32 protein-coding genes (1 of these 32 running past the window's edge) are annotated in these 57,671 nt (G+C 51.2%); 19 read left to right on the forward strand and 13 right to left on the reverse strand.

Annotated elements, in window-relative coordinates; all coding sequences use genetic code 11:
* Positions 1-93, forward strand: a 93-nt coding sequence (locus P8N76_09155; protein ID MDG2381830.1) for a PEP-CTERM sorting domain-containing protein, incomplete at its 5' end; no start/stop codon positions are given.
* Between the two features lie 45 nt (positions 94-138).
* Here the strand turns inward: P8N76_09155 and P8N76_09160 are convergent.
* A complete protein-coding gene (locus P8N76_09160; GenBank protein MDG2381831.1) occupies positions 139-351 on the reverse strand; it encodes a hypothetical protein in 213 nt (70 codons plus the stop codon).
* Here P8N76_09160 and P8N76_09165 point away from each other — a divergent pair.
* Positions 320-2,461, forward strand: coding sequence for a glycosyltransferase family 2 protein (locus tag P8N76_09165; protein MDG2381832.1), 2,142 nt, complete (start codon positions 320-322; stop codon positions 2,459-2,461). The genes P8N76_09160 and P8N76_09165 overlap by 32 nt on opposite strands.
* 573 nt (positions 2,462-3,034) lie before the next feature.
* On the opposite strand, the gene P8N76_09170 is transcribed toward P8N76_09165, so the two are convergent.
* A complete protein-coding gene (locus tag P8N76_09170; protein MDG2381833.1) occupies positions 3,035-3,763 on the reverse strand; it encodes a hypothetical protein in 729 nt (242 codons plus the stop codon).
* A 1,417-nt stretch (positions 3,764-5,180) separates the two neighbouring features.
* On the opposite strand from P8N76_09170, the gene tssA reads away from it, so the two are divergent.
* Positions 5,181-6,287: a type VI secretion system protein TssA gene (gene tssA, locus P8N76_09175; protein ID MDG2381834.1), complete on the forward strand. Its 1,107-nt coding sequence runs from the start codon at positions 5,181-5,183 to the stop codon at positions 6,285-6,287.
* Between the two features lie 67 nt (positions 6,288-6,354).
* On the opposite strand, the gene P8N76_09180 is transcribed toward tssA, so the two are convergent.
* Positions 6,355-11,040, reverse strand: coding sequence for a carboxypeptidase-like regulatory domain-containing protein (locus P8N76_09180; protein MDG2381835.1), 4,686 nt, complete (start codon positions 11,038-11,040; stop codon positions 6,355-6,357).
* A 306-nt stretch (positions 11,041-11,346) separates the two neighbouring features.
* Here P8N76_09180 and tssK point away from each other — a divergent pair, with 306 nt between their 5' ends.
* The 12 genes from tssK to tssI all read left to right on the forward strand — a co-directional run bounded on the left by tssK (position 11,347) and on the right by tssI (position 31,840).
* The gene (gene tssK, locus P8N76_09185) at positions 11,347-12,852 is read left to right on the forward strand and encodes a type VI secretion system baseplate subunit TssK (protein MDG2381836.1); all 1,506 of its coding nucleotides are present in this window, start codon (positions 11,347-11,349) and stop codon (positions 12,850-12,852) included.
* Positions 12,839-13,729 (forward strand): DotU family type IV/VI secretion system protein, encoded by an 891-nt coding sequence (locus P8N76_09190; GenBank protein ID MDG2381837.1) that lies wholly within the window; start codon positions 12,839-12,841, stop codon positions 13,727-13,729. The genes tssK and P8N76_09190 overlap by 14 nt, the downstream gene beginning before the upstream one ends.
* A complete protein-coding gene (locus tag P8N76_09195; protein MDG2381838.1) occupies positions 13,729-15,096 on the forward strand; it encodes a type VI secretion protein IcmF/TssM N-terminal domain-containing protein in 1,368 nt (455 codons plus the stop codon). The genes P8N76_09190 and P8N76_09195 overlap by 1 nt, the downstream gene beginning before the upstream one ends.
* 173 nt (positions 15,097-15,269) lie before the next feature.
* Positions 15,270-20,240, forward strand: coding sequence for a VWA domain-containing protein (locus P8N76_09200; GenBank protein MDG2381839.1), 4,971 nt, complete (start codon positions 15,270-15,272; stop codon positions 20,238-20,240).
* Positions 20,241-21,097: 857 nt separating this feature from the next.
* Positions 21,098-21,697, forward strand: a complete 600-nt coding sequence (gene tssB / locus P8N76_09205) for a type VI secretion system contractile sheath small subunit (GenBank protein MDG2381840.1) — start codon at positions 21,098-21,100, stop codon at positions 21,695-21,697.
* Between the two features lie 61 nt (positions 21,698-21,758).
* A complete protein-coding gene (gene tssC / locus P8N76_09210; GenBank protein MDG2381841.1) occupies positions 21,759-23,375 on the forward strand; it encodes a type VI secretion system contractile sheath large subunit in 1,617 nt (538 codons plus the stop codon).
* 31 nt (positions 23,376-23,406) lie between these two features.
* The gene (locus P8N76_09215; protein ID MDG2381842.1) at positions 23,407-24,981 is read left to right on the forward strand and encodes a type VI secretion system contractile sheath large subunit; all 1,575 of its coding nucleotides are present in this window, start codon (positions 23,407-23,409) and stop codon (positions 24,979-24,981) included.
* A 21-nt stretch (positions 24,982-25,002) separates the two neighbouring features.
* Entirely contained in the window at positions 25,003-25,500 is a 498-nt protein-coding gene (gene tssE, locus P8N76_09220) for a type VI secretion system baseplate subunit TssE (protein ID MDG2381843.1), read from the forward strand.
* Positions 25,500-27,488, forward strand: coding sequence for a type VI secretion system baseplate subunit TssF (gene tssF / locus P8N76_09225; protein ID MDG2381844.1), 1,989 nt, complete (start codon positions 25,500-25,502; stop codon positions 27,486-27,488). Before tssE ends, tssF begins: the two co-directional genes overlap by 1 nt.
* The gene (tssG, locus tag P8N76_09230; GenBank protein ID MDG2381845.1) at positions 27,455-28,804 is read left to right on the forward strand and encodes a type VI secretion system baseplate subunit TssG; all 1,350 of its coding nucleotides are present in this window, start codon (positions 27,455-27,457) and stop codon (positions 28,802-28,804) included. The genes tssF and tssG overlap by 34 nt, the downstream gene beginning before the upstream one ends.
* A gap of 13 nt (positions 28,805-28,817) precedes the next feature.
* Positions 28,818-29,309, forward strand: a complete 492-nt coding sequence (locus tag P8N76_09235; protein ID MDG2381846.1) for a type VI secretion system tube protein Hcp — start codon at positions 28,818-28,820, stop codon at positions 29,307-29,309.
* A gap of 218 nt (positions 29,310-29,527) precedes the next feature.
* On the forward strand, positions 29,528-31,840 hold the full coding sequence (gene tssI, locus P8N76_09240) for a type VI secretion system tip protein TssI/VgrG (GenBank protein MDG2381847.1): 2,313 nt from the start codon (positions 29,528-29,530) through the stop codon (positions 31,838-31,840).
* Between the two features lie 538 nt (positions 31,841-32,378).
* Here the strand turns inward: tssI and P8N76_09245 are convergent.
* The 4 genes from P8N76_09245 to P8N76_09260 form a co-directional block, all read right to left on the reverse strand.
* Entirely contained in the window at positions 32,379-32,672 is a 294-nt protein-coding gene (locus P8N76_09245; protein ID MDG2381848.1) for a hypothetical protein, read from the reverse strand.
* Between the two features lie 337 nt (positions 32,673-33,009).
* The gene (locus tag P8N76_09250; protein ID MDG2381849.1) at positions 33,010-33,399 is read right to left on the reverse strand and encodes a DUF4280 domain-containing protein; all 390 of its coding nucleotides are present in this window, start codon (positions 33,397-33,399) and stop codon (positions 33,010-33,012) included.
* Between the two features lie 153 nt (positions 33,400-33,552).
* Positions 33,553-34,821 carry a hypothetical protein gene (locus tag P8N76_09255; GenBank protein MDG2381850.1) on the reverse strand — a complete coding sequence of 423 codons (1,269 nt, stop codon included), beginning with the start codon at positions 34,819-34,821 and terminating at the stop codon, positions 33,553-33,555.
* A 35-nt stretch (positions 34,822-34,856) separates the two neighbouring features.
* Positions 34,857-35,756, reverse strand: a complete 900-nt coding sequence (locus tag P8N76_09260) for a hypothetical protein (GenBank protein ID MDG2381851.1) — start codon at positions 35,754-35,756, stop codon at positions 34,857-34,859.
* 240 nt (positions 35,757-35,996) lie between these two features.
* Between P8N76_09260 and P8N76_09265 the strand changes: the two genes are divergently transcribed.
* Together P8N76_09265 and P8N76_09270 are read left to right on the forward strand one after the other, a co-directional pair.
* Complete coding sequence (locus P8N76_09265; protein MDG2381852.1) at positions 35,997-36,143, forward strand: hypothetical protein; 147 nt, start codon at positions 35,997-35,999, stop codon at positions 36,141-36,143.
* A gap of 1,426 nt (positions 36,144-37,569) precedes the next feature.
* Entirely contained in the window at positions 37,570-38,631 is a 1,062-nt protein-coding gene (locus tag P8N76_09270) for a hypothetical protein (GenBank protein ID MDG2381853.1), read from the forward strand.
* Between the two features lie 29 nt (positions 38,632-38,660).
* On the opposite strand, the gene P8N76_09275 is transcribed toward P8N76_09270, so the two are convergent.
* The 3 genes from P8N76_09275 to P8N76_09285 all read right to left on the reverse strand — a co-directional run bounded on the left by P8N76_09275 (position 38,661) and on the right by P8N76_09285 (position 48,792).
* Positions 38,661-38,858 (reverse strand): hypothetical protein, encoded by a 198-nt coding sequence (locus P8N76_09275; protein MDG2381854.1) that lies wholly within the window; start codon positions 38,856-38,858, stop codon positions 38,661-38,663.
* A gap of 352 nt (positions 38,859-39,210) precedes the next feature.
* Positions 39,211-40,470, reverse strand: coding sequence for a sulfotransferase (locus P8N76_09280; protein ID MDG2381855.1), 1,260 nt, complete (start codon positions 40,468-40,470; stop codon positions 39,211-39,213).
* Positions 40,471-40,827: 357 nt separating this feature from the next.
* A complete protein-coding gene (locus P8N76_09285; protein MDG2381856.1) occupies positions 40,828-48,792 on the reverse strand; it encodes an amino acid adenylation domain-containing protein in 7,965 nt (2,654 codons plus the stop codon).
* A 620-nt stretch (positions 48,793-49,412) separates the two neighbouring features.
* Between P8N76_09285 and P8N76_09290 the strand changes: the two genes are divergently transcribed.
* Both P8N76_09290 and P8N76_09295 read left to right on the forward strand, forming a co-directional pair.
* On the forward strand, positions 49,413-51,269 hold the full coding sequence (locus P8N76_09290; GenBank protein ID MDG2381857.1) for an arylsulfatase: 1,857 nt from the start codon (positions 49,413-49,415) through the stop codon (positions 51,267-51,269).
* A 643-nt stretch (positions 51,270-51,912) separates the two neighbouring features.
* On the forward strand, positions 51,913-53,169 hold the full coding sequence (locus tag P8N76_09295; GenBank protein MDG2381858.1) for a hypothetical protein: 1,257 nt from the start codon (positions 51,913-51,915) through the stop codon (positions 53,167-53,169).
* 186 nt (positions 53,170-53,355) lie between these two features.
* Here P8N76_09295 and P8N76_09300 read toward each other — a convergent pair whose 3' ends face one another.
* From P8N76_09300 to P8N76_09310, 3 genes are all read right to left on the reverse strand, one after another.
* The gene (locus P8N76_09300; protein ID MDG2381859.1) at positions 53,356-54,729 is read right to left on the reverse strand and encodes an FAD-binding oxidoreductase; all 1,374 of its coding nucleotides are present in this window, start codon (positions 54,727-54,729) and stop codon (positions 53,356-53,358) included.
* Positions 54,730-54,748: 19 nt separating this feature from the next.
* The gene (locus tag P8N76_09305) at positions 54,749-55,660 is read right to left on the reverse strand and encodes an SAM-dependent methyltransferase (GenBank protein MDG2381860.1); all 912 of its coding nucleotides are present in this window, start codon (positions 55,658-55,660) and stop codon (positions 54,749-54,751) included.
* Between the two features lie 551 nt (positions 55,661-56,211).
* On the reverse strand, positions 56,212-57,671 hold the final stretch of the coding sequence (locus tag P8N76_09310) for an amino acid adenylation domain-containing protein (protein MDG2381861.1). It continues 2,038 nt past the right edge of the window; 1,460 of the gene's 3,498 nt are visible here — the last part of the coding sequence; the start codon falls outside the window, past its right edge; the stop codon is at positions 56,212-56,214.

Below are 57,671 nucleotides of genomic sequence, written 5' to 3' on the forward strand. Positions count from 1 at the left end.
CGGCTTACCGCGACGGCAGTTCCAGAACCATCGAGCCTTGTGTTGATCTCGTTGGCCGGATTGGCTTTGTTGGCTCGTCGACGACGTCGCTAAACAGCAGCCTGAAGCAAGTAAGATTTCAAAAGGCGGCTGGGTCGATCACACCTGGCCGTTTTTTTTTGATCTCTGGTATTGTGCAATTTTTCCTTGATGCACATCCCATGCCAAGATAAACTCGACCTGATGTGTAGGGTGAAAATCATTTTCCCTATCAGCCAGCAACAGGACGCTAGGTGACTCCAAAGCCGCTATGGCATCGACGAATGGAAAGCCACAGACGATGACGCCGATTCCCGCAAGAGCTGAAGACACGACCGTTCGCTCCTGCGGGATCCTACTTTGCTATAACGAGGAGCACCTACTTCGTGAGTCGATGGCTCACTACCTGACGCAGGGAATTGACCTGGTCATCGTTGACAATGAATCCACGGACAACTCGCTCGAAATCGCCCTCGAGCTTCAGCAGCACAGCCCGGGGCCTGGCACCGTCAGAGCGGTGGAGTCGTTTGAGAGCCATGGATTCGAGTGGAAGCGCCTACTTCGTTTTTGCAACGACTACGCCCACCAGAAACTCTCACATTATGACTGGCTGCTGCTGATCGACGCGGACGCGTTCTTTTGCTCCCCTGTTCGCGGGCTCTCGCTGCCCGGCTTCATGACGGAAGCCCACTCGCGTAACTACACAGCACTCAACGGCGCACTCTACAATTTCTACCCGACGGATCGAGACGGTCCGCAATCTGCCTCTCTCCTCTCCAGGCAACGCCATTTTGACCGGATCGAAAGGGATCGAATCGACCTCCCGCAGGAGCGAATCTTCGCCTATCGACCTGATCTCGACTTCGCTCGTGGAAACGGCCATGTCGTAACGTTTGGCGACAAGCGAATTTTTCCTATGGCCTATCACTACCGACACTATGGATGGACCTCTTTCGAACAAGGAAAGCAGAAGGTCTTCAGGGACCGCAAGCCCCGTTACATCACGGGAGAACGCAACTTCGCGGTTCATCCCCCATACAACGGCCTGCTGCCGTTGCGGGAGGATTTCGTCAAACCTCACAAGACGCTGTCGGCCTATGACGAAGATCGCGAGCTTCTCTCCCAAGCGGACTTTAAACGCGCGTTGGCTCGTCTTCCCTTGCACTCACTGGGCCGTCGCGTGGATCAATTCGCCCGTCGGCACCTGTGGCCCCATTGGGCCCACGCTAGGGCCCTCGCAGACAGAGAGAGGCTTGCCGCCTTCGCCGGGCTTCTACCTGCCAAGGTGCGGGAGAAAATCACGACGGCACGGTGGGCACGGCAGTACGGGGACCGTTTTGTGGTGGCCGCCGAAAAGTCCCATTTTCAAACCACGTCGCTGTGGGAGCAGGTCACGCAGTCTCCAGGGACCAAGAACCTTCCCCACTCGTTCCACTTCCTGCCCACTGCGGTCTGCGACGCAAAATGCTACTTTTGCAATCAAAAGGTTCGGGCGAGCGAACACATGCCGCTCAAGGAATTCATCGCCATCACCGACAACATCCCAGGCGAGGTGATGCGATTCTTCCACTTTAGCGGCGGCGGGGAACCGCTACTCTGTGGAGATCTCGCAGAGATGGTCAATTACACGCGGGCCACCTACCCCTGGGTTCAAACGAGCATTCAAACGAACGCTCTGACCCTGGACCGGAACCTGGATTGGATCATCAACAGCTCACTCGGTGGGCTACAAATCTCGTGGCACGGCGCCACCGAAGCAACCGACACCTTGATGTTTGGACGCCCTGGATTCGCCAGCAAGGTGGATGCGCTTCGGCAACTCGACTCGGCCCTACGGGGGCGAAAGAAGACACTCGCAAGACAGTTCAGCGTCGCGGTCGAGCAGCGCAACATTCACGAGCTTCCTGACATTGTCCGGCTCGCCAAGGAGCTCGGTGTGACAGAGGTCAGCGCCACGTTCATCCGCTACTATCCCGTAGAGGGCAAGGGCGACACGGCTGAGTGGCCAAAGGACGCTCGTCACTCGCTATTCTTCGCGCAAGAACGATACAACCAAGCCGTGGACGAGGCGAAACGCGTAGCTCGATCGGTGGGCGTCGCGTTTTCCGCGAGTCGTCCGTTCGGCCACCGCCCGGTCCGCCGCAACTGTCGGCACCCCTGGACAACGGCGGTCATCGATTGGCGAGGACGCCTCTTTCCCTGCCCCGGTGGCGAGGTACAGTTCCATTCCCGCGTCGAGGCGGGCGACTATGATTTTGGCAACCTCCGCGATCAAAGCCTCGCAGAGTGCATCGCCAAGGAGAGCTACACGGCGATTCGACGCACCTGTGACAAGAGCTCGCCCGGCGATTTCATCCCCGAATGTGAGAGCTGCTGCGTGAGTCTTGGACTGTTGGGCACCGATGAGCGCAAGGCCCATCTTCTCAAGTGGCCGGAGGCCTAGCGGGGGCGCTGGCAGGGATGGCCATGGATCTTGGCCAGTTTGCCGGATTTCGGGAGTGACCACACGCTCCTCGTCTTGTGGCAATTATTCAACACTCTTGGATTTTTTGGCAGTACACACTCAACTCTGTTCAGGCCACCACTGAGTCTTCAAAACAGCTAGGTTAAAGTGATTTTAGGAGCACACAAGTTTGACTCTCTCCCGCGGTTGGCTTGGTGCTCAGCCTTAGAGAGAGGAAGCTCTCAAGTACAACTTTATCACGGCTCTTCGGTGGAGTGTGACGAGAGGACACTTCTTCGCGGGAGCTTGGGAAATTCTGCCGGATTCGCATTCAGCGAGAATTGACGAACGGTGACGGTTCATCGGTTCCTTTGCCCTGAGCGGCTCACCTCGCGAAAACGGACAGTACAGCATGGGTCTGCAAAAGGACCGCAGCAACTGTCCCGGTAGCAGTATCCCCCTTACCATAAAAAAACGCATCCCGGAGCAGGTCGCTCTGGGGTGCGTCGGGCTGGGGTGCGTCGGGCTGGTCACCAGGCGGATGATGGTCCGGGTGAATGGACTGAACAAGGGTCAGCGAGTCAGAACAAAATCGAACCGCATCCCCAGACCATTGATCAGGTAGCCGTCGATGGTCCTGGCGTCGCGGGGCGTCAGTTTGCCATGACCGCTGTCCCGCAAACCGCCTCGTTGCTGGTAGACGAAATTGTAGGTTCCGTCACCGTTTGGACTGATTTCCAGATCGGATCGACCGACCCACGGAACGTTCGATTCCGCCACAATCGGGTTGCTACCGCGAAAATGGACCGTTCCACCGCCGCTGGACATCCAGATCCCGGCCAGTTTTGGGCTGGCGGGAGGTGCGCTGCCGGGGCCGGGGCCCATCGGAACACCGACGCCCTGCATTCTCAAGACAACCCATTGCCAGTTTCCGGTGTTCCGGTCCCGAACCTGAAGTTCGATCAGTTTCATTCCCGGGGTGGCAGCAATGGCCGCGTCGAACTTGGCGGCATCATCCACAACGGTGGTCCGGGCTTTGGTTCGCACCCGGAAAATTCCGTCGCCACGCTGCAATCCGGCTCGCTCGGCAGGCGACCCGGAAAAAACGGATGAAACATACAGGTATTGATAGGCGCTGGCAGTGCCCGGATTTACCCGCTTAATGCTGAAACTGACACCGACTTCTTGCTGCGTGTTCAGCAGCTTCTCCACTGGCTTGTCGGCCTGAACCTTTGAGCTGGGGGCACACATCAAAAAGGCGGCACAAGAAACGAACGCGATTTGGGTCGGGAGAGTTTTCATGATTTTGGCCTGTGAGTTGTCAGGGGTCTGTTGACTGCGGGGTAAACTCCGGAGCAGCTCAATTGACTTTGGGGGCGGGCTTTGTCGTCGACCCGGCCAACAGTCGGCTGAACTGTTTCCCGACTAATGCAGCCCGCGTGCCAAAGAACAGCCCGACGCCAAATAGGCCGGAATAGCCTTGAAATCCACGGCCTAGTGGACGATTTCCGTTTTCGCCGGGGCTGACATCGGCAACAGGCTAGATTCAATTTGATTACGGGCAAATCAAATTGACCGCGCACCTTTCTCACCAGATTAGCCCGGCTACTGATAGGAATTTGATCTCGAGCCTTATGAGCAGGGCAAACTCTTCATCCATACGATGCAAGAGTGCAAAGGCGGTCGTTTCTTGCGAGTGCCAGCGAAATTGGCCTACCGAATTCAAAATGCAGGTCGATGCGGGCAAAATACGCAGCAGTCTCACACCTCAGGCACATCGTCCTCGTGCCGATCTCCGTCGGGATAAAAATTAGAAGCTCTCCATAAAGGTGTCGATATCGAAGTAGGTCATCCTTGGGAACTGGCGGCTTTAGCTGGCGAATCGATCGAGCTATCCAAATAGGAGGTATCCAGCTCGAGGAGCAGGTCATCCACGTCAGCTGGTGCCCTCGACGTTGACGCCTGCCATCAAACACAGTGATTCAAGCAGACTCACACCCCTTCGGGTGGTTGCAATAAGTCGCAATCACTCGTGAACCCCGACCATGTTGTTTTTTCCATGCGCGGTCGGAGCGTTTTGCGACGCATTGTGAGCGTTTGGGTGTACCTGCTGTGACCCTTTTGGTTCAGCCGTTGAACCCGCCAGGGGGTTACGCCTGTTCCGATGTCTTCCTGCGTTCCTCAAAGCAAAGAGTACAGCTTCGAGAACGTCAGGATCTGCGTAAGCCTCATCAAGAATTGCCCTAACCTCCGAAAGGAACTCGTTAAGTTCAAGTCCTTGAAGGGCACTTTCGCGAAAACTCGGATGACTTCGTACATTAGCCGCCCAAGATGGCCGCGAATAGGTGTGACACTAAATCGGCGTATAGGCCTGGACTCCACGTGGTGGAATTCTCGATTTACAGGTTTTAGTCACAACAACAGCCGGGCATCTTCGCGTGTTCAACACACCTGTTCAGGCACTGGATAATGCTAGTAGCTTTGCGGTCCTCCAGAACTGGCGCAACACGCTGGATGGAGTTCCCCTAAAGTCAGAACAAGGCGTCAAACAATCTTGACTTTCATGAGTTTCGGCATGTACATGTACATTAATGTTTCGGTTTACTTGCAAAAAAATTCTGTTTGATCCGTTTCTAGGTCACAGGTCCCGACGACATTGTAATTACAATCAAACGATCGTTGTAATTCCCTTTTGAATCATCAGATTTGGACGAAGCACATGTCGTCGACACCTTTCGCTCTCGATGTCGAGTTTCTGCTGAAACCAATCTCTATTGACCATCCGGCCGGAATGGATTTGCGTACGGATGCGATTGAACACGATTGTTACGACCAAATTCGTCGAGAACGTTCCGCGGCACGTTCCGTTGAACGGCGACTTGATGTCGAACCCGATCACGACCGAGTCGGTTTGCAAAAAAATTGGAATTCGGTTTTTGAACTGTCACAAAAGCTTCTAGCTGAAGACTCAAAAGATCTGGAAATCGCAGCGTATTTGCTGGAAGCCTTGATCCGAGTTCATGGCTTTTCGGGTCTTCGCGATGGATTCACCATTGTTCGTCGGATCGTCGAGGAATACTGGCCTGATATCTACCCAAAAACTGCAGACAATCAACATCCTGAACTATCCCACTTGGCCGGCCTGAACGGTGGTGAGGTTATCGGCAGTTTAATAGGGCCCATCTTGACCCAGCCTTTGACTGGCGGAGGTGTGGCTAATGAGTTTATCTGTACAGAATTTATGCAAGCTCGACAATTGGAAACATTGTCACCAGAGGATCGTGAGCGTCAGCTGGAGAGTGTACAGCAGGTAACGATGGACGAGTTTCGCCGCGCGGTCGCCGAAACTCCAACCGGATTCTACGTGCGTTTGCAACAGGATGTTGACGAGTGTCTCGAGGAATTCCAGCAGCTCCGCAGCACCCTCATTGAAGTTTGTGGCGATCAGGCACCGCCAACCACAAATATTCTTGAGGCGTTGGAAACGTCCGCGGAAATTTTGACTTACATTGCTGGTCCGGCGGATCATCAGAATGCTGAAGAGATGATTGATGATGCGAAAGATTCGGACGCATCCAGAACTTCGTCCACCGGAAACGCGATGTCTGAAACCATTCGAACTCGGGAAGAAGCCTTGTTGGCACTGGAAGAAGTTGCCGCATTTTACCGTCGTAGCGAACCACACAGTCCGATGTCTTCGGCAGCCAGTCAGCTTGCGTGTTGGGGCAAGATGACACTGCCAGAACTTGTCGACATATTGATTCCCGATGAGCAAGCTCGCACTTTCTTTCGGATGCGAACGGGTATGGATGAGACGATGCGCTAGTGGGTTTCTTTTTGCGTTGTAGAGATTACATCGCTTGACTGCGAGGATCCAGTCAACTTGCGATTTCTTACTTGAGCCGCAGTTGTAAACCGAGCCTGGATGTTTCCCCCGCTTTGACTTCAGCAACGGTAGCCACTGACCGGATACGTGTTTCTGCAGTAATAACATGATTGCCAGGCGGCAACTGCAAGAACTCAAACGCTCCGTCCTTGCCTGTCAACTGAGATGGATATCCGACGACAGTGACAATCGCATTTTCGGTTGGCAGCCCGTCTGCCGTAGAAACGCGGCCAACAAGCGATCCGGTGTTGCTAATCTCTATCGTTCGATTGAGCACATCGCCTGCTAACGATTCAGGGCTCTTGTCCGGTTCCGCCAAATTGTGGACCAAAGTTTGCGTCTGTACGAGTAAGCTGGTTTCGCCAGGTTTGAGGCCTTTGGAAGACAGGTGAACGGACAACTGTGAAAACTCGTCAAATGAGACTGGACCTTTCGACGCATCAATCGGCTTCACCATTTCGTTCTTGTCGAGCACGTCATTCCTGTTCAAATCAAAGCCAAAATCCACATGGTCGATCGCACCCGCGGAATTTTTTTCGCCTTGCAGAACGACCTTGATTTCATTTCCCGGCGCGATTGTCGCGCCTTGAGCAGGTTGGACAATCTCGATCTGCGGAGCCGAATCGACGAAGTACAAGGGCACCGTTTCTTGGCATTGATCATCATCAGATTCCGCTCGGGCAATCAGAGTTTGTCGTCCAGCAAAACCGGAAACGTCTAACAACGTCGCCACATCAGAAACAGTGGACACTACAGAAAAACCATCTTTCGTTGGCACCAATTGCGGTTTCACACGGCGTCCAAACCAAAGTTCTTCGTCAAATTGAACTTCATTTGGTTCGAGAATGGAGTTGCTGTTGTGATCGAATCCCACCTGGAAATCGAGATCGCGCGGGCCGTCTATTTGGGCAGCAATCGGGAGCATCATTTGTTGTCCCGCTTTAAATTTGAAGGCCGTTTTCGGGGTCGGTGCATCCCAATATAAAGCTAACGTTCGCTGCGGCGGGCAGTTTACGAGTTCGGGATAAACGCTGTATCGGAAAAGTCGGGGAACTCCACTTGCTGAAATCGAAATATCAGTTGGCAGTAACGTGGATCTGGCGAATTGTGCTTCCATCAAACCCGTGTTGTGATCACGCTCCAGGGATAATGATAGGCGCCCCGGAATTGTTTGATCTTCGTTTGTGGAAAATTCTAAGTGGATAGGCGCGGGAGAGTCACTAAATTGTGTCTGCTGCAACAATGCCGTCACGGTACGTCGCCGCGGATTGAAAGTGACTTGTCTTTGTAGGCAATCATTTAGATCCAAAATGCTAATCGCAACCGATTTTTCGTCCAGCAGGTTTTCATTCTCGTAAAGTTCAAATGTGATCGCCGCATCAGTGATGACAAAACCAAGCCCAGCTTGTGGCTTGACCGGGGATGGTTTGTCATCTTTGATCTCAACAGTCCCTAAGACTTCCGTTTGCCCCCTTGCTTTGAGAACCAACGCGAGCGGATCGGCGACATTGCGTTTCACACTTAAGTTCAATGTGATTGCCTGGTTGGGTAGCAAATCGACATGATTCAGGGTCGCCCCCGGATCATTCCAAGAAACGATCAAATCGGCTCGCTTTTGTGGAATGCCTTCGGTCGTGATTGTTACCTTTGGCAACCATTTGACCTGAGAGATCTCACTGATGCTGGAGTTGCTTTCAGATTTCATGAACTGAATGCTACCGATAAGCTCGTGCACCGAGGATGAGGCGAGGCGTTCCTTTTCGGCGATCGTTGGCTGAATCGACAGGAGCTGGTCTGGTGCGATTACCCCGAGGTCAACTGTCATTTGACCGGGAATTATGACCGCATCGGGCAATTCCAATGCCAGCTTTTCGTCATCCCAATTCAATCTTAGCTGAGCGACTTCGTCGTCCGGAATCCGAGCGGGTAATAACACTTTGATGGGAACGAAGTTTTGGCCACTTGCCGACAATCGAATATCTGTTGAACTTACGAGTTGAACAGGCATGCGTATTGAATCACGTAGAAATTGGCGTGAATCCCGCTCCAACGTTTTAGCAAGCGAATTCAGCGAATTATCGTAAGTTCCTTCGGGAAGAAACCGACTGTCTTTCGCCAATCGTTCGTAAGCTTGCTGCAATGCCCTGGCAAGAGCCTCTTTGTAAATCCGTGCCGATCCGGAATCGGCCACTCGACGATCCGAAGTTGGCTGATACAGCCAGTAGGCCAACGCCAACGCCTGCCAGTGTTGCTGCCATGGGGCCGCCTTCGTGATCGTGTTGGATGCGGTATGTTTAGTTCGGCGCAGAAATTCTCGGAATATCTGACTGAGTTGCGAAAGCTGCGGAACATTCGATTTCACCAGATGCAAATTCTGGGCGTTATTTTCGTTCAGAGATTTCAGGAAATCGATTGGCACTGGAACTTGAGGATGCAGTTGATTGACGAAAGAAAAGAATTCATATAGCGGGAATGAGCGGCCACTTGAATTCGTGAAATCATCATCAATCGGCGCCACTGGACCGTCGATCGGCACAGGTTCATCCCGTCGTGACAAAAGGAATTCAAGTGCGTTTCGTCGCTCAGCGACGCTTATCGTTGGCAGACGGAGCGCCATGCGAATCGTGCAATAGTCGCCGCTGGACAAATCATGGCCGGCATGATCAGCCAATAATTGCCCAAAGTCGGTACAAAGGGACACCAATAAATCGAGTTGGTTAGCTTGCGGCAATTTTTGAAACGCATTGAAATTTGCCATCAACAGCTGAAGCGATCTGACGCAACTATCGCGTTCCGGTGATGATGTCGGAAGATTGCCAATCCAATCGATATAAAATGGTAATGTCGTCAGAGTTAATTCAACGGTACTCAGTTGTTCGGTGACCAAATTACTAAGTCGCACTGCGAGTCTGTATTCAACGCGCGCTTTACGAAAAGCATCAGCAGCTTCGAGGCTTCTCCCTGCAAATAAATGGACTTGTCCCCGACGAGACTCGCGATCCGCTTCCGCGAGGTAAGGCAAAATCACTTGGTTGACAAACGGGTGGCGGCAACCTGCAATTTTCGCCGCTAGTGACTTACTTTCGATTGCCAGACGAACTACAGAAGCCTCTTTGACGAACCATTCAATCGAATGCTGCCGAGCTAAGCTGACAAGTAGCTGGCCTTCAACTGATTGCGGCTCTACTAATTTTGCAAGTGCTTCCGGCGTCGGTTTTCCCAAAAACTCTTCGACCTGCTTCTTCTCAGCGATCAAGCCCGCAGATGCATCTTTCCTGTCTGCAAATGCAATCGACCAGTCCCATTGGAAGTTGATGGGCTGCCATTCTTCGAGTTGTTTTAAGATCGCCTCAGCTTGATCAAGCCTTTGTCGACAAACGGTTAACTCTCCTGCAACCAATTTGGCTTCCGCGTGTATCAGCAACTGCTGCACTGCCGACCAGTTGTTTGGTTGCCAGCGGGTAGACGAATTACTTTGGAGATCCTGCTGATTTTGCCAGAGCAGCATCAGGCTATTGAGCAATCCTGCAATCTCTTTTGCTGACGTGGGTGGAACGACGGTGGAACTTGAATTTTTGACCGTGACATCCTCTTTGCCATCCTGAGGATGATTTTTCACTTCTGCGGTCGCTGCTTCTTTATCGCCCCCTTCTCGATTCCGTTGTGAAGATTCCTTTTCTTGGGTGCTAGCCGAGCGATTCTTTTGTTCCTTCCGACCAGCCGTCGAAGCCGTGGCGTCGTAATCTACCTTCTTGTTTGTCGATTCGAATTTTGCTTCGCGTAACGGATTGACGGTGGCAATAGGAAAGTCGTCACCATACCGAAGAACGATCGGAGTCTGGGATGATTCACGGTTCATCTTCGACCAACTAGCTGTTTGTTCAATGACAAACTGGCTGAGCTCTGACGTGTTAATGACTCCATCGGATCTACCGCCAGTTATCGATGGTTGGTCGGCTTTTTTCCCACCGCTGAGACAATAGGAAACCAATGCAGCAAATGGAGTGTGCCCAAGACTCGGTGATCCCCAGGTTGGCTGACCCGCGGCACTGGAGCAGAGGACAGTAAAGCTCTCTGTACAATCGTTTCCGAAATTCGAATTGTCCTTGTTGTTCTTACTACCTCGCGAGGATCCATCTGTGACATTGGAACGCTTGGTCAATGCGTTAAATTCATTTTTGAGGAAATAGCTGAAATCGTTTCCCAAAGTCCCCACGCGCAAATCACGGCCAGTGTGGTTGGTGTTCAAAATTAGCAGCTTGCGTGAGACGGGTATTCGCCAAATCTGATCCAACAGACTCCGGATTGAGTACGCATTGTTGACTTGCAGTGATTCGGCTTCAGCGGTGAGCAAATATCCTTGTTGTCCGTTACTGATACTGGCCATATCAATGTAGACAACTAGCGGTTTACTACGATTGTTTGGTTCGAATGAAAGAAAATGCTCCAACTCCCCCAAGTCTTTTGGAATCAGCAGAGATGCTTTCCTATCAAGTGCGTGCTCAACTGCTTGAGCATCCGCCACAGCGAATGGATTAGCGGCAATGTCAATCGATTGATACTCTGGAACCGCAATCACAATCGATTCCAGTGCCCGAGTTTTTGGCAGGACGAAGCGAAGCAAGGCGAAGGTGCTAACCAGGCTTAGCACACACGCCAAACAGCAGCTAAAAAACAAAATAGATTTCGGCACGGTGCGCCTTTTGGCGCTCAAAAACCGGAATCGGGATGGTGACGGCGTTGCTGAAGTTTGATTATTCATGCGCGAAAAAACGAATTAGAAAAGGCTTCAGATAATGCAGCAACCATATACTGTCTGCTGTCATCATCCAGGACAAGTTTCTCTTTGCATATTATGCAAGGTTTTCTGGTGTACTCAGTTATTTCAAGTGATTAAACTTGGGGCTTGCGAATTGGAATTGCAATTTCACTTTACAAGTCCGGGCAAATACAGGGCCTGCGCTTGAGTCGAGTCACTGGAGTTTTAAGGAATTGCGGCGTGAAGAGTAGTCAGGTTTGTTGGCTGGAAGGATCTTTGGTGCTACCGCACCATTTCCAGGCCGAAGTCACCAATCTACAGTATTGGGCGAATGCAAATATAAACTGGACTACTCCGTTTCATTATGGACTGTGCAAAATCGACTTCGAGCTCGGCTCAGAAACCTTGACAATTTCGCACCTAAAAGCGCGATTGCGGGACGGCTCAATGATTTCTGTCCCAGAGAACGCAACCATTCATTCGCTGAACTTCAAACAGCCTTTGGAGCAAGCTGGAGTTGATGGTCTTTACCTCTATTTGACCCTGCCGGATTATCGTCCCGGGAGAGCAAATGCGGTGCGGGTCGATGAATCTGAACACACCGACGACGATCAGCGAAGGTATTTTATACAGCAAAGAGAATGGCAGGACGTGAATTTCGAGGATGACGTCCGAACAATTGACTTTTACGATTTCAATGTTCGCATCAAATGTAGCACGACGCCCATACCTCCAGATGGTTTCACGTCGATTCCACTCTTGAAGATTCTGCCTCCCACGAAACAGAACTCGGCAGCAAGTATCGACCCCAATTTTTTTCCGCCGCTGCTGTCGTGTTGCGCTTGGCCAGACATGAAGCAACTATTGGGGCAGATTGAGTCCCTTATTGCCAGCTTTATCAAACAGCAATCAGCCCAGCTCACGCTAATGGATGCCTGGAACCATTTAACGCAACCCAGCATTCAGCGGGCCATCATTCGTCAATCCGCAGCAAACGGCGCTTACTCTGTACTCTCGTCGTTAATCGGACTCACACGATGGTCGTGCGAAAGCAGGCCTCTGCATGTGTTGCACCCTTTTCAGATGTACCAGGAAATTGTGCGGCTGATTGGTCAGTTGGGTATCGTGGAACAAGACTGGATCGCTCCGTCAGTTCCAGAATACGATCATGAAAAGTTGGGGGTTGTATTTCGTCAATTACAAAACCTACTTCAACGTTTGCTAACACCCTATGGCCCGTCAAAGTTGACGCAGTATCCGATGATTGGCACGGCGGACTGGCTAGAAGTCAGTATTGGAAACCTATTGCAGGATGATGCATGCGAATTTTATATAGGCGTCGTTAGTGACATGTCGACTGCGGATATACAACGCCTGTTTTCAGTTCGGCACCTCGATTGGAAACTGGGAAGCCGGTCGACAATCGGCCAAATCTATAAGAATGCGGAGCCAGGCTTGCGATTGAATGCGTGTGTTGATTGCCCGCCAGATTTGCCTAATGTTGCTGGTCGAACCTACTTTCATGTCGAATCGACTGGCGAATACTGGGAGGACTTAAAGAAAGATCCCACCTTGGCGTTATGGTTCAATCCGCGGCATGTACAGGGAAGCTTTTTGGGTTCCAATTTCGTCAACGTCGTGGATCAGGAACGCAAAACGCACAAACTAGAACTTTCGTTATATGTTGTGCAACATGAATCTCTCGTTTCAAATCAAAATGGCTCGACCAATCATGATGACGCTTGACGTTTTGGAGCAGATCCAAGCTACCAACGGACAAGAACCATCATTAGAGGAAGCGCAAATCCATTTAAAACGGTCTCTCGGGACCTTTGATGCGCATGGTGCTGACGGGGAATTACAACAGCTCGCACGTCGCGCAATTATCTATTGGATGGATGAACGAATCGTCAATGCCGAATGGCAACATGCCCGACGATGGAACGATCAAACACTTGAGTTGCAACTACTTGGAACTCGTAATCGATCCAGAGCTTTTTACGACGATGCAGCGGTCGCAGAGGGTATGGAACGACTCGATGCGTTCGAAACTTTTGCGGTTTGTGCCGCTTTGGGGTTTCAAGGTTTCTATCGCCAAAAAATATCCGAATCAGACATGCCCCACGATGCAATTCCAGAGGATAAGCATGACCACGCAGGCAGTCGAGGTTCTGAAGATAGTTCTGATGTCGACGACAAGAAAGCGACGCCAGAACATGCGGAAGGAAAGAGCGTTGGAAGTCAGCCCTCGGGAGCAAAAGCAGCAACGGAAAAGCCAGAGACAAGTGAGGCAGGGACTGAGGACAACTACGGCCAAGCTGTCGTCGTGGCGGATGCAGCGGACGAGACGCAAGATCCACCACCCTCTTTCTCTGAACGCGATGAACTCGATCCAATTCCAGCGATGAATCAATTTCCGGAAACTTATGATGAATGGGTCTCATCGGCATTTGCTCAACTCTCGGTTCGAAGGCCGACGGAATTTTTGCCACACGATCCTCTCGAGTCCGCACGAAGCGCAAAACCTTTGACCGCGGCTAACGGGCTGACTTGGTGGCTCATTACCTTTGCAGTATTTCTCCTGATTACAATTTTGTTGCTAGACTTCGGAGTTCCATCGTAATGCCGGCTTGGTTAGGAAAATGTGTGACGGCCGCCAAGAAGTTGCCCAAGAGCCTAGCTAAACTATTTGGGAAATCCGTTTCATGGATCTCGAAGTGGTTGCGGATACCCAGATGGATAATTGAGTGCTTATTGGTCGCGACTGTGGTGGTTGCACTAGGTTTGCTGAATGACCACTGGCGGTTGGATATGTATCTGACGGGCCCGCGTGTTTTAGCCAAGTACTGGCTAGGACTCCTCGCCTTAGCAGGCTATCTAACCGTGCGTCTCTCTCTGCTTCTTTTCAACCGGGTATCGACCTCTGGACAAGAATTTTCAGACATTTATCACGCTATCTACAACGGCTGCCAGAAAATTCAGGACGCCAATATCGACCTGAGGAACACGCCGTTAATTTTGGTTGTGGGAACCGATTTGGCCGCCGAAGCAGGATTAAGCGCCTCCAGCTGCGTCGGCGATACAATCCGTCTTGCAGACCCGGACGATCCGATCCACTGGTACGGAGACGGTAACGCTTTGTGGGTCACTTTGCCCGGAGTTTCTACAGTCAGTAGACAGTTACAACGCATTACATCGTTCGGTGACAAGCAACAAAATCCGTCCCAAAAGTATCTAAGAATGCCTCTGGCAGACCGCCAGTTGTCCGCACGCCGCATGGACTATGCGCTAAAACTATTGCGACACGTCCGACACCCCGTTGTTCCCATCAATGGTATGCAGTTAATGGTCCCTTACTCCTGGGTGGTCGAATCGGGGAGTCAGGAGACGATCGATGTTGTAAAAATCGATATGGCGATCTTACAGGAGAGATTAGATATTCGATGCGATTGCCAGATCATTCTGCACAAGATCGAGCAGGTTTCCGAATTCTCTGCTCTGCTACAGTCCACAACCGAAGAAGAGGCCAAAAAGAGCAACGGCTTGCGATTACCGAGATTCACCGTGGTGAAAACTGAAGACTTCTTCCCGCTGCATCTGGAGATGGCAAGGACCCTTCGAAAAGGAGTATACGCTCGATATTCTGACGAGCCTACATCGAATTGGAACGCAACTCGGTTTCAATTGCTGGCCCAATTTTTTTTGGCCAAACTTGGTTTCACGGTACTGTTAGGTAACGCCTTTGCCGATGACATACGCGAACCGTTTTATTTGTCGGGGATCTACTTCGCCAGTCTTACCCCCGAACAGACCAGGTTTTATGAAGGACCGGCCCTTGAAACACTGGAAAGTCATGATGAATCGATAGGTTGGGCTGATCACACTTTACGAGGCGAGAAAAACCTAAAACACCTGACGACAGGAATCGCAGCGTGTCTCCTGCTCTTGACACTTGTTGATCTCGCACTGGTGGTTCGATGGCTGTTCTAACTGGTGCGTACCTTGCCATTCAGGACTCGATACTTGGGAGTCTAATATTCTCCCAATTGGAGCTTCGGCTTTCGTTGTTAACGATTCACGCCTCAACCAAGTCTTAGACAATATCAATTCATTTACACTTCGGTTTTCCAACACACGTCAAACCAGCGAGTTTAACGGATACCATGGCCGACAATAGGTGGCAATTCGGTGCAACGGGAACCGGCGTTCGGCAGACGAATGAACACGCTGTCGAAACGGCACCCCATCCCTGGCGACTGAATGTCAGGCGTTTGAATCGATTGGCAATGCTGCTAAGTCCCATTTTATGGCTGTCATTGATTCTATCCGTTTTAAGCCTGTTTTGGTTAGCCACCTGGTTTGACCGCATCATCGAATCGAATACCATAATTCTGAGCAGCATTTCTCCTCTACCAGGCGTTAATCCCTACGCCGGGCGTGATGCAGAAGCACTTGCCGGCCTGCAAGGTTTACTTCAGGTAAACCCCTTTGTCTCGGACCGATTGGATGTTTCGCAATTGGAGCAAGCTGTTTCTGGAATCGCGGAATTATCTCAACCGTATCGATCTTTCCGGCGACCGACGGTAAATCTCGTGTACGTTAACTGCCCCGGGTTGGCGCTATCGCACCAGGACAAGCTTGTTCCCTATCTACTTCCGACCAACGTTTACGGTTCTTCGTCAACGGTTTATGAACGAGTCGTACCAGTGCAAAAGGTGTTAGAAAACCTAGCAGCGTCCAATAGCTCATATAAGGTCTTGGTCTTAGATTGCCAACAATTGGCCAGCTTCTGGCCGGCCGGAGTCATCTCAAACCAATTCGTATCCTCGGTCAGCAAGCTCCTGGATGATAAACGAGGCGAATATCCTAATTTGTTCGTCTTGATGTCCTGTTCGGACAACGAAGTCAGTTGGAATGACGACTCGATTGGGCACTCTGTCTTCAGTCGTTATTTTTTGCAAGGGATAACAGGAGCGGCAGATAAAAGTGGCACAAATGATCGAAAGGTTTCGCTCGACGAACTACACGAATATGTGCGAATAAACGTGAATCTCTGGACGCAAAAAAACAGGGGAGTATCTCAGCAGCCTTTCATGCTTTACACGGGGGATGGCAACGCTCAAAATTTTGCTCGCGACGTTCCGTTAACGATTGTGACAGCCGGACACCCGATATGGCAAGCGAAAGCAATGACGGATGCTACCACACAAAAAGAACGGTTAGCAGAATTACAGACAAGTTGGCAAACCTACTATCAAACAGCTCGTTCACTACCATCGCCGACATCCTGCGCGCCACAGCTTTTTCGTTTATGGGAGGACTCGTTGCTAAATGCAGAAGCGAGTTTAAGACAACATAACGAACAAACGATGCGGCAGGCAGTCAATATGGCAAATGACTACGCAAGACAGGTACGCGCAGCACAGGAACGTTATAGCTTTGGCAACTCGGCTTTCTCATTGCCGATGATCCGGATGTTCACGAATCCAGATCAATCGGTATCTGGTACGTCGCCCATTGGCAATCAAGAAACAAAAGGTCCATCAGATCGTTTAGCCAGTCCCAAGAAAAACAACGTTGTTCCAAACAAGGCCTCGGATACCCGGACATCAGCAGGCGAATCTCCAGCAGCGGATGCCGAAATCGGGACTGGACCAACCCAACAAAATGCGCACGCGAAAAACGCGAATCAGGTCGATGGGGCTAATAACGACGGAACAGGTAAATCACCCTCCGACACAACGCACCAACAAGATAAACCGGCATCTGTCACTGCCGAATCGATTCCTGCCAAGCCGATGACTTTGCCAGAGATTCGTTCGGCAATGACAGAGATCGAAGCCAACACCGGCGCCGTCGTAAAGTACGGTAAACAGTTACAGGAACGAGAACACGATACACTTCCGGCAGAGGCGGAGTTGGTTCGAATGATGGTCGACCGTTGGCCGACCGACAAAGGCCAAGGACCACTCCGTGATTTTGGTCACCGAGTCATAAATTCAAGAATCCAAGTCGAACAAGCGGCTGTACCTGGTGGTCACTTTGCCTATCGTATTTTCCCTTGGGTCAAGGCACCCATGAAGGAAGTTGATCAACTGCAACGAGAGATCGAAGACCTGTTCTTCGCCGTTGCCGGACCGCCATCGACTGTCGATCGTGAAAGCTGGAATAGTCTGAACAACAAGATGCCATCGGTGGACGAGATTAAATCTGCCGGAAAAAATTTAGCAACTGCGTACGCGTTGCGCGATCAATCCATTTCCGCATTGCCTGGCTTGGCCAAATTTTATCGCAGTTCTTTTATTTCGTACGACGAGCAGCGAGATCAGATCATCGAAGGGACACATGAACTCGTCAACGAAAATTATCAATTGTGTGGTGACCTACGTTTCGTCGATGATTTAGCGGCTTCTAATCAAGCGGATAAATTACAAGATTTGATTGCCCAAAGCGACCGAGTCGCACCGATCTACTTCCAACTATTGAAATTAATCAACCAAGAGTATCTGCACCTTAGCGAATCAATTGGAACTAAACTCTATCTTTCTGCGAACCAGTGGAAACGCCTTGATGCCATTCTAAAAATTCCTTTTGATTACAGTCAGCGGCGACGATCGCAGTCGTCAAGTAGTGGTAGCGTTTCGCTCTTCGATTTCCTTGAATCTCCCAATGCGCTCGCTACTCGAAGAGTTCGTCTCCTAGAAAGAATCTCGTTATTCGCGCCGGAACGCCGGCCGCGACCACCTCAGTCGAGTTCAGAAGAGGCGACAGCAACCCCAAAAACAGTTGGCCTCCATCCCGATGAAGTTGCGACCGCCGAATTCGCCACTGCACTTTTCAGTTTGCCGGAATTGGTTTCGACACCGCTATCACCAGCAAGTATTCAAAATGGATTCAGTTCGACACTTGCCGGCGCGTGGGAAGACTCGTACCGCGCAGCGACATTAAATTTGTCACAAATTAGATCAAATTTGATCATTGGCGACCTAGCTAGCCGAATCATCGATCCGCAAGTACTGGAATCGAAGTGGGTGTTTCTTGAGCGAACGCCGCCTCAGATGCTTCGTGCACAACAGCTTTCGGCGTTCGCCCAATGGCATGGACAAAGGCGCGCCGGCGATTTGTGGTCTACTCCCACGGAAGACGGAACTCCCTACTATTTGAAAACGTCGGGAAACTTAGACCGACTCGCGAAGAAATTTGTATCCAGTCAACAGAACCCCCAAAAGGTATCAAGTTCTTCTTCAGATCATCCCGGTTTTTTACAGGTCACAGAAGAACCGTATTCCATTGGCCTCCAGCCCGATCGGCCTGCGATTACGTTTCGTGGAACCGACCAGGAGAAAATCAGGTTTAAGGTTCAACTTCCCGAAGACAATACAGCGAACCATGTCGACCTGCGACTCACAAGCGATTCAGATCAACTCACGATTAGTCAGATTTCAACGGATCGTGGCGAACTTGAGTATCAAATCGAGCGTAAGACCACCACTGAATTCAATACCGTCGTAACTGCAACCCTTTTCTTCAGAGGTAGTTCGATCGATCGCACTATTCCTGTCGAATCGATCGGTGACTGGCAGGGACCTACGGTCGATTATGATTACCAAGTGTTGAACGAAGCAAAACTCCGAGTGAGTTTAGGTGACGTTAGTCGAGCGCCCGAACATCTACTATTCGTCCTGGATTCCTCACGCAGCATGGCGGAACTTCAACGCTTACAGGAAGTCAAACAGGTATTACGGACGTTTTCGGATTCGGTTTCGCAGAATGGGATAAGCGTGGGCATTCGCGTATTTGGTTCACGTATTGTTTGGAAGGAAAACGATGTTTATTCGGAAGCTGAAGCGAGAAAAGATACACAACTCGTATTGCCCCTACGCGCATTTCCTGGAACGGCATTTCGAGAAACGATCAGTCGACTCAAACCCGTAGGTGAATCTCCCTTATTCTATTCCTTGTTAGAAGCCAAAAATGACTTTCAGTATGTCAATCCGGGCAGTCGACGAATCATTGCGATTTCTGACGGAAGCGACAACTGGGCGGATCAAGGGCTTGCGCCAGGGATAGCACAACTGCAAACCGCGTATCAAGATTCGGGCATTCCTATCGATGCCATAGGATTCAAGTCCGACCTCCAAGGTTGGTCGCAACTGCAAAACATCGCGGATGTGACTGGAGGGAAAGCCGTCAAGATTGATCACGCAAACGATCTGTTAAGTTGCGTCCTTGACCTTGCTCAGATGCGCCGATTTGACGTTCAGCCTGCTCCAACGGGTATTTCCGATCTACCGAGGCAGCTCAACTTTTCAGGAGCTGATCTGCCGGTCAAACCCGGCACCTACAACGTGCGAATTCTCGATCCAAAGGACAACCCAATGGCCAAAACGTCCGTGCCCATTCGGCCTGGCCAACAACACGACTTGGTTTTTCGCGGTGGTGAATTGACCTACAATCCGTTCGATGAGCGTGCAAGTAAAGCCGTTTTCACAGACGATAAAACTGGCGTCTCGTTGATCATTTCAGACTTTACGTTCGACGATGGGGTCCTAAACGTCACTTTGGCATTGTCGCACCAACACGAACCCAATTGGTGGCCCAAAAGCGTCCAGTTCAAGCTACAACCTCATAACCACAGCGAAATCTACTCGGTTGCTAATGTTTCTCCCAATGTCGCTGGGCACCATATCCCGGTCTGGACAATTACGCTGAACGAATGGCCATCAGCTGCCTCTTTTGCGAGGGTATCCGCCTCTTGGCAGAATACAGATCGCAGGCTGAAAACTTATCGGCTTCCTTTATCGAATCGCAGCTTAATAACGAACCCACAACTACCCGATGGAATTCGTGTGACTCGAGACAAGCAAAGCTTGCGACAAATTGAAGGAGTGCGGAAAATCTTGCAACACATCACATTGGTTTCCGATTCAAAACCATCAATCCTCGAATGGAGTCTTCAGTCAGGTGCTAGTTTTGGATATTCGCGACAAAACTACAATGTTGCCGAAGGGATTTACAATGTCGAATTCTTGCCGAATAAAGACACACTGGAAGCAATCACGCTCGTGCAACAGACTGGTGAACGATCTCGTATTCAAGGTGACATCGATCTCCGAGCGCCGAAGCTAGATTAGTGCCCGTTGCCGAGTCGAACATGATGGTAAGGCGTGCGCTGCTAAGCCGAAGTGGGCATCCCGTCTCTTGGGGCAATGCGAACTCACGAGGGATGTCATGCGACGCTGGGTCGAGGTTCGCATGATGCCCTTGCCGCCATACAACCTAATTTCTGAGTAGGTCGCCGCGCTCCATTTGATCTAAGACGTAGGCGAACTCGTAGTTCGTAGATCTGTATTTTGGATTGATGCGTGTTTTAGTGCCCCAGCCGCACTCGCACGTTACCAGAAACTTAGCAATCTCTTTTGCAATTTGTTCCAAGGCCGGTAGATTATCAAGTATCGAATGCCCAGCGATCGTGAAGCCCTCAACATGGATCAATATTTTGTCAGCACGTCCCACAATTCTCGCGATGGTCCCGAAGAACGATTCCGTCTTCTCTCAAACTCGAACAGGCAACGACCGTCGAGAAGCTCGTTCAAAAATCGACAGATCCGCGGCGACTTGAAAAGCCGAGCCATTCGCACGACGCGGCACGGTTTGTTGCTGTGAAGCTTTCATGGCCCGATGATCTTGGGACGGATGCTGCTCCATGAGATCTGGGAGTGGTCTAGAACTTCCCGCTCGTTTTTGGGGAATCGTTCTTGGACACAAAACGCCATCAAAAGCAGGATTTGCTGCCACCTGAGCAAATTGGTGTTTGAGACGCTAATTCACAGGCTGTTCGGGTTTCTTAACAACTGCAGATTTTTTTGCTAAAAATCTTCCCATTCGCCCCTGTACACCTACACTCCCCAGTTTATTTTTATACACTGTCTCCACGGATCTACCAAGCTTAACGGCCTTACCTCTAGACCCTGCGGAGAATGGATAAACCATGGCAGACAGTTCACAACACAAACTATCGCGCGTCCGTCGGCCACGAATTCAGATTACCTACGATGTTGAGACCGAGGGTGGGACCGTCCAGAAGGAGCTACCTTTCGTCGTGGGAGTTTTGGGCGATTTTGTGGGTGACCAAAAGGATGAAGAGAAGGTTCCTCCGTTGGCCCAACGCAACTTTGTCGATGTAACCGGATCCAACTTTGACCAAGTGATGGAAAAATTAGGTCCGAAATTATCTTTGAATCCTAACGATGATGGTGTTCCCTTTCCAATCGAGCTGGAGTTCCACAGCATGGATGACTTCAGCCCAGACAATCTCGTTACGATCGATTCCAGCCAAAACGGCATTCCGGAACTGAATGCTTTGCTGCAGACACGCAGCGATGTGAGTGACTTGTTAACACTGGTTAGTCGGTCTCACCAATTGGAAGAGATGCTCCAGCACAGTCTCGAGAATAAGGACGGCGCATTGGAAGAATTGCGCAACGCACTGCCGGCTCCTGAGTCAACTGCATCGCCAGCATCGGCGACCGACGGAGATGCCAAGCCTGATGCCTCAGCGAACGCATCCGATAGCAGCGACGATCAATAGGCGAGTTAATCCGCGTTGATTTCAACGACCGCATTTTCCCTTGACACAAGGTTTTCACGAGATGGCCGACGACACCAAAACCGTAGCAAAACATTCCGACATTCTGCCGCAAGCATATGAACAGTTGACGCCGGCGAATGAACAGATGATCAACAAGGCGTTGCAAGTCTTTGCAGACTTGGCCCAGGGAAACATCCCGCAAAACGTTTTAGGTTTTTTCAAGGATCCGGATACGGCGAAGGAAATTGTTTATAAGTCCATCCAGCTTCCTCTCCAGGATCTTGACGATGAGATCGCACAGCACCTTCCTGGTGGAAAACCAGAGGATGCGACAATGGTTACTGTGGCATTACAGCAACTGATTCAAGCGATTGACGCAAAGCTGTCACAACTACTCGCACAAATTCTGCACACGAAAAAATTCCGTGAAATGGAAGGCTCGTGGCGCGGTTTGAAGTATTTAGTGACCAACAGTGAGGTTGGAACTTCCCTAAAAATCAAAGTGCTAAGCGCCAAGAAGGAAGAATTAAGAAAGGACTTTGAGAAGTCAAGTGACTTTGATCAAAGTCAGATTTTCAAGAAGGTGTATTCCGATCAGTACGGTTCACCAGGTGGAGAACCCTTCTCGATTTTGGTCGGAGACTATTCTTTTGGAAACAACAATCCGGATTTGGAGCTGCTCTCACAGATTCGCGAAGTATCGGCCGACGCTTTTGCTCCGTTTATTGCTGCATCCGACCCAAGCTTATTTGGATTTAGCGAGTGGAATGAGGTGGATAAGCCGGTCGACTTAGCAACCATCTTTGATTCCGTGCTATATGCTCAATGGAATTCGATGCGTGAGCATCCTGATGCGAGGTTCATAACTCTCGCGATGCCACGTGTTTTGGCGCGTGGTAGTTACGGAGCTTTAGATCAGCCAACCGAGAAATTTGCTTTCGAAGAGCAGCCGTTATCAAACTATCCGGACGCCGAGCACGACAAATATGCGATTCCCACAGGAACGGATACGTTTTGCTGGAGCAATGCTGCCTACTATGTCGGTCAACGAATCACCAACGCCTTTGCGAAGTATGGCTGGTGCACGGCAATCCGTGGTTATGAAAACGGCGGTCAGGTCGAAGACCTGCCTATGCATTACTTCTACAATCACAAGACTGGCAATGTCGAGTCACTCTGTCCTACAGAAGCACCCCTCACGGACCGACGTGAATATGAAATCGATCGTTTGGGTTTCTTGTCCTTGTCCTATTACAAGAATTCGAACTACGCTGTCTTTTTCGGCGGCCAGACGACTCAAAAACCGCTTAAGTATGACAACCCTGATGCTACGGGCAATGCAGCCCTTTCCGCTCGATTGCCGTATATGTTGGCAACCTCACGCATCGCCCATTACCTGAAAATGATTGGTCGCGACAAGGTGGGTTCATTCTTGGAGCTTCCGGATGCACAACTTTGGTTGGATCGTTGGATTGCGCAATACATCTGCGCCGATAAATTTCCAACCCCAGAAGCAAAGGCCAGTTATCCCTTGGCCGAAGCAAAAATTTCCGTGACTCCGGTCCCAGGTGCACCAGGCTCTTATGTTGCGATTGCGTGGTTGAGACCATTTCTGCAGTTCGAGGAACTGACTACGTCTTTGCGTTTAGTCGTAAAAATACCGTCCACAGCGGCTTAGCAACGCCCTTGCGTGAAATGCAATAGAATTGATGACTGACGCTCTCACACCCCTGATAGAATCGTTGCGTTTGATCATCACAAACCTTCGATCACAACCCTGGGCTGACGCACATCTCCAAACGTTGAGGCGAATCCTCTTTGAAACAGAGAATCGCCTCAGCGTAGCCGAAAAGCTAAGGGGGTGGCTTGTGCGAACGATGATGCTTTTGGATGCGCGACTAAGGGATATCGCATGTCGCATTGTCGAAGCACCTCGTTTCAAGAAACTAGAGGCTTCTTGGCACGGGCTAAGAAGCCTGGTTCAGCAAAATTCAGACGAAGGTCACATTCGGATTCGAGTTTTGACTGTCAAATGGCCTGAGCTGTCAAGTGACGCTCAGTGCTCTCTGGATTTCGAGCAGTCTGCTCTATTTCGCCGAATCTATAGTGAAGAATATGGCATGCCCGGCGGTATTCCATTCGGACTCCTGGTGGTTGACTTTGAAGTGCATGGCCAACGTACCTCAAAACACCAAATAGATGATGTCGCGGCACTGGATCATGTAAGCCAGGTTGGAGCGGCAGCATTTGCTCCTTTGCTGATTGGCATAAGTCCAAAACTCTTTGGCCTTAATCATTTCGGAGAGGCGATTCTTCCGCTTTCTTGTTACTTTGATAATCATGAACCCGCCTTTCATAGGTGGCGGACATTCCAACGTAGTGAGGCTGCCCGATTCGTGGGCGCGACGTTGCCAAGAGTTCTTGTACGAACGCCTTATCGCGAATTCGAAACCGACTTTTTTGCATCGGGAGAACTGGCGTCCAACGCGAAATCGATCTTACCCTCAACTTGCGAAGGTCAGGATGAAACATCAAAAGCTCAACCTACCAACACGTCAAGGAACGCGTCGTTGCGTGGTCAGGAAACATCCAGTCCACGGTATCTGTGGGGCAACGCCGTCTACCCAACCGCATTAGTGGTGATGCGTTCATTTTCCGAAACGGGCTGGTTCCAAGATATCACGGGTGTCGACAAAGATACTCCCCGGGGTGGTCGTATGGACGGCATGGTAACGGACCGCTTCGTGATGAATGCGAAAAACAATGCCCCCAAGTTTTCGACCGACGTGCTGATTACGGATCGAGATGAGATGGCACTTAGCCGCCTTGGGATCATTGCTCTTTGTCGTTGCAAATGGTCCGACTTCACCGCAATTTACAATTGCCCGTCTTTGCATCTGCCGATGCGGTACGATTCCATTGCCGGTACCCGCAACGAACAACTTTCGTCGAATTTCAGTTTAGTTCTGTGTGTCTCGCGATTCGCCCACTATATCAAAGTCATGGCCCGAGATTGGATTGGCTCGACATTGTCGATGGCCGAAGTGCAAATGCGATTAAATCGCTGGTTAGCCCAATACATTTCTCCCGCAGCTCCTGAAGACGACGGCCGTTTCCGGTATCCACTCCGTGCCGCTTCGGTCGAGCTATTCGACATGCCGATGAATCCCAGATCCTATGCGTGCCGGATTCATCTGCAGCCGCATTTGTATGGTGTCGAAGCTACCGCGATGACAGCGCTCACAGAAATTCCACGCACTGAGCTGAAACCAGTGGCGATTTAGATCAAACCCCACGAGGCGAACGTGTCCAAGACAAGATCACACTGGCGAACATCAAGTCGTGTTCCCTCATCGTTTTCGATCGTTGATCGACTCCTGGATCCCGATGATTTAGGCGACAAGATGGGATCCGCAACTCCAAGTCAAATCAACACATTCCAGAGACGATCCATCAATCGTGATCTCGAGGATTTGTTAAACACACGCACCCGATGCTTGTCATTGCCTGCACACCTGGAGGAATTAAACGACTCTCCCGCGAGCTTCGGACTGCCCGATTTTGGGCGGCAAAGCTTTGAGTCGGATGTCACAAAAAATCGGCTTCGAGAATTGATCGAAGATGCCATTGCGAGATTTGAACCGCGGTTGTCGAACGTTCAGGTGTCGGTCGTACAGACATCCATGGACGGAATCTTAAGGGTTGAAATTGAAGGTTTTTTGATCACGGAAAACAATTGGACAATTCTTACGACGGATTATTCGATTTGGTCAGGTCGCTTTAGTAGTGTCGGAGCACCATAATGCAGCACTTGATGGATTACTACAACAATGAACTGCAATACCTCCGAAAACTGGGCGAATCATTTTCGAAGCAATATCCGGGAGTCGCCAATCGCCTTGGTAATGGAGTAGTCACTGAAGATCCACACGTTGAACGTCTGATACAAAGTGCTGCATTTTTAACCGCCCGCGTTCGGCAGGAACTGGATGATCAGTTTCCTCAAGTCGTTGGGAGCATGTTAGAGCTGATCGCACCAAACTCATTAACATCAAATCCTTCCATTGCAATCGCTCAAGTCGACTCAGGAGCGGCTACTCAATCCAAAATGGTGATGGTGCCACGAGCAAGCCGGTTGTCGACTCGTACATTCCAAGATGCCGAAACGCAGCAAAGTCCGGAATGTCAATTCCAAACCTGCTATCCGGTCGAGGTCTGGCCGATAAGACTTGTGGAGGCTGATCTCGCTGGTGCGCCTTTCAGGGTCGCAGATGTTGCTCCAGGGACCAAAAGCGTTCTCACCTTGCGATTTGCTTGGACCACTAAGAAGCAACTTCCCGTACCGGGAATGAGTCGGATCCGATGCTATCTTTCCGGAGAAATGGGGCAAGTCGAATCGCTTTACGAACTTCTATTTGCCCATGCGATTGAAGCGAATCTATCGCCTCAACCGACCCGTGGTGATAAGAACGCCGATCGAAAAACGGGCATGCACGAACAGCTCGCAAACCGCTTCTTGCGAATAGCGCCCGTCGGATTTGAATCGGCCGACACGTTGCGTCCCCATTGTTCAAGAGTTCCTTTGGGGCACGAGTTACTCTCGGACTTCTTCACGTTTCCACGCAAATTCATGTTTTTCGACATTGAAGGCTTGGGCGAGATGAGCGGTCCGGAATTTTCCGTATCGGTCTCCTTGTCCGACCGTCGTCCCGAACTTGAAGTATCCGTGAATGCGCAGTCATTTCAACTGAACTGCACGCCCGTTATTAACTTGTTTTCACAACGTGCTCAACCGATACGGCTGTCGCACGAGAAACACGAATTTCCGATTATTCCCGATGAGATGGGGCGGCGCGATACGGAAGTGTTTTCAATCGATAAAGTGAGCACGATCGCGGGAGACGGCCATGTTCAGGAATTTGCGAAGTTGTATTCGTTACAACATTCCGCTACCAGCGAAGGGCATCCTTTGTATTGGACGAGTCGACGCGAGCAACGCTGGGACGACAAACGCAAGGAGGTGAAGGACGCTTTCTACCTTTCGCTGGTTAATTCATCGTTCGAAGAAGAGCTCGTGAACCTTCCAGATAGTGCCGTGCTCGTGGACACAACATGCACGAACGGAATGCTCCCCGCGAAACTTCCTTTCGGTGGGACAATGGAAACAGATTTATCCTCAAATGGTTCCACGGCAGCGGATGAGCGTCTTTGGTTTCATTGCGAAAAGGGCGTATTCAAGAGATTTCGATGTTTGACCCGTCCGACACCCATTCGACGCGTCGATATGGATCATTCACATCTGTGGAAATTGGTTTCAAATTTGTCGTTAAATCATCTTTCGATTATTTCACCTGAGAACGAACCCAAACGATTTCGGGCAAAGAACGATCCTATCAATAGTGTTAAAGGCAGCGACGAGACCACGAATGATCGTGTCGCAGCGATACGTGACGTCTTGAGCGTCTACGACTTAGGAGTCTCGTTTGGAAAGCCGTTTCCTTTTGAAGCGATCGTTGACCTCAGCAGTCATCGATGTGCGCGGCGCGTGTCGGAGCAACAACTCCCGTTGAGAATTCATGCTGGTTTCTATCGAGGAGTTTCAATTCGGTTGACGGTTCAACGAGAGCGGTTTGCGGGGCATTGCCTGTACCTGTTTGCTTCAGTTCTCGATCGATTTTTTGCCCTCTACAGTTCTTTGAACTCATTCACGCAATTGACCGTTCAGTTCGAACATGAATACGAAGGAAGGGAGTGGTCATGGCCAGCTCGATCGGGCGAACGTCTGGTCTAGACCAGCGACTGTTCCAACATCCCGAATACTTTGATTTTTTTCAGATCACGCGGCTACTTGAACAAAGGTTCGTCCGAGAGCATTTCCCCAACACGGTCGATGACAGGCTAATTGAGCGTGACATTCGCGCGTTCGACAAATCACGGCTCCCATTGGGTTATGATGCGCCACCCGATCAGGAAGTCGTTCGGTTTCGCACCACGCTTGCTGCCGCATTTCCGGCGACGGAGGTTGTTTCACTCATCGCAAGCCCTGACCACCCAGAACTACCTCCTGAATTGGTGATTCCTTTTATGGGGCTCGTGGGGCCTTCGGGAGTGTTGCCCGATAGTTATACAGAAAAGCTAAGGGAATTGGCACTAACGGGAGAAGCGGCTGCTCATGCGTTTTTCGATCTATTCCTGCACCGATCCGTATCGCTGTATTATCGCGGTTGGAAAAAACATCGTTGCGATATTTCCTTTGAACAACGTCAGCTTTCTCGATTGGGTTGCGTATCAACTACTACCACGCTCGATTGTTTTAGCGAGTGCATGCGACACCTGGTAGGTCTGGGGCAAAAGGGGGTTCAAGCCAACCTTACACGCCAAATCATCAACATTGAGAAAATTGAATCACAGAAGGATCCATTTGAATTACGGCTAGACTCACAATCGATACAGGATGTATTCACCTATTATTCTAGTCATTTTGCGACCTCCAATCGGTCGTCTGTAGGGCTCGAAGACGTACTTGGCGACGTCTTCCGCGAACACGTCTCGGTCATTCCATTCCAACGCTCATGGCTGTACTTGGATGCTGAAGTCCAATCTCGTTTTCCCGCCCGCAATTCGACAACCGGCAGTTCACTAACACGTTTGGGTGAGGATTTTGTCCTGGGGGCTCGAGTCCGCGACCAAGAGACAAAATTTGTGATCCAAATTGGTCCGATCGCTTCACGCGAGCGTTTCCTCGCTTTACTGCCCTGGTCAAACGAAAAGCATGATGGGCCGCGATCGAATGTACACAACCGCTTGTTGCGGCAAATAACGCGACTTTATTCCGGCCCACAATATGAAATTGAAATCAATCTGCTGATCTTTGATCGTGATGTGCCACAGTTTTCTTGGCGACTTCCGCAACGTGACAGTCCACCAAACGATGCAACTCATCGATCAACTGATGCGGACAGCCCCCTTCCGGCATTGGGTTGGACGACCATATTGGGACGTACCGAAAAACAATTTGACGAACCAATAAGAGAACGACAAGGATTTGACGACAGTTGTTTTACTGACGTCAGATTCTCACTTGATTTTATTCCTTCACCTAACTGATGAGGTAATTGCTATGGCCGATGCGTTTCTTCAAATCGCAGGGATTCCCGGAGAGTCTACGGACGCTAAACATACAAGTTGGATTGAGCTCGAAAATTACTCGATAAGCGCAGGCCAAATGGTAACAGATGCGATGAGCAACGGGATGCGCAGTACGGGCCGTGTCCACTTAGGAGATTTTAGTTTTTCAAAAAAGATCGATAGCGCTTCGGCGAAAATCTTTACTGCTTTGTGTCAAGGGCAACCTGTCAAAAAGGTGGTCTTAAACGCCTGCCGCGCAAATAAACAGAAGACCATCTTTTTAAAAATTGAAATGACCAACGTCTACTTCACGCACTATTCGCATTCGGGTCCGGGAGCCGATGGAGCCCACGAATCGATTACGTTCAGCCCAGGACAATTAGTAATCACTTATAGTCCCGAAGATCACAACACGGGCACACCCAAAGGCAATATCCCGGGCGGATGGGATCAGGAGAAAAACAAAGCTATTACGGCCGTATAATAGCCATCAGCATGCAATTTATTTTGACGTCTCACGCTTGTCGCTTTGACATCTGTCTGGACTCGTTGCTGTCCAGCAGCAAAGCGACAGGCTGTGTTACGCGCTAAGCAAAGGCGTTGCCGACTCGAAAAATTTTTAAATCCGATTCTCGAGCTCAAATTTCGTAGCGTGGATGATAGCTCTACATTCCTTTTGGTCAAATCAATACCAGGCCGCCCATGGCACGATACACCCAAGATAATCGCGCCCTGCGAATCACGACGCCGCTCGGCGAAAACGTTCTGCTTTTAGCAGAATTCAGTGGTACCGAAGGCCTTTCAGAACTTTTCGAATTCGACATTTCTTTGTGGTCAGAGAAACTTGCCATCGACCCGAAATCGCTCGTTGGTAAAAGTGTCACCATTCAAGTTGAAAACAACCGAGCTCTGAGATATTTCAACGGAATTGTCAGTCGCTTTTGCGCCAGCGGCCGGCGCGGCGCAATGCGGCAGTACCGCGCTAGCGTCGTACCGACCTTGTGGCTGCTCACCCGTGTGCAGGATTGCCGTATCTTTCAAGATAAATCGATCCCTGACATTATTAAAGCAGTCTTCGAATCACGTGGTTTGACCAACTACAAGTTATCCGCGTTAAGCTCGTCCTACCCGGTACTCGAATATGTTGTCCAATACCGCGAAACTGATTTCAATTTTGTTTCACGGCTAATGGAACGAGCAGGAATATTTTACTACTTCGAGCACAAAAACAACGAACATACACTGATGCTGGGCGATAGTAATTCAACGTTTCAGTCGACCACGCCAGCCAAGGTGCAGATCATTGATGATTCCACGGCCAAACCCGACATGGATTGTATCACCGCCTGGGAGAATACCTTTTCGTATCAATCGGGGAAGTGGACACAAACCGATTACAACTTCATTGACCATCCAGCCAGCACAAATAAGACACCAGCTGATGAACTTCTCCTCTCATTGGCAACGCAGTTGGATCTCCACCAAATCACTCGTTATGAGCGATACGATTTCCCAGGGCTCTTCGAGGAAAAAAACGAAGGACAGGACTCAACCAAGACGCGCATCCAGGGCAATGACGTTGGTTACCAATTAGTGCAGGGTGTAAGCCAATGCGCATTTTTTGTACCCGGCCAAAAATTCACGGTTAATAATTCTGATGTGGAGTCCGAAATTGGAAAAAAGTATGTACTCACTTCCGTTAAACACAAATCGCATGAGGCTGCTTCATACCCTATGACTGTAGCGTCAGGAGAAGCACTCCGTACCTATGACAACGAATTCAAATGTATCCCGGATGATGTCCAGTTTCGCCCCGAACGACGGACCCCAATTCCTTCCGTCCAGGGAATACAATCGGCGGTTGTTGTCGGTCCAAGCGCGGAAGAAATTTACACCGACAGTTATGGTCGCATCAAAGTACAATTTTTTTGGGATCGTGCTGGGGTGAGAAACGAGAATTCGAGTTGCTGGATAAGATGTGCCCAATTTGCGGCAGGCAAGAACTGGGGCAGTCTGTTTCTGCCCCGCGTGGGACAAGAAGTTGCTGTTAGCTTTCTGGATGGCAACGTCGACCGGCCATTGGTTACCGGAGTTCTCTATAACGCCGATCAGATGCCTGCCTATCCTCTGCCTAAGGATAAGACGAAGAGCTATATCAAGACAAATAGCACGATGGGTGGCGATGGTTTTAATGAAATCTGTTTCGAAGATCTGGCAAAAAACGAACAGATATTCGTACACGCCCAACGGAATTTTGACTTACGGGTATTAAATGATCGATTGCAAAACGTATTGAATGATTGCCACTTAATCGTGGGTCAGGAAGTGGATGGCGAAAAACAGGGCAGCCAGTACCAGTCGGTGTTTGTGAACAAAGAGCTCCATGTGATGGGCAACCAAATCGAACATATCGAAGGCAATTTCCAATTAACGGTAGGCAAGGGTGACGCGGAAAACGGCGGGAATTTCGACTTTTTGGTTGCCAATAAAATGACTGAGTCGATCGAAGGTGACCATGATTTCACTCTCAATGGTGATCAAAAACAGAAAATCTACGGTAAGCAATCCGTGGAGGTGATTGGCGACGTAAAGCAAAATGTCGTTGGCAGTCATTCAACGAATGTGCTGGGGGGACGAAAGCAAAAGATCCTCGAAGACGACTCACTTCAAATTGGGGGCGCCTTGCATCAAAAAACTGAGGGGAATGTGGGGGTGGATGCGGGGGCAGACATTTATTTGAAGGGAGGCATGAATGTGGTGATTGAAGCTGGTGCGGAGTTGACTCTCAAAGTAGGCGGCAGCTACATCGTGATCAATCCCAGCGGCGTGTCCGTCGTAGGACCACTCGTCAACCTCAACAGTGGTGGTGATGCAGGAGAAGGGACTCCGCCTGCAACAACGAGTCCGGACGATCCCGATTCGCCCTCCGATGCGGCACAGGCGCAGCCGACCGAACCGACAGCTGCCGACGACGCACAATCGGGATCAAAATCAGCACCCGATTCATTGAGTTGATGGACTCACCCAATCGAAACCACGTTGGTCTCCAGATTTGCGAAAAAATTTGGCATTGCCTTTATTTTCTCTAACCGATTCCTGCCGCCTGCTTGCGATGACGCGCCGGTTTTTCGTCCGCAGGATGAGACGATCTACGATTGCCGATCGGACTGAGGAGATCCGCGGCGGTGATGAACGCTCATAGGTTAAAAACGTGCGGTCCCCCTTACAAGGTCTTCGATACTGGTTACTTGGAAATGTTCAGGTGTTAGGCCTGGGATGTAGAACTGCGAAACTCCGCCGGGCAGGTTTGTCGATCCCGAAAAGTATCCGCTATTTTCTTCCATACCGCACCGACGAAAAAATGCACGGAGGTCTTCGTTAGGCTGCCGGTTAAGATGACTGCGATCTTGCGCCTCAATACCGCCCCAATAACCGATAATAGTTGTTCTAAGTTTAATGAAGACTACCCACTGGAGCGTGTTCCAATCTTCCTTTACAGCTGAAGTATGCCGAGCCCACTCACGAAGACTAACTCCATTTTTTCGCGCCGTTTTTACCTTTGCCCCATACCCTGGATCTCGAATTCACCGTAGGGGCTCCACCAAGGGCTAACCTCTTCGTTCGGACCAGCGCCCGGCCGAGGGAACGCTGGGAAGCCATTAAACTTATACAACATAGACCCTGCGCTTATTCGGGCAGCCACTGCTTCTTCGCGCATGAACGCATGCTTCACCCTTGTACACGGCTTAATCTCTTGACCGGTAGCAGGGTCAACGACAGCTGCTTCGGTTTCTATTTCACCAACGTCACCTGTCCAATTTCTAGTTTCGTTCAGTATCGGAAGCATCACCGTTTCCTAATGTCTCAGGTTGATCACTTGACGCGTTTCATCGCTATCCAAAACTTACCGATCCCACAAAGGTAGGGCCAAGCGGAGCTTCCGCCCCGGGAGCATTTTTGCCGCACCACCCTGCGGATGTCAATTGTTTAATTTGTGGTCAAACGCTTGACACCCATGAATGATAATGATCCTCAATATTTCTCAGCACATGAGAAAAACGGTGTGACGAGTCTTTGCTGGGGATGTACACTAGCGTAAACATGTCGGAACTCTATCCTCTCAACCTGTCCGATTGCGCTATGGGCGCCTCGATAAGATGGGCGCCTCGATAAGATGGGCACCTCTATGAGATTTGTACCGATGGCTGACCCGGGTCGTCAATCGTGATCGTACCAGCCCACGCGCATTGACATGTGCACGTGTTGTTCAGAGCAGGTTGCCCACCCACCATTACATTTGGCGAACCGGGAGCCCAGGGTGCGGGAATCTCAGGCACGCATGGTTGTGGAGTTAAGACGCCTAGAGCAGCAGCTGTTGCTGCGGCAACTTCCGGGTTAGCTGGACTAGTGCACATGCCGAACGGCAAAATGTTCGTCATGGGGATATGGTCCATAATGTTTGCGGCTGGGACGGATTCGCCATTCACGCGGTTAGCTGGCGTCACGATTAAACTGCTTGGGGCTACCCCCATGCTGCACGTAAGCATCGCCCCCATGACAACTTGCTGTGGCATGACCAAACGAACCTCATTGAGTCAACGAATCACCTCAGGTCGCATCCTAAGCAACGCTATCGGCATGGTCAATGAAGAAACGACCCACGTAAATCACCGTTAACGTTCGTTCTTGGGAAACGTAAAACGCCATCTTCCCGGCAGTTTTCTGCACTAACGAAGCCAACGAAAATCGATTCGGTATAGATCATCATACACGCCTTGACCTGTTAACTTCGTCGACGAGCTGATGCCAATCTCGAAATGTTTTCCCAGGGGAACTCGGACCCCTGGTTGAACATTGATCACAGATATTCGGTTCACTGGTTTTTGTTCAGGGTTACCTCCGACGATTTTCGTCTGCCCGCCGTTACGAAAATCCCATCCAATTAATTCAATCGTGGGAATGATGGCGAAATGGAGACGTGAATCGACTTCCGGTGAGCTGAAGAAAATAACATGACTTGCTCCCATTCCCCACCGCAAAACGTTACCAGCAAACCCGCGTGTTCCTCCCAAGGGAATCCAATATTTCAATTCATTGGAGAAGATCGTGTATTTTGACATCGAATAGGTCGCCAACAATCCCGGTTCCAAGCTGAAATGGCCCGTCGACAGTCCTCTTTCTGCCAAGCTAGAACTGAACCTGATGTAATTAGTCAGAATCCCACAGACCCTCCAGCTGTCCGTTGAATTGCCTGGCGTAGGAATCAGATAAAAACCGTCACCCTTGCTCAGTAGCGATTTAACACCGATCTGAAGATCCCCGAGTCCGGTATTGCTCCGCTCTCCCGGTGTCTGCACGAAACGTATCGGGAGTTCTATAAATGCAGACGAGTCGCCAGCGGCATGTTCCGAATAGACGCGTACTTCTTGGAAATCAACATCATTGCGGGTCAAGATGGGCCCTGTTGCGTTGTCCACTTTTTTCCAAAAGTACTCCGAGCGATCAGGGTAGCCCATTCCAAATGCCGTATCAAAACGAAAGCTAGTCACGTTTTGCGGATAGGCAACGTCAATTTCGAAGGGGGCAAAGATCACTCGCTCCGTGCCGAGATTGGGCTCCATCGGAGGCGGTAGCGATGCCTCCAGGTCAAGTGCCTTAAGTGCCTCTTCAAGAATGCTGGGAGGAATGCCTTTTGGCTCCGCTTCCGGACATGCAACGCCCAGCATGGGACCTGGCGGGCAATACTCTTCGATTGCTACGCCTTCCGGTTTTGCATCTGGCGGGCAATACTCTTCGGTTGCTACGCCTTCCAGTTGTTGTCCATCAACAGGGGGAAGTCGGCGGATACCCGTCGGTTTTGGCAGGACTTCCTCAATCGGTGTACTTTCACCGGAGATCGAAGGCGTATTCTGTCCCTGTGAGATTTGCGAAAGCGAACACACCATCAGCAGCGCGGCAAGGGAAGCACTACCATTTGTTATTGGAGATTTTCTCATGCCGTGCATTACCCCTGCCCCAGAGCTGCGACACCTTATGGCTGAGGCTGAATCGGTGGATCGGGCCTAGCATTGGAACCGCTCGTAGCCCCGTTTTCAACCAAGTTGCTCGTGCCTCGAGCATTGATACACTCTTGGATCATTTGAGCAGCCAACTTGCGGACCCGTTTCGAACATTCTTTAAGCGTCCCGTTGATGTTTTGATCAAGCAATAATCGACTGAGACGCGCAAGCACCTTGTCCTGGCACGCGCAACAGTTGCAACCGAGATAATTTGGCGGCAATTTGCCACCAATACAAGCTTTGCAGAACCCACCTGTGCAGCCATTCCTCAAAGCCAAAAGTGCTTCAAAACGGACCTCTTCAGCACAGTCATCGAGTGCATCAAGCAAAGCATCCACAACCTCTGGATAGCAAAGACAGTCCTGCTTACCGAGGAAACGAATCGCTTTGACCTTCGCCTTGATTTTCGCAGGACTCGTCTGAACAGCGAGCTTCCCAGCCACCTGCGTAGCACTCGCGGGAGGTTTGACTGGCGCCGGACTCGCGCCAGTCGCTGCTTGTGGATTCCCATCGGAAGAAATCGTGCTGCTTGAATCTGTCGTCCCATCCGGGTTGGGTGGCCCAAATGATGTGGGTGAACTACCCGGTTCTAGGCCCGTTAATGCAAGTACTGGGTCAAGAACGCCTTCTCGCATGAAACTGACAAGAGCGGTGGAATTCGCTAACCGGCCACATCGTTGGGTTACGGAACAAATCTGTTGCACCCCAAGAAAATCCCAGATCGTTCCATGACCCGCGTTTTGAACTTCCGATAGTTGCGCAAAAACAACGGAAGGACGGTGCCAAGTCAGAAGCGCTATCGCGACCACCACCATGACCTTCAGACGCATGCATGACTGCAACAAAGCATTGTCCCCTGTCAATGAGTGCATCTGAAACCATTGAAACGACCAATTGGAGCTACTTGCTCCATGGAAAGATCGACAGCAGCACCGTGGTAACTTAACGAGTTTGTATGAATTGGTTTGAATAATCCGAAAATCCGAAAAGGGGGCTCTAAAATCCGACCGATTTTTCGATGAATCGAAATAAAACCTCAAGGATCCATGGACCTGTGTTGAGGGACAATTGGCGATCTTCTTGGTGCAATGGGTATCACGTTCGAGCACAGCATGCTGATCAACACGATGCTGGGAATCAACAGCCCGCATCGCGGCGAGAACAGTCGCATCCTGATCAATTCCACCGTCAAGGTGGACGCCGCTCTCAGCGCGCCGACCGCCGTCGTCCATTCGCGCGCCGTAACGACGGGCGCGTAGAAACTTTCAGATCCATCCCAACGAGGAATTTCGGTTTGGGTAAAGTCAGTGAAACCGGAGCCCATTAGAAAAGCTGGCAGCCGGTCAACATTCAGGACTCTTGACTAGGCCGACCTCAAATTCTCAGCGTCGATTGAAGATCCAATCGGCTCTTCATGGACTCCGTCTATTTATTCCCTGCTGCCAAACGGGGCTTTTCGCTTCAGCGCGAAGAAAACGAGTCATGACCACTTTTCTTGACAGAGGGCTTTGGCGCCCCAAAAAGGTTGAGAAACCACCACGGTGGTTAGTATAATTACAACTCAATGTGAAATCCCAATACGTTAGACTCCAATCGATTCTCGAAGGGAGACTTGATGCCTGACGAAAGGGTCGGCCGCCCCAGATCCGGGATGGCCTGCAACCAACATAGTTTTCGGCATGACCAGGTCGAAGCCTGGGACAAGACAATCCAAAGGTTGGATGCCGTTTCAACAGGCAACCGAAGGCGTGTTCCCTGACGGTGAGATTGAGGGTCCTTTCGTGTTGAGGCGAGAAACAAGGCTGTGGAGGTTTGATGACAAACCAGCTGTCTTAGACCTTGGAGCTAGAGTAAGTCCATGATGGTGGCTCAGAGACAAACACGAAATGTATTCGTTATCCAAGGGAAGAGCCTCAGACATTGCATACTAGACTCCATCGGAAAGAACATTTCTTTCGAAACTTACGCACGACTTACCGTCTGCGTGAAGATGCATTGGAATGGGATGACCAGACACCAGTCGGCCACACTGACGGATGACGCTCTGGCATTGTGGCGCGAATTCCAACCCATGTCACTTGTCGATTTTCCTCAGCCTCCTTTGCAAAGCAACAACTGCTACCCCACCCAGAAACGACGCGAAGTGACGCACGGCCGAGACAGAAGGGACGCGGTGGCATCGAGCGCATCTGATTATTGCGACTGGAAGGGGGGGATTCGAAAAATTCATCAGGCGACTTCGCGTTTATGATCAATTTATGAAAGACGGATTGGGGAATCTATTCCGCGTCGGACTGTCCGAAGAAGATCGTATTCGCCTGCAAGAACCCTCGAGTATGCTTGGAACGATTTGGGGGTCACCAATTGTGGATTCCCAACCTGGAGGGGGCGAATATCCAGTATGAAATCCACCACATAACAATCACTGATGAAATGCTCATGGCTTTTTTTGACCAATCCGCGATATGCATGAATTGCCCCATCTCATTACGATTACGAGTGTGATTCCGCATGAAATAAGCCACGCGGGCAAACGGGCCGAAGACACCCCCAAATCACTTGTGACGAAGACTTAAGATGGCCTTTACCTTCCCTAGACACTGCAGCAGTTGCGTTTTTTTTTGATTTGTGGTCAGCAAATCATCTCGAACATATTCGGGCAACGCTCTTGAGAAAGATATTGCGATGAATGGCGAAATAGGAGAACTGATCTTTAGCAAAGTTGGTTATTGCAGAGAACTTCGCAAAGGTTTATTTTGTCCCAATTTTCAAGAACCGATCTATTGGATCGACTTTATTAATGATCTCTCGACGGGGGTTCGAAGTTTCTTGAGCACGGGTTCAGACAGATGGTCGTTGTACACCTTTCAGAAGCTGTATGTGGCATGCTGGATTCACCAACCAGTGGCAAAGGGGACCTTCATGATCCGTCTTGATGGTCTTTCTCGTGAGCAAAAACAAGGAATCGAAACTGCAATAGAAAGACTGTCGTGGCGACCATCTTCGCATCTTAGTACTAAAGGACATTCGGCTGCAGTTGGAGGGTGGTTTGGTATGTCCCAATTCAATTTTCTCAAGGGTGGACAGGAACTTCTGGTGCAGTATGAGAAGTGTGGGGATGATGACTGCCTGATGCTCAAATGCGAAGGGTTCACCACATATTGGGGCGCTGTGCCACACGCGCTTTCACTGTTTCATAAGCTCTTACATAAGGAGGGGAGGCCGTTTAACCCCGTGTTGGAGAAGTTTGCAGCAGATAGTCCTCTTGGCAAATCCAGGGCTGCGGAGAATTACGGCAAAGGCTGGGAGCCAATGCTTGAGACAACCCGCAGCAGTTTTAACAAATACATCACCGTGCGGAAGGCTCTCGAAGGGTTGCACCAGCACATGGTGACAGAGCGTGGTGCTGCGCTTCCGCACACGATCATCGACTACGATACAGCAGACAACGAACAACTTGCGACGACGGCCGAAGCTTTTGCCCGACATTTCGAGGGAGAAAGCGGCCTTCAGGTTTTGAGAAAGACGAAGTGGTATCGTCGCAAGTGGTATCTGCGGGATCGTAAGGATCTTGGCCCCAAGGACCAGACCGATCTGGTGAAAGAACTGCGGGAGATCGCCTTGACGCTGAGGCAGGACGCGACCAGCACGGATCGCTACTTTCTGGAGCTCTATGTTTCGCCCGAGGAACTCGACCAGACGCTACGGAATTTCAAAAACACTGCTATCGAATGCAACCGAGTATGATTGAGCCTTGGGCAATGTCGTAAAGGTGGTTAGCAAAAACGTTGGACTAGAGCTTTCTTATACGCAGAACCATCTGTGCCGAGTACAGCCATTTCTTTAAAGACTTCGGTGGAATTGGCCACGGTGTCATCGATCCCTTTCACCTCGTTACTCACTTGGAGTTTGCCACGACGGTCTTTCCAGTCTATCGAGACCACACCGATGTGATAGTCGAGGTCACTGTTCACGAAATATCCTACGAACTCATTAAAATTGTCGGTGAGCGAGATTTGCTCTTCGATCATAGGACAGGAGTTGTCGATGCCCCATAGAACATCGACGGAGGGTATCGTGACCTGCACAATGCGGTCTACTTTGAAATCCGATGGGTTGGGCGTGGCGAGGGGGAGGCAATTTGGTTGTTTTCAGGTATGCAACCACCTACAACGATGAGACCGGGTAATGCGAAGCGAAACATCGAGGATCCATCAAATCGTGCAGGGGATAGGATAGGAGTCTTTCGTTTCGATCACTCGTGTAGATGACTCGTGTAGATGACATAGACGGTGATATTTGGCGAACAGTCCGTGTTGAACCGATCTAGAGTTGGTAGCGTTCGACATACTCAGCAAAAGTATCCTCAATGGTTGCCAAGCTGACGTCGAAAGGCCGGGAATCATACTGGTGAGAGCCAAAGCGTCCTTTCGGGTTGTCTTTGAGCCACTTCGTCATGGCCTTTTCTGTGAGCCCATCCCATTCAATTCCGAAATATTGATAGATGTTTCTTGCTTCGGCTAAGGGGTCTTTCACCAACTGTTTGTAACAAACGTCCAAGTAGCGATTTCCAGGAAGGGTGCCGGCGAATCGATCTAAGTGGGGTATCAGATGCTTCCAACTCTCGATCCTCTGTCTTACATGATCGTTCGAGAGTGAACGCTCAGAATAGACAGCACGACTCAGTCGACGAAGGTTGACAGCCGAAGGAATTGCCTCGGCCGGGTGTCGGTGAATTCTTAAGAAGCATGCATCCGGGAAGACTGTGAAAATATCCTCAACGTGGTGCGAGTGATTGGGTGACTTCAGCAACAATCGCAAATTATTCGACCCTAGCTGCAGCATTTGAAGCTGTTGGCGATAGTCTCGGTAAATAGGCTCCATGTCCATCCGATTCAACCACTGACGGTAAGAGCTGAGACGCGCCTGAAGCGTAAAACTGGTGTCGACGAAAGTATTTCTTAGCAGGTAGATGCACTCTTCTGGAGAATCAGCTTCCGTATAGTGAATAGGCTTGAGTGCCGGCACCATATCGTAGAGGTTATCGCACCAGCTTTGTGCCCTAGCCCGACGCTCGGGAACGACTTCCGGATGAAGGGAGCTGGGAGGACAGGGCTCAAGCATCTCCCATATTTTCAAAGCTCGAAGCCGCGGCCCCACCGACAACAACCGATGAAGAAACGTCGTCCCAGTTCGAGGCATTCCGATGATGAACAGGGGGCTTTCAATTTTTTGTTCTGTTAGGAGGGGGTGGGCCTTTCGGAAGGCTTCGATTTGCAACCTTGACTTGAGGAGTTCATAAAGTGTTTTCTCGACAATCCGCCAGCCCCGAGCATGAAGGCCCGATTCTTTAAACGACTGATGAAGTGTTCTAAAACCCTCCAAAAAAATCGGCTTACCAAAGTCCTCGAGCGATGTTTCCTGACAAGCCCATTTCAGGAGCGTGTCGGAGCGGCGATGCTGGGGCCCCCGCCCCAACGCAACAAGAACGTTTCCCCAACCCTTGTCGACCTGAAATCTCAAGTCATTTTTGACTTGATCGGCAGGAATGTTTTTCCTCTTTCCGCTCAGAGTTTTCACAATCATTGCTGACTCACTGAATCAAGTGTAAAAAAGTCAACCTCAACTGAGGCTTCCGACGCAACGTCAGGCAATATCTCGTTGAAAACCATGCCTACGAACGGGGCAAATACCATCACACATACATCGATTCGCTGGACAATCCCATCGAGTAATCCCTACCGATGCCCGACGATCCAGCGGGGTTTACCATCAAGTCATTCAACGAAATGTTAATCACAGGCTGAGGCAATTGAGTCGGCACCCCCGACATCACCTACGGCGACTGATCTCTTCGGGATTCCAACGCGATCTCTAACCTCCACAGAAAAAATTCTGTTCGCTGCCCCAAGTGCCCGTAAGCGTAGTGCAATCGACTCTTTTTCAATCGGCTCCTCGTGCTAACTCGACATCTCTGATCGCCCGTTCTAATTGTTGAGCGAGGATCTTACAGTTGGGTTGTTCGAGAAAGGTATAGTGGTCACCTGCCACGGGAATGACTTGCAATTTGGGGACCACTCTGTTCCAGGCCAAGCGGCCGTCAAATTTTCCTTCAAAGTTATTGTCTCTACTTTGGAACAAAACGGTTCGATCGTCGTACTTGTTGGCGACATAAGCATTTAGATCCTGCACCGCGCGCTGAACTAAGGTATTCTGAGCTTTCACAGTATCCGTATCGACAGACTCATAAAAGTGACGCTCGGCCAGCCCCAACCTCCCGAGCAGGATCTTGCTCGCATGGCGAGTCACCCTCTTCACCGCAGCCAATTCAATACCTTCCTGAGACGAGAGTACTTTCTTGGCATGAAAGACCGTGTCACTGCCGAGGCGTTTGATGTCTCGGAGTGTCTGAGTCACATCGCCCAGGATCTGCTCCTGCTTTCGGTAGGAACCCAAGGGAAAAAAAGTGTCAAAAAGGACAAGTAGTCCCACATCTTTGCCTCTTCGTTTTAATAGCTGGGCCATCTCAAAAGCCACTACCCCACCTGAGGACCATCCACCCAAATAGTAAGGTCCCTTGGGTTGGTGTTCGACCAGGGCGTCGACATAGTCAACGACCATCTGGTCGAGAGACTCGTGGAGCGGCTCTCGGCCATCGAGCCCCTTGGCTTGAATACCGTAAAAAGAAAACTCCTGGTCGAATTCTCTGGCCAAGTCCCTGTAGCAAAAAACAGTTCCGCCAGCCGGATGGACACAATAAAAAGAAGGACGTCCCTCCCCTTCCCGAATGGGGACAATGGTTTCCCATTTGGTCTCCCAACCTTCTGTCCGGATCAGCGCCGCTAATTTTTCAACCGTTGGAGCTTGAAACAAAGTACTGACTGGGAGTCTTTTTTCCAGGAGTCGCTCGATGGCGTTGAAGATACGAAGGGCAACCAGCGAATGCCCACCCAAGTCTATGAAATCGTCGGTGACCCCGATGGGTCTTACTTTGAGTGCTTCCTCCCAGATCGCAGTGAGCAATCCCTCCAACGGCTCACGAGGTAAAATCAAACTGTAGCGAGGCTTACTTGAGGAGAGGTCAGACAGCGAACCCCAGTCGACCTTACCCGTCACGGTCATGGGAATGTTTTTGACCTTAAGGATGAGCCTTGGCACCATATAGTCGGGTAAGGATCCCCTCAAAGCTTCGCGAAGTTCTTCAGGTGTGGTATGCGATACAGATTTAAGCACAACGTAGGCGACGAGATAATGAGAATCTTGATCTACCTGGCAGCCGACCGCGCACCTCAAAACATCCTCGAAATTCAGGAGGCAGCGTTCCACGCCCTCAGGCTCCACTCGGAAGCCACGAATCTTGACCTGCCTGTCCTCTCGACCTAAGAACTCCAGAACACCGTCTTCGCTGAAGCGGCCCCGATCACCGGTCAAGTAGAGTCGTTTCTCAGCCGTTGAGGAATCGGGGCAAAAACGCCCTGATTCATCTTTTGGCGAGAGGTAGCCCTGGCAAAGTCCTCCCCCTCCTATCGCAATCTCTCCGATTTGGCCAGTTGGAACGGGAGAGTGGCCTTGCCCTAGAATTTTCAGAGTACAAAAAGGAAGAGGGCGACCAATGGGTATTCCCTCCTCCCGATTGAGGTCTCCTACTTCTATCCTGTGCAGGCTAGAAAATGTCGTTCCTTCGCTTGGTCCGTAACCATTATAAAAGTGGGTCCGAGGACAGTGAGCTAAGGCGATTTCTAAATGCCGCGGCGAAAGGACTTCACCGCCACTGACGACTTGGTCGAGAGCACTCAACAAACCGGGAGACTCATCGACGATAAGGTGAAAGAGTGAAGCCGTGAACCACGCGGTGGTGACCTTCTCTCTCTCCAACGTACGTGCTAATCCCGTGAGGGTAGGAGTTGTCTCTCCGTGAAGGATCAAGGTCGCTCCGGTGAGAAGGGCGCCCCAGATCTCAAAGAAAGAGGCGTCAAAAGCTGGGGAAGAGGCATGCAGAATCCTCTTTCCAGGACCCAATTCCAGCTCATTCAAGCCTTGAACCAAAGCTTGGATGTTGATGTGACTGATCTTGACACCTTTCGGAGTCCCGGAGGTTCCGGAGGTAAAGATGATGGTGGCCATACTCTCCGGATCACTCTCGTCCGTTGGGACCACCGTTTCTCCATTAGATGCTAGGCTCTGAAAAAGCTCTTCGGGTTTGATCGTTGGAATTTTCGCTGACCCAAATTCACCGTGGGTGACGAGTAGCTCAGCGCCGGCCTCCTTTAGCAGTTGTTCTTTTCTGGCAGGTTTGTCGTTGGGATCGAAGGGTAGATAGCTCGCTCCCAGTTGCAAGATGCCCAAAACGCAAGCTACAAAATCGTGGTTTCGTCTCAAGCAAACGGCTACGCGAGAATTAGCTTTCACACCCCTTGCACGCAGAGCACCAACTACCGCTACGACGTTAGCTCCCAGTTCTCGGTAACTGTACTGAGCACCGTCCTCAACCAAGGCTAGAGCTTGCGGTCCGGCCTGAACCTGCTCCCAAAAGGATTGGGGAATTGTTTTTCTCAAACATTTTGAGTCCGGAGAAGGAGAGGATTTTTCTTTCCCAAGAGATTCCTCAGTCAGTCTCTGAAGGAATCGCAGAAAGTGACGTTTCAGCTGTTGGATCTCGCTATCACTCAAGACATCGGTGCGATACTGGAGACGACAATAGCTCCGTTCTTTATCGCTCAAGACGGCGAAGACGAGATCGTAGAACTGTTGAGGTGGCTCGAGGGAGCGAAATTCCAGGGACAGCTCAGGGAGGCCCTGCCCCTCTGATCCGATCGACTGATACTCAAGAACGCATTGGAAGAGCGGGTTGACGCCTGGCTGTCTCGAAGGCGCTAATTCTCGAACCAAGTCCGGAAAAGGAAGGTCCTCGTATTCGAGCGCTCCATAGACTTGCTGTTGCACGTCGTGGAGAAGTTCTTCGCGACCCTGCCCTTCGCTAGGGAAAGTCAAACGGATAGGCATCGTGTTGACGAAGAGGCCAACCGTACTCTCGCTGCCGGATTCGGTCCGCCCTTGCAAAGGCACACCAAAAATAACAGAGTCCTGTCGAGTCTGTTCCCTGAGACTCTGAGCGTAGGCGGCGCAGAGAAGCGTGAAAGGGGTCACATTGGCTTTTCGCGCACTCGCTTCAACCGCACTCCACAGAGGTGGTTCAAGATCGAAAAATAAACTGGAACTGGAAAATCGCGTCGGACAGGTGTCTGAGTCTCGAGGGAAAAGGACCGGTGGTTCATGACTCAAACGCTCCTTCCAGTAAGTCATGATCTCTTCCCGATTGTTTTCGAGTCGCATTCTTTGATTCTGGACGAAATCGTAGTAACGATCGAGATTGCAATCGGCGAATGAGTCCCCTTCCTTGAGTTTGCTGTAGTGTTCGTAGATTTCTGCGCGAATCCTTTTGGTGGAAACACCATCGACGGCAATGTGGTGGGCAACAACTAAAAAGTGATGTTCTTGTTCCGAAAGCTTTAAAAGCCGTCCTCGAATCAGAGGTTGTCCGTCCAAGGCGAATGGCTCCTCCCGAAGGGAAGTCAAGAGAGCCTCAACCTCGGTTTCGGAAGCCACGTCCTGAACCTGAAAATCGACCTCGAGATCCTCGACAACGACAGCTTTCAAGTCATCGTCTTCGAATTCGAAGCGCGTCCTGAGGCTTTGGTGAGAGTCCAGAACACGTTGCAGAGCGTCTCCGAGGAGACTCCCCTTCAGAGGACCTAACAGACGATCCGACCAAGCGACGTGATGGGTCGCTTCCAGATTATAGGTTCGCTCCAGATAGTAGATCCCTTCCTGGGTCGAGGACGGGTTAAAAGAGCGGTGCTCCGTGATCGGATTCTCTCTGAGGCCCGGTGAGCCAGACTCCAAATGTTCCGGAAGCCCCTTGACCACGGTCACCACCGAATTATGCCGAGAACTCTGCAGTTTCCAACGAGCAAAAATTTGGGCAAACAGACGGCTGCCTTCCTTGGCTGAGAGGTACTGCAAACCGGTGGTCTCAACAATGTCTTTCACCCCACCACGAACGGCCATTCCTTCGTCCGCCCATGCCGTCCATTGAATGGAAAGGACAGGTACTTGGGGTTGCTGAAAACCGTCCAGCAAAGCGTTAGCAGCTGCGTAGTCGGCCTGTCCCGGTGTCCCAAAGTAAGCCGCGACAGACGAGAATTGCACGATACCTTGAAGCTTAGACAGGGATAGCGCCTGGACCAGCAATTCCAAACCCAGGTTCTTAGCCCGAAAAACCTCTCCCAGATCTCGGGGATCTCGTTCTAGAAAGGGGCACATGGAACCCAAACCTGCGGCGTGAAAAAGATAGTTAATTGGGCGATCGTGAAGCTGAGCTTTCCGGACGGCTTCAGGATCGGAAATATCACAGCACAAGTATTCGACTCTCTGCGAACTGTGTTGTTCTACCCAATCTGGGACTTCCGGCCGCCGACCAAGTAAAAGAAAACGCGATGGGCTGCTATCCAAGAGTTCTCTGACCACTCGGGATGCGATACCTCGACCGCCACCGCTGACCAAAATGAGATCCTCCGCCCCCAATTCGTAAGGCGGAGAGTAATCGTCCAGTTCTGCTGAATCTAAAGCCAGCAGCGTTTCAACTTGGGATTGCCCTGAGCCTTTCACCCAACGCCCGATTGCGAGTTCGCCCAACACCCTGTCCAGCAGCGCCGGTGGAACCTCGCCGACCTCCAAATGATGATAGGAAAACTGAAGCGAACGTACGTCTTTGTGCGCAGACCTCAAGAAAGCAGTGAGAGCCCGAAAACTCGCCAACAATTCATTTCGTTCTTCTCCATAGCTGACTACGGCAAAACGCGCTTCGCCGCCTTCCTTGGCCCGTGCTTGAATCGCTTTCATGATGCCAGGCAGGAGATTCTCTCTCAGCTCTTTGCTGCCCGGAAGACGTCCCAAGTACAAACGGTGTTGACTGTCTCCGTTGAGTCCACCGAGGGATCCTGTTTTGCTTGACCATTCTTGACGAGACCAAGACATATCCCAAGGCTCTGCCTGCTCGAATACCGGGCAATTCCGCAATTCAAAACAGCGGACGGGGACGTCGGCAGACTCAACAGGTCCGAGGGATTCGCTTGCTTGAAGAATCATCCGAATACTGTTGAGCCCGCGGAATCCCCGATGTTTCGGTGGGAGGACCGAGCCTCTCAGTTGGGAGATAATCGAAATGAGCTTCAGTGAGTCCAGGCCCAGCTCCGCATCGAATTCCACATCCAATCCCAAGCGAGACTTCGGGTAACCCGTGACGGCTGAGACCACGTTCCGCACCTGTTCTTCCGGGGATAGGCCGGCTACAGGAGTTTCTGGTTCGTTGTCCCACAACGAGTTGTTCCGGGGACGGCAACGGGTCAACGGGGGACGCTGAAAAGAGAGAGGCTCCCGTAGTCTCCGCTGCAAATCGGTAACATTCTGCAAAAGCCCCCGGTCGCCTTCATCGAGGGAGAGCACCTGAAATGGCTTGCCCGCAAGAATGTCCTTGATCAAAGCGCCAAGGACACGTCTGGGACCTACCTCCACGAAACGACGTATCCCTGCTTCGTAGGCCAGTTCTATTTGAGAAACAAAATCTACGGGCGCTGCGACTTGGGAAGCCAGCAGAGATGCGACGCGCTGGTGAGCCTCTGGATTGAGTTGCTCTCCAGTTCGAGAATGGGGATAAAAAGTACGTTCCGAATTGGCGGGAATAGGAACTCGCGGACACTTCAACGCTAATCCCAAGAGATGAGCTCTCATGGGCTCGACAGCGTGGCTGACATAACTCGAGTGAAAGCCTCGGTCTACCATCAGATGAGCGGTACCCAGTCCGACCTTCTTGGCCAAGTCAGCGGCTTCTTTTAAATTCTCGGGTTTTCCCGCAACCACTAACTGGGAATAGGAATTAATGTTGGCGATCTCAAGTTTGGGGTCCATTCCGTGAACCAAATCCAGGGCTCTTTCTGCGTTACCTAACAGACATAAAAGGGAGCTTTCTGGGCCGTTTCCTTGACTCATGATTCGCCCCCGGACCGTCACAGCTTTGACCGCCTCCTCAAACGTGATCGCACCGGTTGCGTAGAGCGCCGTGTACTCGCCCAAGGAATGGCCCAAAGCAAGGTCACAATCAATCCCAGTTTGCGACCTGAGTGTCTGCAAGAGGGCTGCGGAAACACAGAACAGAGCCGGTTGAGCCAGAACCGTATTCCGCAGCGCGGCGTCCTGCGCAGGGCCTTGGGTGGAAGGATAGAGGGCCTCCAGAAGACTTAATCCCGTCTCTTGTTGAACGATCGATTCGGCCGCCTCGAAAAGGGGACGAACTTCCGCTGTATCATACAGCTCAGACAACATGCCAGGGTACTGAGAACCTTGACCAGGAAAAAGAAAGGCGATCTCCCCGGAAAGTGAAGGCAAACTCCCAAACAAATAGTTCTCAGGCTGCACCAAGGCCGTACGGGCCCCGGATGGAGGTGTGGACAAGACCAAGGCAAAATTGGTACCGCCAAAGCCGAAGCCACTCACAGCAGTCTGGACCACCTCTTCTTTCACGGACGTAGGTCGCTGGACGACAGTCAAACGTTGTTCTGCTTTGAGAAGGCCAGTGCCGGGCTCCTCAAAGTTCGTTTGAGGTGGCAGGAGTCCACAGTTGATGGGAATGAGGGCGTTGAACAGTCCAGCCATGCCGGCTGCCGTCCGAAGGTGCCCAACGGAGGCTTTGGCCGAACCCAAGCTTAACGGCTGTTCTGGCTGTCGTTGAAAAAATTGGTCCAGAGAGGCAAGTTCCGTAGGGTCTCCGATCGATGTCCCGGTTCCGTGGCACTCCACGTAAAGCGTGTCGCTGGGCTTGAAGCTACCTTGAACGTAAGCCCTCTGCAGAGCCCGTAGTTGACCAGAAGTTTGAGGTGCGGTGATTCCTGCACCGGCTCCGTCGGAGGAACTGCCAACGTTATTGAGCACTGCATAAATCGTGTCGTCATTACGCAAGGCATCGTGAAGTCTTTTGAGGATGACGATCCCACAACCCTCACCCAGGACAAATCCATCAGCCCGTTCTTCGAAAGGAAAGGAGCCCAGCTCGGCCAAAGCCGTCACCTTGCTGAAGAGAACGAAAGCATCGGCGGTCATCCAAGTATCCACCCCACCACTGACAACCAGGTCACACTCCCCGGTTCGTAGCGAGTTCACCCCGCAGTCGATGGCCGCGAGGGATGATGCACAGGCAGCGTCGATTGTGATGTTGGGACCATGGAGGTCGAAGGCCCAAGCGATCCGTCCGGCTACAAGGTGAGTGGAGCGTCCGGGAAGGCTGTCTGGAGTTAGCGCGTAATCCGGAAATTTTTCCAAGTAACGTTGAAAGAGCCCCTCTAAATCATTTTTTTCGCCGTCTTCTGTTAAGCCGCGAAGCCGGTGGAAAATCCGTCGAGTCCCAAAAGACTCACATTGAGCCTCAGCAACATCGCAGCCTGCAGTAGCGGCTACAAAGACCCCGGCTTTCTCGCGGTCAAAGTCACTGCAAAGCAGCCCGGCGTCATCAAGCGCATCACGCGTACAGAGGAGCGAGAGGAGCTGGGGGTAGCTCATCGTCTTCAGGGTCGCGGGAGGAATCGCTAGGAAATCGTAGTCCTCCTGGAACTCCTCAAGCAGAGCTGCCAGCTTGGAATAACTGGACACCTCTCGGTCTCGATTCTCGGAATAAAAAAGTTCTTGCTCCCACAACCAATCGGGAATTTCTCGGATAAAACATCGTTTTTTAAGAATATTGTGGAAGTAGCCCTTGAGAGTGCGACTCCCGGGCATTCGCAAACCGACTCCCACGATGGCGATGGGAACACTGGGGCCAAATTGCTTTTGATCGGGCAGTGAAGAAGAGTAACGCAACTGTCTTTAACCTAGCAAATAACAATTACAGAAGGATCATTGCTAGGAGCCATAGAATGAAAAATCGTCCAGCAACCCTGTACTATCCTAATTACCAAATCCGAAGACTTCAAAACCTCACTCGCACAAATTCCTGTATAGATTGATGAACCGAAGAAGGCCGCATTAAGCTCTATAAAGCTTAATGACGGACTGTTAGGAATTTTGGTCACACACCGTACTCGCAGGACGAATCGATCGAGCTCCCCGAAGAAGCGCATCCAAATCGAGGTGCAAGTCATCCACGTCAGCCAGTGCCCTCAGTGTTGAAGCCTGCCATCCAGCCACCATGATTCAAGATTTCCGCGATGATGCCGTCCGAAGGCCGTTCCAGGAACGCACACCCTTCATCTGACCGCCAAACGGTTGAAAAGAGAATCGGTCCACCTCATGCCTTCGCATCCTGGCCCCCACAAGAGATTAAGATGGATAATCATAACAAGGTCTCGCGTCGAACGTTTTTGATCCCCCGGGGTCGCTTCAGCAACTGCAAAACTGGCGGCAGCATGAAAAATAATGGGCGTGCAACGGATCGTGCGGCATTAGATGGGTTGTTGCGACGATTGATAAAAGGATGTGCAATGCGATCTCGGGTTCGAATTTTTATTTTTGTCTTCACTGCGACGAGCAGTTTTGCGGTAGCTCATTCCCGCCCCGCGGATGACAAGCCCAACGTCGTCATCTTCATTTCCGACGACCAAGGCTACGGCGACATGGGCATCCATGGCAACAATTTCATTCATACGCCTCGCCTCGACCGGATGGCGCGCGACGGCGCGCGGCTCGACCGCTTCTACGTGTCGCCCGTTTGCGCGCCGACCCGCGCCAGCCTGATGACCGGCCGTTATCACCTGCGCACGCGTGTCTCGTCCACAAGCCTCGGCCACGAGGTGATGAATACCGAAGAGGTCACCCTTGCCGAAGTTCTGCGCGGCAACGGTTACGTCACGGGCGCCTTCGGGAAGTGGCACAACGGTCACCACCCGCCGTACCACCCCAACGGCCAGGGCTTCGACCACTACCTGGGCGTTTGCCAGGGCCACTGGAACAACTACTTTAACCTGCTGATGGAACGCAACGGTCAGCCCTACCCCACGCACGGATACACGTCCGACGTGCTGACCGATCACGCCATGGAGTTCATCAAAACTAACCGCGACAAGCCGTTCTTTTGCTACGTGCCTTACAACGTGCCGCACACGCCTTTTCAGGTGCCCGACAAGTACTATGACAAGTACGCCGCAGCGGGTTTGAATGCGAGCGACGCGAGCGCGTACGGCATGTGCGAAAATATGGACCTCAACGTTGGGCGCGTGCTCGATCAGCTCGACGCGCTGGGTATCGCGAAAAACACAATCGTGATCTACATGTCCGACAATGGCCCGAACTCAGGAAAAAAAACGCCGCGTTTCAACGCGAACATGAAAGGTCGCAAGGGCTCGGTGCACGAAGGAGGCGTCCGTGTGCCGTTTTTCATCCGCTGGCCCGGGCAGATCGCGTCGGGACAAGTCATCGATACGATCGCGTCGCACATCGATGTGCTTCCGTCTCTCGTCGAGCTGACGGGAACAAAAATGGGAAAGACCCTGCCGCAAGACGGCGTGAGTCTCGTGCCACTGATCAACAACAACAATCAAGAACCGGCGGGATGGCCGCAGCGCATGATCTTCTCGTCGCAGACGTCACCTGGCCACCAATGGCCAGTTCCATCGCTTCATGAGGATTTGGCGAAAACAAAGATTTCGGTGCGCACACCGAGATACCGCGCCGTGACAGAACGCAAGGACGCTGACGGGAAAGCCATCTGGCAGCTGTACGACATGCAGGATGACCCAAGCCAGAAAAACGACATTGCCAAGAAGAACCCGCGTGTACTCGCCGACCTTACCGCCGCTTCCGACGCTTGGTTCGCCGACGTAACTCGTAACGGTTACGGCTTACTGCCCGCGCCCATCGGCGGCGTGGCCCACCCGATTATCAACGGCTATGAAACCGTGCTGCTCAACGCGCAAGACGCACAACTCGAATCGCGCAGCCTGACAACGGCGTGGGTCCACAGGCTCGGCAACAACGGTTGGATCGATAATTGGACGACGATGGACTTCACCCCATGGTGGCAAATTGACGTGCGCGAGTCTGGCAAGTGGGACGTGACGATCCACTACAACGCGGCTGCGGACGCCGTCGGCACGAGGCTGCGCGTTAGCGCTGGCGATCAAGCGATCGAAGCAATCATCACGCAAGCATTGGTCTCTGATCCGCTGCCACGCCCGAATCGCACACCCATGCGACACTACATCGACAAAAACTGGGCGACGCTCAGGGTGGGTCAGCTGAAATTTGAGATGGGCGCCGAGCGGTTGCGCGTCGAAGTGATCAGCCAAACTGGCAAGCTGGTGATGCAGCTCAAAGACATTGTGCTGACCCGGCCGCACTAACGGTGTTTGGTGGTGAGGTTCAATCGAGAAACCGGAGACACTGCTGCGCAGGAAAGGCGAGTGTGCTTCAAAGGCTACGCGATCGGGCAGATGGAAAAGGTCAGGCGATCCATTGCGATGGGGCCGATTCTAGGCGAGAGTTTTTCAGATTGTTTAATAAACCAAACTGATCTTCATCTGACTGGGATTTTGTTTCGTTCATAGCGGATGGCAGGATCGCGGAGCGGATTGTTTTGTTTCGGCGAACGTCGATCTTTATTTAGCTGGATGACTGTTGGATCCGACTTGCAAATAATGCGATGCCCAGTTTAAATGTTGGACCTCAACCAGCCATTCTACAGTCGACGGAAAAATCATTTGATTAATCTTCTCATCACCAGAGATGGAGACGGGTCCATCGGTTCACTTTTGGCCGTTGGATTAACGGGGTCGAAAGAGCCAGATTCATTTCCCGGGCGAAGAAACGACCAACTTGGTTGTAACGCCCCCCTTTGTCGAATGATAAAAATCGCTTTGCCGTTGATGGTCCTGTGATTGAGAGCCGAGTCGAAAATCGAAAAGAAGGGTGAAAATGCCGAAGTCGCGATTTACGCCTTCTAGGAGAAGAAACCAATGATTTTCATCAAGTCGAGGTCCTGAAGACATGAGAATCCATCGAGTTGATCTCATTGTTTTTCCGGTGATACTTCTGACCGGCATCCTGCTCGGTTCGGTGCAGGTCGCCTCCATGCCCGGCGTCCCTTCCCACGGCCGGTATCACGCCAGTGATATGGACGATCTCCAGGAGCAGCTCCTCGGACACTCCGTGTTGCCGAAGCCCTGGTCCGCGGCCTCCGATCACCCCGGATGGCTCGCGATCTGCGGCCTGTACCAGAGGGTATCCACCGCGACCGGACTTCAGGGGATGAGGCTCTGGAATCGCTTGACGCCAGTGTTTCTAGGGCTTAACCTCTGCCTCTTTCTGGGCTTGACCCGCCAGCTCCGCTTCAATCGTCTGCAAGCCCTGGCCCTGACCGCGGTACTGCTCGCGTCCGGTGCCACCATCACCTGGAGCGTGGTTCTGGAAACCCATGTACTCGCCCTCACCAGCCTTCTTCTCCCTGCCCTGATCCTCACCAATCGACGATTGACGTCGCGACTCTGGAGCCGGCCTAACCCGGCGGATGTTGCGACCTACGGCGTAGCCATCGCCATCGCAACATCGATCACCATCACCAACATGATGCTCGCGATTCTGGCGGTGATTCCAGTCAACTTCCTCCGACATCCAAGCCCCGCTCGTCTCGTGACCCGAACGATTCGACGACTCCCCACCCTGATATCGGCGAGTCTGGTCGGCGTCGGAATCCTGGCATTCGTTCATCTCATAAGCTGGTATATGCACCAGGATCGGAATATGCCGCAGTTCCTTGAGGTGCTGGGGGAACGCCGCCTGCTTCAAAGCATGAGAGGTTCCTGGTGGGACTCCATCCTGTCACTGGCTTGGATCGCACCACCAATAGACGCCTACAGCGGTAGACCTGAGTACCTCCAGATGCTGTCGCTCGAACGCAACTGGTCGACTGCCCCTGCGTACCTCTCGGGCCTCGCCGTGTTGTTCCTGACGATCTGCTCGTTCCGCGTCGTATCCGCACGCACGATGTTCATACCGGCTTTCGTGCTCTTCGGTGTCGTTCTGCATTCCGTCTACGGACTCGGCGAATCATTTCTCTTCGCAGCAAATTATACGTGGGCGAGTGTAATCTCCGTCGGCCTCCTCGGCCGCGCCGTGATGCCTCGTCAACTCGGGTGGATCGCCTTTTCCGTCGCCCTGATCATGCTGATCGTGAATCTCCTGATCTGGAAACACGGCCTCGACTGGATCATCGAAAACAACTACCTCCTGCCGCCCGCCCACTGATTGTTGCAGAATCGTCCCAAGATGTTCTTCGAGATCATTAGCCGCATGGGGAGCCAGTGCTTCGGCGAGCACTGACAGGAATTTTGATTTCGAGCCATACCCGCAGGGCGAATCGATCCAGCTACCCGAATAGGAGGCATCACAGCGGAGGGCAAACTTTGGATCTGCTTACTTCAAACAACCTGACTAGCTGAACAACTTGGAATAGTGCCTGTACCAATCACTTTGAAATCGCTCCTTTGGATCGTACTTGAGTTTCAACTTCAGGAATTCAGAAAATTGCGGATAGCAGGTTTCCACCTGTTGGCGAGTTGCCCATCGATGGTAAGTCAGATAGAAACATCCGTCATACTCGATCACTCGGTCGATTATTCGGCGAAAGTCTTCCTGGGCCTTGCAGATTCCCTCGCACGTATGGGGCACATGTAAGTTGCAAACAATACAGATACAGCGTTCCCTCGCCCAAGCGAGAAAACTCTCCGTATCTGGCTCGATGAACCGGATCGTTCCGTAAGTCATATCCACCTTATGTTGGACAAAGTCTTGCCGAACAGACTTCATAAACGGAATGAAGTTTTCCTTGGTAACATAGACCTCCGTGATCATTTCTGTCTCGTTGGCGTTTGCAACCGCTTCGATGTAACCCTCGATCACGTTAGAGAGTTGATGGGAATCGGACCAGTAGACCTGACCGGAGGTTCCCAGATAATACTGTTCGTACTTGCTGAACGCCTGCTCTTTATCCGTGCGAACCATCCGATACATCGCAGCCCAATCGGAACCGGACATGTGTTTCGAGTTTTCAGGTACCGGGATCTCTTCATCGACGGGCTTGTAACAGGAAAAGACGCCCGGATGAAACTCTTCGTCGCCCCCAAGGTTGACCGAATATTGACAATCACCATAGAGAAACCCGTCTTCAATCGCCGCTTCGACGTTGGGTAACAGATTTTTGACGGCGATTACCTCCACCCTACGCTTTACAACCTGTCGCGGAACGAGTCTCAGCGTCACCTGCGTAACAATGCCGAACAGACCATATCCGCCAATAGCCAACGAAAACAGTTCCCGGTTTTCCTGTCGGCTGCATCCGAGCTTTTGACTGGCATGATTAACAAGAGTGAAGGATTCGATATCGCTTATCAACGGTGGAAATATCAAGCCTCGACCATGGATATTGGTCGACAATGAACCTCCAATCGAGACGTTATCGACGCCCGTCTGTTTCTGTCGAACGGCCCAAGTTTTCGAACTGCCGGCCTGTTCCCCGTGCAGGTAGTCAATCAACTCCGGCCACATCAATCCGCTTTCCACGGTGAGTAATCCGTTTTCGCGATCAAAATGGACAACCGCCTTAAATTCGCTCATGTCGAGCAGGATCGTTCCCGTTCCGAATTGTTGTCCGCCCATTGAATGCCGGCCACCCGCTATCGATATCGCCAGATCGAGTTCCTCGGCCATTTTGAGGGCCTGCAGGATGTCGGACTCTGATTCAGGAACGATCACCGAATGAACCTGTGTCGAGTTCAGCTGTGATTGAATGTCGTTAACTTCTTCCATGACTGGCACCTCATTGCTTTCAATTTCCCGAATTTGGGTGGACCACCAACGCAATGTTCTCACCGATTGCCAAGGTGGCTTGGCGATTTTTTTCAGTCAACCATTCCAACCGCAAGTCCTGGTGTGTTTTGTGTTCAAGTAACTGAAACCCTGATTTTGCCAGGAATGCAGGCAACTCAGAGCTCTTGATTCCCCAGGTAAAACGCTCGTGCTGAAATGCCAGCCACAGCGATGTTGCGAGCCGTTCGTTCTGAAAACTGAAATTCTGAGGTTTCAGCTCCTCCATGTAGGTGAAAATAAATTTTGAACCCAATGCTTGCGCTGCGATGCACTGCAACATTTCCCGAACACGTGCTTCGCTCAAGTACATTGCCAGGCCTTCGGCAATAAAGAGCGTTGATATTTTGGGATCGTATTCCGGACAACCAGCGAGCGCGGAGGCTAGGGTTTGACAGGACAGGTCAACGGCGAAGAAATGACACTTTCCCGAGGCGAGCTGAAAACGTTCGATCGCAGCCGTCTTGACGATCTGCGTAGCGGGATGATCCAGTTCGATGATCGACAGCCAGGGCATCTCGGCCGACAGACGAAGACTTAGTGTGTCGAAACCGGATCCGATGATAACGATTTGATGGATCCCCCCCGAAACGGCCGATCGTACAAGCGACTCAATACACCGCTTACGTAGCACCTGATGCAAGTAGATACCGGGTACCGAACCAGCCTGGAGTACCTGGCATTGTTTCAGCAGCATAGCGCGTCGCAATCTCGCACTGCCCCAAAAACGTTGGGAATTAATGTGCATGGTCATGGCCGCCGTATAACGACTTAATGTCTCTGGTACTTCGATCGACAAGGCAGGTTGTTGGGAAACCCAGTAGATCCCGTTGGACACAAATTTGGCAGTTCGACTGGCCTGATCTTGCTTCATGATTGCAAACCGAAACGCCGGCTGAGGGGTAGTAAAGTTGGGTCGCTAAAAATTGTCATCGTAGTAGCTGAAAATCGAATTTCGCTCGCTAAGTTGGGTGGCTCAACCCTCCAAACATGATCGCCTGCAAGAATCATCGAATGGCGTGTCGCCGGCATTGCTTCAGCAGCCGATCACTGCGTGGTAGGGGGTTTGCCCACCCGTTGCGATGAAATGTCGAGATTCGCCAAAATCATTTGTGCAGACGAATTTACGCTTTCGATAGGCGACTAACCACCGGAAAAAGAAAAAAAGCCGAGGAACTTTCGGGCAGGCTGTGATTGCGTGTTGAGCAATTCGACGACCGTGGTAAGCGGAATATTCCGCGTTTTCGACCGCATCCGCGGTAAGCGGGGACGGCAGCACTCAATAATGTCGCGGGGACCAGTTTGTCTGTGGCAGCGCAAACTGTTGTCGAAGCCGGAAACGGTCATCACCGAAGTAACATTGAACCACCATCTACGCGAAGCAGCTCAGCTTCGGTCAACTCAAGAAGTCTGAGACGCGGCTGATCAACGTATTTCATCGCCGACTCTAATCATCGATTGGAGGCGATTATTAGCGCGTTCGCTCAGTAATCGATTGATTATCTCAATCATTTTATCAACGTTTGGATGTTCCAAGATACTGACATGATCTCCAGGTACGGCATGAATTCCTAGCTGGTCAACAAAGCGATTCCAGCCCCGATCTGGAGGCAATCCATGTAGCAATCCTTGTGTCTTCGCGATAATCAGATCTACCCGACCAGCATAGGATTCGGGTTGGTAATCTCGACAGGCAGCATAAACAATTCGCATCAACTCACGATTCTGCACGGGTAAGATTGTTTCATCCCAGATATCGGAAAACTCCACCGAGGCAGATGCGGGCGAACTAATTTGACGCCAACTTCTTCGAGTAAACCGAAGCGCCCGATCGAAAAATGACGAATCGGAAAAGCGTTTCCATTCTTCCAGACACCAAGACGGGAAATTGGCGGCGATTCGATATCTTTTTCTCAATCGCCCCGCAAAATCGATTTTCTGCCCACGCGTCCCTGGACCAATATCGATCACCACGAGTAGATCAATTTGAGCGCCCCGTGCGGCAAGAACGCTGGCAACCTCATACGCCATCATCCCGCCATAAGAAAAACCCATGAGTGCATAGCTCCCGGTGGGCTGATAGGCCTGCAACGTATCGGCAAGAATGACTGCCGTATGGCGGAAGTCCCGAAAGTGATCAATGAACTCTGCTTCCAAACAGGGCTGAACGCCAAAACTCGGACAGTCGATTGACTCCACGATGGCTGTCGAGATCACGGTTTCCCCTGTAACCCCCGGCATAATAAACAGCGGGCGACCTTGGCCGTTCTGGCGCAAGGGCACAACTTCGGCTATCTCCAAACTTGAATTTGTTTTTAAGCTGCAATTCGAGACGAGCTTAGCACAGTGAGCGATCGTACCCTGTTGAAACAAAAGCGCAAGTGGGATCTTTCGCCCCCACTTTTGATCAATCCGACCGAATATTTCGAGGGCCAAAATCGAATCGCCCCCGAGTTCGAAAAAGTTGTCGTGAACACCGATAGAATCAACGCCAAGTATTTCCGACCAAATCGTCGCTAGTTCTTCCTCGGTCCCATTGCGAGGTGCAACAAATTCACTATCAACTTTTGGACGAGAATAATCCAAATCCGGTAGAGCCCGGCGATTAACTTTGCCACTCGGTCCCAGCGGCAGCTTATCGAGCACAACAAAGCGTGCCGGGATCATAAAACGGGGAAGTTTATTCTCGAGATAGCGTCGCAGTTGCCCGATTTCAAAGGCGGGTTCGCCTGAAGTCGCCACATAGGCAATCAATTGATTAGCACCCAAACGATCCTTTCTGGGAACCACGACTGTCGCAGTGACCAGTGGATGTCGTCCGAGCACCTCCGCAACATGCCCCGTTTCTACTCGATAGCCACGAATCTTCGTCTGTTCATCACCGC

The organism is Pirellulaceae bacterium, assembly GCA_029243025.1.
Taxonomy (GTDB): Bacteria; Planctomycetota; Planctomycetia; order Pirellulales; family Pirellulaceae.

What these genes read in the sequence shown, in the direction of transcription:
- P8N76_09165 (MDG2381832.1), top strand. Translation starts at nt 320, where the DNA reads ATGACGCCGATTCCCGCAAGAGCTGAAGACACGACCGTTCGCTCCTGC.
- P8N76_09170 (MDG2381833.1), bottom strand. Translation starts at nt 3,763, where the DNA reads ATGAAAACTCTCCCGACCCAAATCGCGTTCGTTTCTTGTGCCGCCTTT.
- tssA (MDG2381834.1), top strand. Translation starts at nt 5,181, where the DNA reads ATGTCGTCGACACCTTTCGCTCTCGATGTCGAGTTTCTGCTGAAACCA.
- P8N76_09190 (MDG2381837.1), top strand. Translation starts at nt 12,839, where the DNA reads ATGATGACGCTTGACGTTTTGGAGCAGATCCAAGCTACCAACGGACAA.
- P8N76_09195 (MDG2381838.1), top strand. Translation starts at nt 13,729, where the DNA reads ATGCCGGCTTGGTTAGGAAAATGTGTGACGGCCGCCAAGAAGTTGCCC.
- P8N76_09200 (MDG2381839.1), top strand. Translation starts at nt 15,270, where the DNA reads ATGGCCGACAATAGGTGGCAATTCGGTGCAACGGGAACCGGCGTTCGG.
- tssB (MDG2381840.1), top strand. Translation starts at nt 21,098, where the DNA reads ATGGCAGACAGTTCACAACACAAACTATCGCGCGTCCGTCGGCCACGA.
- tssC (MDG2381841.1), top strand. Translation starts at nt 21,759, where the DNA reads ATGGCCGACGACACCAAAACCGTAGCAAAACATTCCGACATTCTGCCG.
- P8N76_09215 (MDG2381842.1), top strand. Translation starts at nt 23,407, where the DNA reads ATGACTGACGCTCTCACACCCCTGATAGAATCGTTGCGTTTGATCATC.
- tssF (MDG2381844.1), top strand. Translation starts at nt 25,500, where the DNA reads ATGCAGCACTTGATGGATTACTACAACAATGAACTGCAATACCTCCGA.
- tssG (MDG2381845.1), top strand. Translation starts at nt 27,455, where the DNA reads ATGGCCAGCTCGATCGGGCGAACGTCTGGTCTAGACCAGCGACTGTTC.
- P8N76_09235 (MDG2381846.1), top strand. Translation starts at nt 28,818, where the DNA reads ATGGCCGATGCGTTTCTTCAAATCGCAGGGATTCCCGGAGAGTCTACG.
- tssI (MDG2381847.1), top strand. Translation starts at nt 29,528, where the DNA reads ATGGCACGATACACCCAAGATAATCGCGCCCTGCGAATCACGACGCCG.
- P8N76_09245 (MDG2381848.1), bottom strand. Translation starts at nt 32,672, where the DNA reads ATGCTTCCGATACTGAACGAAACTAGAAATTGGACAGGTGACGTTGGT.
- P8N76_09250 (MDG2381849.1), bottom strand. Translation starts at nt 33,399, where the DNA reads ATGCCACAGCAAGTTGTCATGGGGGCGATGCTTACGTGCAGCATGGGG.
- P8N76_09255 (MDG2381850.1), bottom strand. Translation starts at nt 34,821, where the DNA reads ATGAGAAAATCTCCAATAACAAATGGTAGTGCTTCCCTTGCCGCGCTG.
- P8N76_09260 (MDG2381851.1), bottom strand. Translation starts at nt 35,756, where the DNA reads ATGCACTCATTGACAGGGGACAATGCTTTGTTGCAGTCATGCATGCGT.
- P8N76_09265 (MDG2381852.1), top strand. Translation starts at nt 35,997, where the DNA reads ATGCTGATCAACACGATGCTGGGAATCAACAGCCCGCATCGCGGCGAG.
- P8N76_09270 (MDG2381853.1), top strand. Translation starts at nt 37,570, where the DNA reads ATGAATGGCGAAATAGGAGAACTGATCTTTAGCAAAGTTGGTTATTGC.
- P8N76_09280 (MDG2381855.1), bottom strand. Translation starts at nt 40,470, where the DNA reads ATGATTGTGAAAACTCTGAGCGGAAAGAGGAAAAACATTCCTGCCGAT.
- P8N76_09290 (MDG2381857.1), top strand. Translation starts at nt 49,413, where the DNA reads ATGCGATCTCGGGTTCGAATTTTTATTTTTGTCTTCACTGCGACGAGC.
- P8N76_09295 (MDG2381858.1), top strand. Translation starts at nt 51,913, where the DNA reads ATGAGAATCCATCGAGTTGATCTCATTGTTTTTCCGGTGATACTTCTG.
- P8N76_09300 (MDG2381859.1), bottom strand. Translation starts at nt 54,729, where the DNA reads ATGGAAGAAGTTAACGACATTCAATCACAGCTGAACTCGACACAGGTT.
- P8N76_09305 (MDG2381860.1), bottom strand. Translation starts at nt 55,660, where the DNA reads ATGAAGCAAGATCAGGCCAGTCGAACTGCCAAATTTGTGTCCAACGGG.